This window comes from Mycobacterium sp. ACS4054 (assembly GCF_001667275.1).
In the GTDB taxonomy this organism is placed as follows: Bacteria; Actinomycetota; Actinomycetes; order Mycobacteriales; family Mycobacteriaceae; genus Mycobacterium.
The window spans coordinates 115343-173013 of record NZ_LZHV01000041.1 but is presented as its reverse complement, the minus strand read 5'-3'; the positions used below and the strand labels follow the sequence as shown (position 1 = coordinate 173013).

44 protein-coding genes (2 of these 44 running past the window's edge) are annotated in these 57671 nt (G+C 69.5%); 28 read left to right on the top strand and 16 right to left on the bottom strand.

What is annotated here, in order from left to right; all coding sequences use genetic code 11:
- Together A5730_RS09685 and A5730_RS09680 are read left to right on the top strand one after the other, a co-directional pair.
- A protein-coding gene (locus A5730_RS09685; RefSeq protein WP_067898830.1) for a sensor domain-containing protein crosses the window boundary here: on the top strand, positions 1–116 show its final stretch. It extends 664 nt beyond the left edge of the window; 116 of the gene's 780 nt are visible here — the last part of the coding sequence; the start codon falls outside the window, past its left edge; its stop codon occupies positions 114–116.
- Positions 117–138: 22 nt separating this feature from the next.
- Positions 139–882 carry a sensor domain-containing protein gene (locus tag A5730_RS09680; RefSeq protein ID WP_067898827.1) on the top strand — a complete coding sequence of 248 codons (744 nt, stop codon included), beginning with the start codon at positions 139–141 and terminating at the stop codon, positions 880–882.
- 28 nt (positions 883–910) lie between these two features.
- On the opposite strand, the gene A5730_RS09675 is transcribed toward A5730_RS09680, so the two are convergent.
- A complete protein-coding gene (locus tag A5730_RS09675) occupies positions 911–2947 on the bottom strand; it encodes a glycoside hydrolase family 15 protein (protein WP_055402575.1) in 2037 nt (678 codons plus the stop codon).
- 66 nt (positions 2948–3013) lie between these two features.
- Positions 3014–4249 (bottom strand): FAD-dependent oxidoreductase, encoded by a 1236-nt coding sequence (locus tag A5730_RS09670; RefSeq protein WP_067898824.1) that lies wholly within the window; start codon positions 4247–4249, stop codon positions 3014–3016.
- A 54-nt stretch (positions 4250–4303) separates the two neighbouring features.
- On the opposite strand from A5730_RS09670, the gene A5730_RS09665 reads away from it, so the two are divergent.
- The 5 genes from A5730_RS09665 (at position 4304) to A5730_RS09645 (ending at position 8634) form a co-directional block, all read left to right on the top strand.
- Entirely contained in the window at positions 4304–4498 is a 195-nt protein-coding gene (locus A5730_RS09665) for a hypothetical protein (protein ID WP_055402571.1), read from the top strand.
- 307 nt (positions 4499–4805) lie between these two features.
- Positions 4806–5843, top strand: a complete 1038-nt coding sequence (locus tag A5730_RS09660) for a sulfate ABC transporter substrate-binding protein (RefSeq protein ID WP_067898821.1) — start codon at positions 4806–4808, stop codon at positions 5841–5843.
- Positions 5840–6724, top strand: a complete 885-nt coding sequence (gene cysT, locus A5730_RS09655; protein ID WP_067898818.1) for a sulfate ABC transporter permease subunit CysT — start codon at positions 5840–5842, stop codon at positions 6722–6724. The genes A5730_RS09660 and cysT overlap by 4 nt, the downstream gene beginning before the upstream one ends.
- Complete coding sequence (gene cysW, locus A5730_RS09650) at positions 6721–7533, top strand: sulfate ABC transporter permease subunit CysW (protein WP_067898815.1); 813 nt, start codon at positions 6721–6723, stop codon at positions 7531–7533. The genes cysT and cysW overlap by 4 nt, the downstream gene beginning before the upstream one ends.
- Positions 7534–7554: 21 nt before the next feature.
- The gene (locus A5730_RS09645; RefSeq protein WP_067898812.1) at positions 7555–8634 is read left to right on the top strand and encodes a sulfate/molybdate ABC transporter ATP-binding protein; all 1080 of its coding nucleotides are present in this window, start codon (positions 7555–7557) and stop codon (positions 8632–8634) included.
- A 13-nt stretch (positions 8635–8647) separates the two neighbouring features.
- Here the strand turns inward: A5730_RS09645 and A5730_RS09640 are convergent, their stop codons facing one another.
- The 3 genes from A5730_RS09640 to A5730_RS25415 all read right to left on the bottom strand — a co-directional run bounded on the left by A5730_RS09640 (position 8648) and on the right by A5730_RS25415 (position 11221).
- Complete coding sequence (locus tag A5730_RS09640) at positions 8648–9391, bottom strand: phosphoadenylyl-sulfate reductase (RefSeq protein ID WP_055402560.1); 744 nt, start codon at positions 9389–9391, stop codon at positions 8648–8650.
- On the bottom strand, positions 9388–11055 hold the full coding sequence (locus A5730_RS09635) for a nitrite/sulfite reductase (protein WP_067898809.1): 1668 nt from the start codon (positions 11053–11055) through the stop codon (positions 9388–9390). The genes A5730_RS09640 and A5730_RS09635 overlap by 4 nt, the downstream gene beginning before the upstream one ends.
- A 109-nt stretch (positions 11056–11164) precedes the next feature.
- Positions 11165–11221 carry an Ms4527A family Cys-rich leader peptide gene (locus A5730_RS25415; RefSeq protein ID WP_368072687.1) on the bottom strand — a complete coding sequence of 19 codons (57 nt, stop codon included), beginning with the start codon at positions 11219–11221 and terminating at the stop codon, positions 11165–11167.
- A gap of 214 nt (positions 11222–11435) precedes the next feature.
- Between A5730_RS25415 and hemW the strand changes: the two genes are divergently transcribed.
- Positions 11436–12608, top strand: a complete 1173-nt coding sequence (hemW, locus tag A5730_RS09630) for a radical SAM family heme chaperone HemW (protein ID WP_067898805.1) — start codon at positions 11436–11438, stop codon at positions 12606–12608.
- A gap of 3 nt (positions 12609–12611) precedes the next feature.
- Here hemW and A5730_RS09625 read toward each other — a convergent pair whose 3' ends face one another.
- The 3 genes from A5730_RS09625 to A5730_RS09615 all read right to left on the bottom strand — a co-directional run bounded on the left by A5730_RS09625 (position 12612) and on the right by A5730_RS09615 (position 15788).
- The gene (locus tag A5730_RS09625) at positions 12612–13838 is read right to left on the bottom strand and encodes a sodium-dependent bicarbonate transport family permease (RefSeq protein ID WP_067898802.1); all 1227 of its coding nucleotides are present in this window, start codon (positions 13836–13838) and stop codon (positions 12612–12614) included.
- A 226-nt stretch (positions 13839–14064) separates the two neighbouring features.
- Positions 14065–15300 (bottom strand): sodium-dependent bicarbonate transport family permease, encoded by a 1236-nt coding sequence (locus A5730_RS09620; protein WP_067898799.1) that lies wholly within the window; start codon positions 15298–15300, stop codon positions 14065–14067.
- Between the two features lie 275 nt (positions 15301–15575).
- Positions 15576–15788: a hypothetical protein gene (locus tag A5730_RS09615; RefSeq protein ID WP_067898796.1), complete on the bottom strand. Its 213-nt coding sequence runs from the start codon at positions 15786–15788 to the stop codon at positions 15576–15578.
- Positions 15789–15943: 155 nt separating this feature from the next.
- Here A5730_RS09615 and A5730_RS09610 point away from each other — a divergent pair, with 155 nt between their 5' ends.
- Together A5730_RS09610 and A5730_RS09605 are read left to right on the top strand one after the other, a co-directional pair.
- Entirely contained in the window at positions 15944–17296 is a 1353-nt protein-coding gene (locus tag A5730_RS09610; protein ID WP_067898794.1) for a salicylate synthase, read from the top strand.
- Between the two features lie 165 nt (positions 17297–17461).
- The gene (locus A5730_RS09605; protein WP_055402546.1) at positions 17462–18478 is read left to right on the top strand and encodes an acyl-ACP desaturase; all 1017 of its coding nucleotides are present in this window, start codon (positions 17462–17464) and stop codon (positions 18476–18478) included.
- 152 nt (positions 18479–18630) lie between these two features.
- Here A5730_RS09605 and A5730_RS09600 read toward each other — a convergent pair whose 3' ends face one another.
- From A5730_RS09600 to A5730_RS09585, 4 genes are all read right to left on the bottom strand, one after another.
- Entirely contained in the window at positions 18631–19881 is a 1251-nt protein-coding gene (locus tag A5730_RS09600) for a hypothetical protein (protein WP_067899581.1), read from the bottom strand.
- Entirely contained in the window at positions 19881–21218 is a 1338-nt protein-coding gene (locus A5730_RS09595) for a hypothetical protein (protein ID WP_067898791.1), read from the bottom strand. Before A5730_RS09595 ends, A5730_RS09600 begins: the two co-directional genes overlap by 1 nt.
- A 76-nt stretch (positions 21219–21294) precedes the next feature.
- A complete protein-coding gene (locus A5730_RS09590; RefSeq protein ID WP_067898788.1) occupies positions 21295–22665 on the bottom strand; it encodes a condensation domain-containing protein in 1371 nt (456 codons plus the stop codon).
- 397 nt (positions 22666–23062) lie between these two features.
- Positions 23063–24718: a (2,3-dihydroxybenzoyl)adenylate synthase gene (locus A5730_RS09585; RefSeq protein WP_067898785.1), complete on the bottom strand. Its 1656-nt coding sequence runs from the start codon at positions 24716–24718 to the stop codon at positions 23063–23065.
- A 96-nt stretch (positions 24719–24814) separates the two neighbouring features.
- On the opposite strand from A5730_RS09585, the gene A5730_RS09580 reads away from it, so the two are divergent.
- From A5730_RS09580 to A5730_RS09535, 10 genes are all read left to right on the top strand, one after another.
- On the top strand, positions 24815–28315 hold the full coding sequence (locus A5730_RS09580) for a non-ribosomal peptide synthetase (RefSeq protein WP_067898782.1): 3501 nt from the start codon (positions 24815–24817) through the stop codon (positions 28313–28315).
- Positions 28312–29076 (top strand): thioesterase II family protein, encoded by a 765-nt coding sequence (locus A5730_RS09575; RefSeq protein ID WP_067898779.1) that lies wholly within the window; start codon positions 28312–28314, stop codon positions 29074–29076. The genes A5730_RS09580 and A5730_RS09575 overlap by 4 nt, the downstream gene beginning before the upstream one ends.
- The gene (locus A5730_RS09570; protein WP_067898776.1) at positions 29069–30379 is read left to right on the top strand and encodes a polyketide synthase; all 1311 of its coding nucleotides are present in this window, start codon (positions 29069–29071) and stop codon (positions 30377–30379) included. Before A5730_RS09575 ends, A5730_RS09570 begins: the two co-directional genes overlap by 8 nt.
- Positions 30379–33381, top strand: coding sequence for a mycobactin polyketide synthase MbtD (gene mbtD / locus A5730_RS09565; protein WP_067898773.1), 3003 nt, complete (start codon positions 30379–30381; stop codon positions 33379–33381). Before A5730_RS09570 ends, mbtD begins: the two co-directional genes overlap by 1 nt.
- Complete coding sequence (locus tag A5730_RS09560) at positions 33378–39947, top strand: non-ribosomal peptide synthetase (RefSeq protein ID WP_067898770.1); 6570 nt, start codon at positions 33378–33380, stop codon at positions 39945–39947. The genes mbtD and A5730_RS09560 overlap by 4 nt, the downstream gene beginning before the upstream one ends.
- Positions 39944–44347, top strand: a complete 4404-nt coding sequence (locus tag A5730_RS09555; RefSeq protein ID WP_067899578.1) for a non-ribosomal peptide synthetase — start codon at positions 39944–39946, stop codon at positions 44345–44347. Before A5730_RS09560 ends, A5730_RS09555 begins: the two co-directional genes overlap by 4 nt.
- Positions 44344–45639: an NADPH-dependent L-lysine N(6)-monooxygenase MbtG gene (gene mbtG / locus A5730_RS09550; protein ID WP_067898766.1), complete on the top strand. Its 1296-nt coding sequence runs from the start codon at positions 44344–44346 to the stop codon at positions 45637–45639. The genes A5730_RS09555 and mbtG overlap by 4 nt, the downstream gene beginning before the upstream one ends.
- A complete protein-coding gene (locus A5730_RS09545) occupies positions 45617–45832 on the top strand; it encodes an MbtH family protein (RefSeq protein ID WP_067898763.1) in 216 nt (71 codons plus the stop codon). Before mbtG ends, A5730_RS09545 begins: the two co-directional genes overlap by 23 nt.
- Before the next feature lie 159 nt (positions 45833–45991).
- Positions 45992–46507, top strand: coding sequence for a hypothetical protein (locus A5730_RS09540; protein WP_067898760.1), 516 nt, complete (start codon positions 45992–45994; stop codon positions 46505–46507).
- Positions 46508–46683: 176 nt separating this feature from the next.
- Positions 46684–47181, top strand: coding sequence for a hypothetical protein (locus A5730_RS09535; protein ID WP_067898757.1), 498 nt, complete (start codon positions 46684–46686; stop codon positions 47179–47181).
- On the opposite strand, the gene A5730_RS09530 is transcribed toward A5730_RS09535, so the two are convergent.
- From A5730_RS09530 to A5730_RS09520, 3 genes are all read right to left on the bottom strand, one after another.
- Complete coding sequence (locus A5730_RS09530) at positions 47175–48059, bottom strand: sigma-70 family RNA polymerase sigma factor (protein ID WP_067898754.1); 885 nt, start codon at positions 48057–48059, stop codon at positions 47175–47177. The genes A5730_RS09535 and A5730_RS09530 overlap by 7 nt on opposite strands.
- On the bottom strand, positions 48056–48652 hold the full coding sequence (locus A5730_RS09525; RefSeq protein WP_067898751.1) for a carboxymuconolactone decarboxylase family protein: 597 nt from the start codon (positions 48650–48652) through the stop codon (positions 48056–48058). The genes A5730_RS09530 and A5730_RS09525 overlap by 4 nt, the downstream gene beginning before the upstream one ends.
- A 78-nt stretch (positions 48653–48730) precedes the next feature.
- Positions 48731–49045: a type II toxin-antitoxin system VapB family antitoxin gene (locus A5730_RS09520; RefSeq protein ID WP_067898748.1), complete on the bottom strand. Its 315-nt coding sequence runs from the start codon at positions 49043–49045 to the stop codon at positions 48731–48733.
- A 209-nt stretch (positions 49046–49254) separates the two neighbouring features.
- Here A5730_RS09520 and hrcA point away from each other — a divergent pair, with 209 nt between their 5' ends.
- Genes hrcA through A5730_RS09505 form a run of 3 tightly spaced genes read left to right on the top strand, consistent with a single transcriptional unit; the run spans position 49255 to position 52313 of the window.
- The gene (hrcA, locus tag A5730_RS09515; RefSeq protein WP_055400804.1) at positions 49255–50286 is read left to right on the top strand and encodes a heat-inducible transcriptional repressor HrcA; all 1032 of its coding nucleotides are present in this window, start codon (positions 49255–49257) and stop codon (positions 50284–50286) included.
- A gap of 58 nt (positions 50287–50344) precedes the next feature.
- The gene (dnaJ, locus tag A5730_RS09510; protein WP_067898745.1) at positions 50345–51493 is read left to right on the top strand and encodes a molecular chaperone DnaJ; all 1149 of its coding nucleotides are present in this window, start codon (positions 50345–50347) and stop codon (positions 51491–51493) included.
- 25 nt (positions 51494–51518) lie between these two features.
- Positions 51519–52313 carry a 16S rRNA (uracil(1498)-N(3))-methyltransferase gene (locus A5730_RS09505; RefSeq protein ID WP_067898742.1) on the top strand — a complete coding sequence of 265 codons (795 nt, stop codon included), beginning with the start codon at positions 51519–51521 and terminating at the stop codon, positions 52311–52313.
- Here A5730_RS09505 and A5730_RS09500 read toward each other — a convergent pair.
- The gene (locus tag A5730_RS09500) at positions 52299–53042 is read right to left on the bottom strand and encodes a maleylpyruvate isomerase family mycothiol-dependent enzyme (RefSeq protein ID WP_082946781.1); all 744 of its coding nucleotides are present in this window, start codon (positions 53040–53042) and stop codon (positions 52299–52301) included. The two genes, A5730_RS09505 and A5730_RS09500, sit on opposite strands and share 15 nt — an antisense overlap.
- A 92-nt stretch (positions 53043–53134) precedes the next feature.
- Between A5730_RS09500 and A5730_RS09495 the strand changes: the two genes are divergently transcribed.
- The 5 genes in view from A5730_RS09495 to A5730_RS09475 are tightly spaced (at most 56 nt apart) and all read left to right on the top strand, a layout consistent with a single transcriptional unit that may run on beyond the window.
- The gene (locus tag A5730_RS09495; RefSeq protein WP_067898739.1) at positions 53135–53794 is read left to right on the top strand and encodes a TetR/AcrR family transcriptional regulator; all 660 of its coding nucleotides are present in this window, start codon (positions 53135–53137) and stop codon (positions 53792–53794) included.
- A gap of 56 nt (positions 53795–53850) precedes the next feature.
- Positions 53851–54906: a PhoH family protein gene (locus A5730_RS09490; protein ID WP_055400796.1), complete on the top strand. Its 1056-nt coding sequence runs from the start codon at positions 53851–53853 to the stop codon at positions 54904–54906.
- A 19-nt stretch (positions 54907–54925) separates the two neighbouring features.
- On the top strand, positions 54926–55459 hold the full coding sequence (gene ybeY / locus A5730_RS09485) for an rRNA maturation RNase YbeY (protein ID WP_055400794.1): 534 nt from the start codon (positions 54926–54928) through the stop codon (positions 55457–55459).
- Positions 55456–56754 carry a hypothetical protein gene (locus A5730_RS09480; protein ID WP_067898735.1) on the top strand — a complete coding sequence of 433 codons (1299 nt, stop codon included), beginning with the start codon at positions 55456–55458 and terminating at the stop codon, positions 56752–56754. The genes ybeY and A5730_RS09480 overlap by 4 nt, the downstream gene beginning before the upstream one ends.
- Positions 56751–57671, top strand: partial view of a hemolysin family protein gene (locus A5730_RS09475; protein WP_067898732.1) — the 5' portion only. 381 nt of this gene lie beyond the right edge of the window; only the first 921 of its 1302 coding nucleotides appear in the window; the start codon lies at positions 56751–56753; its stop codon lies off the right edge, out of view. Before A5730_RS09480 ends, A5730_RS09475 begins: the two co-directional genes overlap by 4 nt.

The window sequence follows — 57671 nt, the reverse complement described above, 5'->3', positions numbered from 1 at the left end:
TCGAAGTGGCGTTCTTCAACTCGACGCGCTCGTCGGACGAGGGGTCCGGCGACGTGCACCGCAGTGCCATCGACCTCGCGCACGCGATGATGGACAAGGTCAGCGCGCTGAGCTGACGCCGGGAAGAGCAGGTACGAAGTGAAGAACCGCTGGCGCGGCTCGGCCGTTGTGATCGCGGCGCTGCTGGCCAGCGGTTGCACCGAAACCACCTCCGGCACAGCAGTTCTGGCACCGAACGCGGGGCACGTGCCAGCCATCAAACGGGCCTTGTTCGACGGCACCGCGCTGGCGAAACTGGTCGGCCAGCCGTTCCAGCCCTACCCGCGTTACTCGGACTTTGGGGGCGCCGACAAACTGGGAAGCGCGTGGGATGACGCGCGACCCGCAGACTGCATCGGCGTCGTCCATTGGATGCAGCGGGGCCCGTATGGCGCGGCGCCGATACAACAAACCGCCGCCGAAATGTGGGTACACAAAGGCGATTCGGTGAAGATCGACAGCGTCGAGGAAGGTGTCGTCGCGTTGCGGTCGGATGCGGACGCCGCCGCGTTATTCGCCAGGTTCGCCGCGCAGTGGCAGAAGTGCGACGGAACCACGATGACCGTCAAGCCTGTCGATGTCTACGGTTTAGACGCCATCTCCGACGTGCGCGTCGCAGGTTCGGTTGTGGCGGCGACGGTTTCGAGGGGGTCCGGCCCACACTCGGTTTTGAACGCCATCCCCACGGCCCGGGCCCTTGGCGTCAAGGGGCCGTACGTGGTGGAGATGACGGTCGACTTCATTCCCATTTATGGTCCAGCGGATCAGGGCAACGGTGACATCAACACCACCGCCATCGACCTCACCCACGCGCTGATGGACAAACTCAGCGCCCGCAGCTGACGCGGCGCCGGCTGACTTAGCGCCGCTGCTACATCGGCGCGTTGGCGGGCTGGAACATCCCCGAGCCGTCGGCCTCCTCCTCGGCGCGGATCACGTGCACCACCGCGTTGATCAGCGCCAGGTGGGTGAACGCCTGCGGGAAGTTGCCCAGGTGCCTGCCCGTGCGCGGCTCGATCTCCTCGGCGTAGAGGTGCAACGGGCTGGCGTACGACAGCAGCCGCTCGCACAACCGCTTGGCGCGCGCCACCTCGCCGATCTCCACCAGGGCCGACACCAGCCAGAACGAGCAGATCGTGAACGTGCCCTCCTCGCCGGACAGCCCGTCGTCGGTCTCCTCCACGCGGTAGCGCAGCACCAGGCCCTCGGAGGTGAGTTCGTTGGCGATGGCCAGCACGGTGTTGCGCACCCGCGGGTCGTCCGGCGGCAGGAAGCGGGTCAGCACCACCAGCAGCAGCGAGGCGTCCAGCGCATCGCTGCCGTAGCGCTGGGTGAACACCCCGCGGGAGTCCACGCCGTGTTGCAGGATGTCTTCCTTGATCTCCTCGGCGATGGCCCGCCATTGCTGGGCGTAGCTCTTCTCGCCCTGCCGCTCCGCCAGCTTGGCCCCGCGATCGAGCGCCACCCAGCACATCACCTTCGACGAGGTGAAGTGCTGCGGTTCGCCGCGGACCTCCCAGATGCCCCGGTCCGGCTCGCGCCAGTGCTTGATCGCCTCTTCCACCTGCTTCTTCAGCACCGGCCATAGGGTCTCGGGGACCTGCTCGCGCGACTTGGCGTGCAGGTAGAACGAGTCGAGGATGGAGCCCCAGATGTCGTGCTGCACCTGGTCGTACGCGCCGTTGCCGATGCGCACCGGGCGGGCATGGTCATAGCCGGACAGGTGATGCAGCTCCTCTTCGACCAGGCTGCGTTCGCCGCCCACGCCGTACATCACCTGCAGCGGGTGACGCTCGTTGCTGTTGGCCCCCGACACGTCGGCGATGAACGCGAAGAAGTCGTCGGCCTCGCGGTCCAGCCCGAGCGTGTAGAGCCCCCACAACGCGAAGGTGGAGTCGCGCACCCACGCGTAGCGGTAGTCCCAATTGCGTTCGCCCTGAGGGGTTTCCGGAAGCGATGTGGTGCTGGCCGCCAGCAGTGCGCCGGTGGGCGAGTACGTCAACCCCTTCAGGGTGAGCGCGCTGCGCTGCAGGTAGGCGCGCCACGGGTGGTCGGGGAAGTTGCCGATGTTGATCCATTGCCGCCAGCACTCGGTGGTCTGCCACATCTTGTCGGCGGCCTCTTCGTAGGTCTGCGGCGCGGGGTGCTTGGTCCAGCTCAGCGCGACGAACACGTCGTCGCCCTCCTTCATCCGGGTGCGTGCCCGCGCCTCGCGGCCCTCCAACCCGATCCGCAGGTTGCTGGTGAGCCGCATGGTCGGGTGGGCGTCGGGCTGTTTGGTGGCCCGCGCGACGGCCTCGCCGTACGCGTTGGCCGAGTATTCCCAGGTGGCGCCCACGCGGTGGTAGTCGAACGCGGGTTCGCAGCTCATCATCAGCTCGACGGTGCCGCTCACGCAGCGCACGGTGCGCAGCAGGATGTGCTCGGCGTCCCAGTCCATCGGGGTGCGGCGGTGCGTCCGCGATCGGCGCTCGATGTCGTGCCACGGCCCCATGACCAGCGCGTCGCGCACGATCAACCACCCGGTGTGGGTCTGCCACGTGGTCTCCATGATCAGGCTTCCGGGCAGGTAGCGGCGCGCCGAGGGCACCGAGACGCCGTAGGGCCCTAGCCGGAAATGACCCGCGCTGCGGTCCAGGATGGCGCCGAAGACGCTGGGGGAGTCCGGCCGCGGCACGCACAGCCATTCGACGGACCCGGCGGGGGAGATGAGGCACGTCGTCTCCCAGTCCGACAGGAAGGCGTAGTCGGCGATGGGCGGAAAGGGGTTCCGCAGTGCCGCGCTGGAAGCCAGGGGTGCCGGCGCGCTGAAGTCGATGGGCGACGCGATGGCTGCCGGCGCCGCCTCGAATGCTTCCTCGGGCATGGCGTCGGCGGGCTGGTCGTCGGGCTGGGCGTGCAGGACCATCCCGCCATCATCATCTGTCGGGCGGCCCGGCGTCCATTCTTTCGACGACGTGGCGTCACTCTCCCGTCACCCGTGGCGTCGGGCGAACCGCGGGGCGTGCTCCGGCAGTGGCCCGATCGCGACGAGGTAGCCGAGCAGCCGCCGCAGCGGTGTGGACCGGCTCACCAGCCGCACGGCCCCCGGCGCGCGGTCCTCGTTTCGGGCCACCGCCGCGGCGATCACGTTGGCATGGATGCCCCGTTGCGCGGCCTGCAGCAGCACGGTGGGCATCCAGCGGCGCGCCTGCACCCGGGCCAGCCGCCAGGTGGGCACCCGTCCCGTGCGCAGCGCGCCGGCCAGGATGCGGGCGGCGGCCACCGCGTCGGCCACCGCGAGGTTGATCCCGATCCCGCCGACGGGCGACATCGCGTGCGCGGCGTCACCGATCAGCAAGACGCCGTCGGCATACCAGCGGGGAAGCCGATTCAATTGCACGTCAAGCAGTTTCACGTCATCGAAGGACGTCAGCGCCTGCACGCGGTCACCCAGCCAGGGCACCATGCCGACCAGCACCCGGTGCAGCGCCTCGATGCCCTCGGCCCGCAGATCCGCGTCGGTTCCCTTCGGGATGATGTAGGCGACCTGGAAGTAATCGCCGCGATCGATCACGATGACCGCGTGTCCGGCCCGCAGCACGCCGCCCAGCCCCGGTGGATCGTCGGGGTGGCGGGGCAACCGGAACCACCAAACGTCCATCGGCGCGCCGAAGCTGTGCGGTTGGGTGCCCAGCGCCGAACGCACCGTGGACGAGCGACCGTCGCAGGCCACCGTCAGCTCGGCGCGCATGCTTTTGACCTCGTCGGCCTGGTCGCGATAGGTGACGCCGACGACGCGATCCCCGTCCCGCAGCACGCCGATCACCTCGGTGCAGCGCAGCAGCCGGAAGCTCGGCTCGGCCTCGGCGGCGCTGGCCACCAGCTCCAAAAAGTCCCATTGCGGCACCAGGGCGATGTGCTTGTGCGCGCCCGGAAGGCGGGTCAGGTCGAGCGCCACCGGTTGGTTCTGTATCTCCATGCGGACGGTGTCGATCAGGCGATGGGGAATCTCCGCGAACCGGGCGCCCAACCCCAGCTCGTCGAGCAGGCGCAGCGTGCTCGCGTGCACGGTGTCCCCGCGAAAGTCGCGCAGGAAGTCGGCGTGTTTTTCCATCACCGTGACGTCGACGCGGGCGCGGGCCAGCAGCAGGCCCAGCACCATGCCGGCCGGGCCACCGCCGGCGATCAGGCAGGCCGTCGCCTCGGGCGCGGACGAGGGGGCAGACATGCGCCGATCTTGGCACATTGGTTTTCCGCTGCAGGGCCGAATAGGGTGAGCCCCGTGACCGCATTCCTCAATTGGTGGGACGGCAACGAGCTGTGGCTTTCCGGGCTCGCGTTCGTCTTGCAGGCCATGGTGGTGATGCCGGTCGTGCTGGTGGTGGCCGCCGTCACGGCGGGACTGCTCGATGGCCTGCTCGGCAAGGGCATCGCCCTGATGCGCCGCGCCCGCCACGCCGACGCGGCGCCCGGGTAATTCGCATGCCTCGGTCACACGTGACGTTGATTCTGGTCGCGCTGGTGGTCCTGGTGATCGTCGCATGGTGGTTGACGCACTGAGCGTGGGTTGCCCGCTCGGTGGCGGGCCTGCCGATTCCTGTTAGGCTTCCCGCCATGCATATGACATCGGGTGCGGTGAAGCGCCATGTCTTCGTGCACTGTTGTCGCTGACTGCAACCCGTGTGCGGTCTGGTATGGGGTTCGTGAGCTCTCCCGTCGGTTATGGCGCCTTTCCGCAGCATCGGGATCGACATCTGCTAAGTCCCCCGTACCGGAAGGCCCGAATGCTCAACGACATCGCCGGCACGCCGCGCTGGCGGCCGGTCGCCGCGCTTGGACTCGTCGTCACCCTCCTCGCGGGATGTAGCGGCGGGGCCAGTGACGTCGTGGGCGGGAGCGGCCCGAACAACGCGCACACCAGCATCACCCTGGTCGCCTATTCGGTCCCCGAACCCGGCTGGAGCAAGGTGATCCCGGCGTTCAATGCCGCCGAGGAGGGCAAGAGCGTGCAGGTGGTCACGTCGTACGGCGCCTCCGGCGATCAGTCGCGCGGCGTCGTCGACGGCAAGCCGGCCGACGTCGTGAACTTCTCGGTCGAACCGGACATCACCCGGTTGGTGAAGGCCGGCAAGGTCTCCAAGGACTGGAATACGGACGCCACCAAGGGAATTCCGTTCGGCTCGGTGGTGACCCTGGTGGTGCGTAAGGGCAACCCGAAGAACATCAGGGATTGGGACGACCTGCTGCGCCCGGGCGTGGAGGTCATCACCCCCAGTCCGCTGAGCTCGGGGTCGGCCAAGTGGAATCTGTTGGCGCCGTACGCCGTCAAGAGCGAGGGTGGCGCCAACGCTGCGGCCGGCGTCAGCTTCATCAGCAAGCTGGTCCACGAGCACGTCAAGCTGCGGCCCGGATCGGGAAGGGAGGCGACCGATGTTTTCGTCCAGGGCAGCGGCGATGTGTTGATCAGTTACGAGAACGAGGCGATCGCCACCGAGCGCGCCGGCAAGCCGGTCGAGCACGTCAACCCACCGCAGACGTTCAAGATCGAGAACCCGGTGGCGGTGGTGACCACCAGCCCGCACCTGGACGCCGCGGTCGCCTTCAAGAACTTCCAGTACACGGCAGCGGCGCAGAAAGTGTGGGCGCAGGCGGGCTTTCGGCCCGTCGATCCGGCCGTCGCCGCCGAATTCCGCGACCAGTTCCCGGCGCCGGCGAAACTGTGGACGATCGCCGATCTCGGTGGTTGGACGCCGGTGGACCCGCAGCTGTTCGACAAGAGCACCGGCAGCATCACCAAGATCTACACCCAGGCCACCGGATGACGGCCGCGATCACACCGGACCCGCAGGCGATTCGGCCGGAGCTGGGGCCCCCGTCCGGTGACGTCCCGCGGCGGCCGACGAGGGCGCGGCGTTCGGGCACCACGTCGCTGCGGGTGGGCATGGCGACACTGTGGCTTTCGGTGATCGTGCTGCTGCCGCTGGCGGCCATCGCCTGGCAGGCGGCCGGGGGCGGGTGGCATGCCTTCTGGCTCGCGGTCACGTCGAATGCGGCGGTGGAGTCGTTCCGGGTGACGCTGACCATCTCGGCCGGGGTCACCCTGCTCAACCTGGTCTTCGGTCTGGTGATCGCCTGGGTGCTGGTGCGCGACGACTTCGTCGGCAAGCGCCTCGTCGACGCCATCATCGATCTGCCCTTCGCGCTGCCCACCATCGTCGCCAGCCTGGTGATGCTGGCCCTCTACGGCAACAACAGCCCGGTGGGTCTGCATTTGCAGCACACGGCATGGGGCGTGGCGGTGGCGCTGGCGTTCGTCACGCTGCCGTTCGTCGTGCGGGCGGTGCAGCCGGTGCTGCTGGAGATCGATCGGGAAACCGAAGAGGCGGCGGCGTCGCTGGGGGCCAGCGGGCCGAAGATCTTCACCTCCGTCGTGTTGCCGTCGCTGACCCCGGCGCTGTTGTCCGGTGCCGGCCTGGCCTTCTCGCGGGCGATCGGGGAGTTCGGGTCGGTGGTGCTGATCGGCGGCGCGGTCCCCGGCAAGACGGAAGTCTCGTCGCAGTGGATACGGACGCTGATCGAGAACGACGACCGCACCGGCGCCGCCGCCATCTCGATCGTGCTCCTGTCTATATCCTTCGTCGTGCTGTTCATCCTGCGCCTCGTCGGCGGGCGAGCGGCCAAGCGTGAGGAGCTGGCTCCGTGACTTCGTCCTCACGAGTTCGGTACCTGATCCGATTCGTCGCGCTCGCATACATTTTCGTGCTGCTGGTCGTCCCCGTCAGCTTGATCCTGTGGCGGACATTCCGGCCGGGCTTCGGCCAGTTCTTCGACTGGGTGAGCACGCCCGCGGCCATCTCGGCGCTGAACGTGACCCTGTTGGTGGTCGCCATCGTGGTGCCGCTGAACGTGGTGTTCGGCATACCCACCGCGTTGGTGTTGGCCCGCAACCGGTTCCGCGGCAAGGGCGTGCTGCAGGCCGTTATCGACCTGCCCTTCGCGGTGTCGCCCGTCGTCGTGGGCGTCGCCCTGATCCTGTTGTGGGGGGCGGCCGGTGCGTTCGGCTTCGTCGAACGCGACCTCGGGTTCAAGATTATCTTCGGGTTCCCCGGCATAGTGCTCGCCAGCATCTTCGTGACGCTGCCGTTCGTGGTGCGCGAAGTGGAACCGGTGCTGCACGAATTGGGCACCGACCAGGAAGAGGCGGCCGCAACCCTGGGATCGGGGTGGTGGCAGACCTTTTGGCGGATCACCCTGCCCTCCATCCGGTGGGGTCTGACCTACGGCATCGTGTTGACCATCGCCCGCACCCTCGGCGAATACGGCGCCGTCATCATCGTGTCGTCGAACCTTCCGGGTAAGTCACAGACGCTGACGTTGCTCGTCTCGGACCGGTACAACCGCGGCGTGGAGTACGGCGCCTACGCGCTGTCGACGTTGTTGATGGGCGTTGCCGTACTGGTCTTGATCTTCCAAGTGATCCTCGATCTCCGCCGCGCGCGGGCGGCCAGATAGTCCCGACATGGAGACGCATTGATGACCGAAAACGACAGCCGGCCCGTCGATCACGCGATCGTCGTGCGGAATGCCAACAAGCGCTACGGCGACTTCGTGGCGCTGGACAACGTGGACTTCGTCGTCCCCTCCGGGACGTTGACCGCCCTGTTGGGCCCCAGCGGCTCGGGCAAGTCCACCCTGTTGCGCACCATCGCGGGGCTCGACCAGCCCGACAGCGGAACGGTCACCATCAACGGTCGCGACGTCACGCGGATCCCGCCGCAGCGCCGGGGCATCGGGTTCGTGTTCCAGCACTACGCCGCGTTCAAACACATGACCGTTCGGGACAACGTCGCCTACGGGTTGAAGATCCGCAAGCGGCCGAAGGCGGAGGTCAAGGCCAAGGTCGACAACTTGCTGGAAGTGGTGGGGCTGAGCGGATTTCAGACCCGCTACCCGAATCAGCTCTCCGGTGGGCAACGCCAGCGGATGGCGCTCGCGCGGGCGCTGGCCGTCGACCCGGAGGTGCTGCTGCTGGACGAGCCGTTCGGCGCGCTGGACGCCAAGGTGCGTGAGGACCTGCGGGCGTGGCTGCGACGCCTGCACGACGAGGTGCACGTCACCACCGTGCTGGTCACCCACGACCAGGCCGAGGCGCTGGACGTCGCCGACCGGATCGCGGTGCTGAATCGGGGTCGGATCGAGCAGGTGGGCTCGCCCACCGAGGTCTACGACGCGCCGGCGACCGCCTTCGTGATGTCGTTTCTCGGGAAGGTGTCCAGCCTGAACGGCAATCTCGTTCGCCCGCATGACATCCGGGTGGGCCGCAACCCCGAAATGGCCATCGCGGGTGGGGATGGCACCGCGGAGTCGATCGGGGTCGTGCGCGCCACCGTCGATCGCGTGGTAGTGCTCGGTTTCGAGGTCCGGGTGGAACTGACCAGCGCCGCCACCGGGGGCCGCTTCACCGCGCAGATCACCCGTGGTGACGCCGAGGCGCTGGCCCTACGCGACGGCGACACGGTCTATGTGCGCGCCACCCGCAAGCCGTCGCTCGCCGAAGAGACGACCGCCGCCCGCCCCGCCGGCGAAGACGAAACCACGCTGACCTCGGCGTGACGCACGCTTGAAGTTAGGAAGCGTGCAACCCGCACTCGGTCTTCGCCAGGCCCTGCCAGCGGCCACTGCGCGGGTCGGCGCCCGCGATCGGCTTGGCCGTGCAGGGAGCGCAGCCGATCGACGGATACCCGTCGTAGACAAGGGGATTGACGAGTACCTCGTGCTCGTCGATGTAGTTCTGCATGTCTTCGTCGGTCCACGTCGCCAGCGGGTTGATCTTCACCAGCTTGAAACCCTCGTCGAAGCCGATCACCGGGGTGTTGGCGCGCGTCGCCGCTTCGCTGCGGCGCAGCCCGGTCACCCAGGCGGAGTATCCGCTCAGCGCTCGCCGCAGGGGCACCACCTTGCGCAGCCGGCAGCACTCGCCCGGATCGCGGGAGAACAGGTTCTTGCCCAGCAGCTGGTCCTGCTCGGCGACCGTCTGCTCGGGCGTGATGTTGAGCACGTGGATGTCGTACACCGACTCGACCGCGTCCCGCGTGCCGATGGTTTCGGCGAAGTGGTAGCCGGTGTCCAGGAAGACCACCGGCACGCCCGGCCGCACCTTGGAAGCCAGATCGATCAGCACGGCCTCCTGCATGCTGGAGGTCAGCACGTAGTTGCAGGTGGCCCAGCCGCGGGGCCCGTTCACTCCACCGAAGGTCGCATCGGTCCAGCGCAAAACCTCGATGGCGCTGGCGCCCTGCAGCTCGGCGGCGCCGCGCGCCGCCAGGTCGCGCAGTTCGGCTTCGGTCAGTTTCGTTGCTTGTTCACTCATCTCAAATCGTCCTCATCCGCCCGAATCGCCCACTGCGCGAACCGTTCTCCCGCACTGCGGTGTTTGATGAAGCTCCGTACCACCCGCTCGATGTAGTCGCCCAACTCGTCGCTGGTGACCTTGTGCTGGCGCAGCTTCCGGCCGAAGCCGCTGTCCAGCCCGAGGCTGCCACCCAGGTGCACCTGGAAGCCCTCGACCGAGCCCCCATGGCCGTCGTCGACCATTTGACCCTTGAAGCCGATGTCCGCCACTTGTATTCGCGCGCACGAGTTCGGACAACCGTTGATGTTGACCGTGATCGGCACGTCGAGCTCGGCGTTGATGTCCTCGAGCCGGCGCTCCAGCTCGGGCACCAAGACCTGCGCCTTGCCCCGCGTTTCGGCGAAGGACAACTTGCAGTATTCGATCCCCGTGCAGGCCATCAGGTTTCGCCGCCAAGCCGAGGGCTTGGTCTGCAGCCCGAGCGCCTCCAGCCCGGCGAGCACATCGTCGAGCTTGTCGTCGGCGATGTCGAGGATGACCAGCTTCTGGTACGGGGTGAACCGGACGCGGTCCGAACCGGCCCGGTCCATCAGGTCGGCCACCGCCGACAAGATCGTGCCCGAGACCCGCCCGGCGATCGGAGCCGCCCCGACCGCGTTGAGCCCGTTCTTGAGCCGCTGCACCCCGATGTGGTCGATCGGATGCTTGAGCGGCTCGGGGGCCGGGCCGTCGATCAGCGGCCGCTTGAGGTACTCGGTTTCGAGAACCTCGCGGAACTTCTCGATGCCCCAGTCCTTGATCAAGAACTTCAGCCGGGCCTTGGACCGCAGTCGCCGGTAGCCGTAGTCGCGGAAGATCGACGTCACGGCCTCCCAGACCTCGGGCACCTCGTCCAGCGGCACCCAGGCGCCGACCCGCTGGGCCAGCATCGGGTTGGTGGACAGGCCGCCGCCGACCCACAGGTCCAGGCCGGGCCCGTGCTCGGGATGGTTGACGCCGATGAAGGCGATGTCGTTGATCTCGTGCGCGACGTCCTGCAGCCCCGAAATGGCGGTCTTGTACTTGCGTGGGAGGTCGGCGAAGTCCGGTTTGCCGATGTAGCGGCGCACGATCTCGTCGATGGCCCAGGTGGGGTCGAGCACCTCGTCCAGCGATTCGCCGGCCAGCGGGGAACCCAGGATGACGCGGGGGCAGTCGCCGCACGCCTCGGCGGTCTGCAGGCCGACGTCGGCGAGCCGTCGCCAGATCTCGGGGACGTTTTCGACCTCGATCCAGTGCATCTGCACGTTCTGGCGGTCGGAGATGTCGGCGGTGTCGCGGCCGAACTCGGTGGAAATCTGGCCGACGGTGCGCAGCGCGGCGGCCGACAGCGCGCCGCCGTCGCAACGCACCCGCATCATGAAGTACTTGGCTTCCAGCAGGTCGGCGTTCTCGTCACCGGTGAAGGTGCCGTCGTAGCCCTGCTCGCGCTGCGTGTAGAGCCCCCACCAGCGGAACCGCCCGCGCAGGTCGCTCTTGTCGATGCTGTCGAAGCCCTCTTTGGCGTAGACGTTCTCGATGCGTTCGCGCACCTCGAGCGGGGCGCCGGCATGCTTCATCTCTTCGTTGGGGTTGAGTGGTTCCCGATCCCCCAGCGCCCACTGGCCCTCGTTGCGAGGCTTGGCGGGGCGGACTGTGGTCATTGAGCAGGTCTCCTTCTCGACATCGCAGGCATAGAAACGCAGCTCACCGGTGGTATCGGCGGCGCAGATCCGATGCCAGCTGGACGTACAGGTGGGCGGGTCTACGACATCAAGGGAGACAGCAACAGCTGCAAACGCGCTTGAGATCAATGTGCCGCCGCGCCACGAGCGCAATGCGAAGGCTGGGCTGAGCGACGGTCACGCCACCATTGTGCCATGCCCGGCGGGCGGCGATGCCACCAGGTCAAATATCCGCTCACGGTGAGCGTAATTCCCCGATTAAGCTGGTCGCTCCGGTGAGAAAACCCAGGAAAGGTCGCTCGTCGTGGGGCGGGCTCTGACGGCCGGGCCGCGGGCCGCCCACCGTGGGATCATTTGGCATGGCACTTCGCGAGCAAGCGGTCGAGTTGCCCGACCTGCGGGGAGTACCCGGACGGCAGTTCGGGATCTACATCCATGTCCCGTTCTGCATAACGCGTTGCGGCTATTGCGATTTCAACACCTACACCCCGGCGGAGTTGGGCGGTGTGAACCCCGACGCGTGGCTGGCGGCGCTGCGAACGGAGTTGAAGTTGGCGGCGGAGCGGCTTTCCGGCCCGACCGTGAATACCGTGTTCGTCGGGGGCGGGACGCCGTCGCTGCTGGGTGGGGCGCGGGTGGCGTCGGTGCTGGACATGGTGCGGGAACACTTCGCGCTGGATCCGGGCGCCGAGATCACCACCGAGGCCAACCCGGAGTCGGCCTGGCCGGACTTCTTCGACACCATCCGCGCGGCCGGCTACACGCGGGTGTCGCTGGGCATGCAGTCGGTGTCCCCGACGGTGCTTGGGGTCCTCGACCGCATTCACACCCCGAACCGGTCGGCGGCCGCCGCCCGCGAAGCGTTGGCGGCGGGCTTCGAGCACGTCAGCCTCGACCTGATCTATGGAACTCCGGGCGAATCGGATGAGGATCTGCTGCGCTCGGTGGACACAGCGATAGCCACCGGCGTCGATCACGTATCCGCGTACGCGCTGGTCGTCGAGGAAGGCACCGCCCTGGCCCGCCGGGTCCGCCGCGGGGAGCTGGCGGCGCCCGACGACGACGTGTTGGCGCACCGCTACGAGCTGGTCGACGCCCGGCTGTCGGAGGCCGGGATGACGTGGTACGAGGTGTCCAACTGGGCCCGGCCCGGCGGTGAGTGCCGGCACAACCTCGGCTACTGGGACGGCGGCCAGTGGTGGGGCGCGGGCCCGGGAGCCCATGGCCACATCGGGGCCATTCGATGGTGGAACGTCAAGCATCCCAACGCGTATGCGCAGGCGTTGTCCGAAACCGCTTTGCCGGTGGGGGGATTCGAGCGGCTGGACGCCGACGCCCTGCACACCGAAGAGGTGCTGTTGAAAACCCGGCTGCGCCAAGGTCTTCCGGGCGAGGTGCTGAGCGACGCCGAACGCGAACGCGCGGGTGTCGCGGTCGCCGACGGATTGTTGGTGCTCGAAGCCGAGCGGTTCGTCCTCACGGCGCGCGGGCGGCTGCTGGCCGACGCGGTGGTGCGCACCATCCTGGGATAGCGCTCAGACCGGCGGGAACCAGTGTGCCACTGCGCGGTTGATCTCGATGTAGAGCGGAATCCCGATGGTGACGGTGTAGGAGAACGTCAGGCCAAGCGCCGCGGCCAGCGGCAGCGTCGGGCTCGCCTCGGGGATGCCCAGCCGTTGCACCGCCGGGAGCGTGATGTAGGACGCCGCTCCGCATAACACCGCGAAGATGACATAGGTGCCCGGCTGGAAGTGGGTGTCGGTGAGGTAGGCGTACGCGTACGCGGCCACGATCCCCAGCGTCGCAAAGAAGTTGGGCGCCACCAGGGCGAAGACGATGAACCCCGTGCCGGCCAACCTGAGGTCGCGCAACTTGCGGGACGCGGTCATGCCCATCTCGAGCAGGAACAGGCACAGGACACCCTGGAACGCCGCGACGAAGAGCTCGTTCTGGTCATGCACCACCTTCTGGCCCTGCAGCGCGCTGACGAAGCCGATGGCGATGCCGCCGACGAGGAGAATCAGTCCGGGATTGAGGAACACTTCCCGCAAGATCTCGCGCGACAAGAGGGGCGCGTTCGTCCGCACAGCCGCGTCCGGATTCCACTCGGGGTGCTCCTGCTTCTCGAGCGAGAACTCCAGCTCCTCGGCGATCGCACGCTCCACCCGGTCGTCGACGCCCTCCGCGCGTTCCCGCTGGGCGGCCGCGCCGGGCCCCACCCTGGCCGGGGCCGTGTAGCCGTCCTCGTCCGGCATGAATCCGGCCTCGTCCATGCCGCGGTGCCGCAGCCGCGCCACCAGGTACAGCGCCACCAGGCAGCCGGGAATCTCCATGAACGCCAACAGGACCGGCATGTAGGCGTCGAACGCGATCTTGACGCTGGTCAGGACGGCCACGCAGGTCGCGAAGGTGCCCGCCGAGTCCGACCCGTAGTAGCCGGCGACGGTCGCCCGGTCGACCCGCCGGAGCCGGGTCAGGTACCTCAGCAAGACGTAGGTGAGCGCCCCGATCAGGAAGTTCAGCGCGATGCCCAGCGCCACGAATCCCGCGATGTTGTCGATGTCGGCCGGTTTGACTTTGGCCAACTCCTCCCCGCCCTGCCAGCCGATTGCCACCAGCAGGTACATGGTCAGGCCCTGGTAGATCACGTACGGGAACTCGAACCGCACCTTCAGGATCGGGATGAGGAAGCCGAAATAGAAGAACAGCAGCAGCGGCTTGAAGAGATTGTGGATGAAGTTTTGCCACAACTCGTACAGCATGGGCGCCTCCTGGCGACGCAGTCCGGCGCAGCGGGCAGCAGCAAGCGACTCGCGGCGTTCACGAACTTAGTGAACCTCGCGGGCTGGAGCGAGCCGACTCAACCCGTCTTTACGCACAATTAACAACTCGCCGCGTCGGCCGTCGCGTCAGCCCGGGAACGGGCCAGTCAAAGCGGCTGTCGCCCATCGTGATTCGTCGGCCGGGCGATCGTTGGGTGCGGCGAAACTAGAACCAATGGGCGATCAGCCGATTGACCTCGATGTAGAGCGGGATCCCGATGGTGACGTTGTAGGAGAACGTCAAACCGAGCGACGCCGCCAACGGCAGGGTGGGGCTCGCCTCGGGGATCGCCAGCCGTTGAACCGCCGGGACGGCGATGTAGGACGCCGCGCCGCAGAGCACCGCGAACAGTACGTAGGTTCCCGGCTTGAAATCGGCGTGCGTCAGTGAGGCGTAGCTATGGGCGACCAAGATGCCAAGGGGCGCAAAGATGTTCGGCGCGAGCAGGCCGAACAAGATGAAACCGGGGCCGGCCGTCCGCAGGTCCTTCAGTTTGCGGGACGCCGTCATGCCCATCTCGAGCAGGAACAAACACAGCACGCCCTGGAACGCCAGGACGAAGAACTTGTCGTCGTCGGCGACCACCTTCTGCCCCTGAAGCCCACTGACCAGGCCGATGATGATGCCTCCCATGAGGAGGACGAGCCCGGGGTTGAGGAACACCTCTTGGAACAGCTCCCGGGAGAAGATCGGCGCCCTCTTGCCCGACGGGCGGGGCAAGATCTGGTCGTCCTCCCAGTCCGGGTGGTCCAGCTTTTCCAGCGAGAATTCGAGCTCCTGCTCGATTCCGCGTTCGTGCTCGGCCTCCAGGCTCCCGCCGTGCGGGGGCTTGGCCGCGGTGCCGGGCCCCACGCCGACCCTGACCGGCGCGGTGTAACCAGGCTCGTCGACCATGTACCCCGCCGCGTCCATGCCGCGGTGGCGAAGCCGCGCCACCAGGTAGAGCGCCACCAGGCAGCCCGGAATCTCCATGACGGCCAACATGACTGGCATGTACGCGTTGAACGCCATGCCGACGGCGGTCAGCACGGCCACGCAGGTGGCGAACGTTCCGGCCGAATCCGACCCGTAATACCCGGCTACCGTCGCCCGGTCGACTCGCCGAAGGGAGGTCAGCCAGTTCAGCAGGAGATAGGCCAAGCCGCCGATCACGAAGTTGAGCAGGAAGCCCAACACCATGAAGCCCACGATCATCCCGATGCTGCCGGCGCTGATCTTGGCGAGCTCCTCACCGCCGTGCCAGCCGATGGCCAGCAGCAGATACATCGTCAGGCCCTGATAAATGACATAGGGGAATTCGAAGCGCACCTTCAGGATCGGAATGAGGAATCCGAAGTAGAAGAACAGGAGCAGCGGCTTGAACAGGTTATGGGTGAAGTTGTGCCAAAACTCTTGCAGCATCCAATGCCTCCCTCGATGAGTGCGGTGATCAGGGAAAAGCACCGTCCGCAAGCGGAGCCACCACAGAACATCCCGACGACCGTGGAAAACGTATCCCCGGCGGGGTCAAACCGCCACTCGAATGCAAAGGTGTGTCGTAGCGCCGGAAATCGGCCGGCGCACGGCAAAATCACTGGTCAACCGCCTGCGGTTGGCGGCCGCAGGATCGCGCGCCTACCTCACGCCGGGCGTGGGTTTGGTGTGAAAGTGCTGTGTGTTTGCTGTCAACGCCGCAATCAGCGCGCCGACGAGATTACCGAGGGCCTGACCCCGGCGCCCTTCTTGCGGTGCGTAACCGATAGCCATGCCATTGGCGAGTAATGCGTGGTGATTTCCTCGAAACCGTCGACACGCGAAACCGTGAGCACGCCCGTTTCTTGATTTATTTCCAACTCGTCATTCTCACCGCCCTGGACCTCTTCACCGTTCGCAAGCCGGATGACGAACATGGCGGTGACTCTCCAGGGTTGGGCGATCGGGCTGCCAATGATCTTAGGAGAAGTCCGGTGGGCGTGCTCGGCTCGAGGGCCGCCGGTGGTCTGGCTGCACGAGATCCGGGAATCGGTTGCGCGTTGTTAGATAGGTTAGGCTACATTTACTAACCGTGACCGAGGTCAGCGTTCAGACGAGTTCCGCCGGCTCCGCATCGTCACCCATCCCGCTTCCCGCACACGTCCACCCGGCCGACCTGGCCGCCGAGCTGGCCGCGCTGCTGCCCGAACGGGTCGGCGAGGAGTACCTGCTCTACGAGCGCAACGGGCAATGGGTGCTGGCCAGCGGCGTGCGCGCGATGGTCGAGCTGGACAGCGACGAACTGCGCGTCATCCGCGACGGCGTGGTGCAGCGGCAACGGTGGTCTGGGCGGCCGGGGCCCGTGCTGGGCGAAGCCATCGACATATTGCTGCTGGAAACCGACCAACTCTTCGGGTGGATCGCCTTCGAATTCGGCATCTACCGCTACGGGCTGCAGCAGCGGCTGGCGGCGCGCACCCCGCTGGCCCGCGTGTTTTGGCCGCGCACCCGCATCGTGGTGACCGGGGACGCGGTCGAGCTGTGGGGCACCACCGACGCCCACCGGGACGCGGTACTGGGCCTGCTGGGCGACGGTCTGCCCGAGCTGCGCCAGGCCCGCGGCGTGGACGTTTTCGCCGACCCTTCCGGCTATCGCGATCGGGTGGCGTCGGCCGTCGGGGAGATCGCGGCGGGCCGCTACCACAAGGTGATCCTGTCCCGGTCCCTCGAAGTGCCCTTCGGACTGGACTTTCCGTCCACCTACCGGCTGGGGCGTCGGCACAACACCCCGGTGCGATCGTTCCTGTTGCGGCTGGGCGGGATTCGCGCCGTGGGCTACAGCCCGGAACTCGTCGCGGCCGTCCATGACGACGGCATCGTGGTGACCGAGCCACTCGCGGGTACCCGGGCCCTGGGCCGCGGTACGGCGCGCGACCGCCAGGCCCGCGACGACCTGGAATCGAACTCCAAAGAGATTGTCGAGCATGCGATCTCGGTGCGCAGCTCGCTGCAGGAGATGACCGAGATCGCCGAACCCGGCAGCGCGGTGGTCACCGACTTCATGACGGTTCGGGAACGGGGGAGCGTGCAGCACCTCGGCTCCACGGTCAGCGGGCGGCTGGGCCCGTCGAACGACCGGATGGACGCGCTGGAGGCGCTTTTCCCGGCGGTCACGGCGTCGGGCATTCCGAAAGCCGGCGGCGTGGAAGCGATCCTGCGTCTCGACGAGGGCCCGCGCGGGCTGTATTCCGGAGCGGTCGTGATGTTTTCGGCCGATGGCGGCCTGGATGCCGCGCTGACCCTGCGGGCGGCGTACGAACGCGGCGGCCGCACCTGGTTGCGGGCCGGGGCGGGGATCATCGAAGAGTCCACGCCCGAGCGGGAATTCGAGGAGACCTGCGAAAAGCTGTCCACGCTCGCGCCGTATCTGGTTGCGCGCCAGTAGCGCTCGCTCGACCGGTCGGTGGCCGACCGAGGCTCGGTGGGCACCCCCGCACGCGTAGGGACCTTTGGCCCTATTTCGCCGGCTTTCCGGCGTGTCATCTTTATGTAACCCAATGACACAGATACATTGCGCGTTACGAGAAGACACACTTAACTGGAGGGCTCCGTGTCCAAGGACCTGACTAACCTGCAGCTACTACACGAGCTCGAACCCGTGGTCGAGGGCCTGCTCAACCGCCACCTGTCGATGTTCAAGGAATGGAATCCGCACGACTACGTCCCGTGGTCGGACGGCAAGAACTTCTACGCGCTGGACGGTCAGGATTGGGAGCCCGGGCAAAGCCGGCTCCCGGACGTCGCGCAGGTGGCGATGGTGCAAAACCTGCTGACAGAGGACAACTTGCCGTCGTATCACCGCGAGATCGCGATGAACTTCAGCATGGACGGCCCCTGGGGGCAGTGGGTCAACCGATGGACCGCCGAGGAAGCCCGGCACAGCACGGCGTTGCGCGATTACCTGGTGGTCACCCGCGCCGTCGACCCGGTGGCGCTGGAGAAACTCCGCCTCGAGCAAATGACCCGGGGCTTCAGCCCGGGGCAGAACCAGCAGGGTGACATGTTTGCCGAGAGCCTGTTCGACTCGGTCATGTACGTCTCGTTCCAGGAGCTGGCGACCCGGGTCTCGCACCGCAACACGGGCAAGGCCTCGTCGGACCCGATCGCCGAAGCGCTGATGGCCAGGGTGTCGCACGACGAGAACCTGCACATGATCTTCTACCGGGACGTCAGCGCGGCGGGCCTGGACATCGCCCCGAACCAGGCGATGGCGTCGGTGCACCGGATCCTGCGCAATTTCAAGATGCCCGGCTTCACGGTGCCCGAATTCCGGCGTAAGGCGGTCATCATCGCCGTCGGCGGCGTCTACGACCCGCGCATCCATCTCGACGAGGTGGTGATGCCGGTGCTGCGGAAGTGGCGCATCTTCGAGCGCGAAGACTTCAGCGGCGAGGCCGCCCGGATGCGCGACGACCTCGCCGTCTTGATCAAGGAACTCGAGCAGGCGTCGGACAAGTTCGACGAATCGAAGCAGCGGTACCTCGAACGCGAGGCGCGTAAGACCGAACGGATCACCGCCAGCAAGGTGCTCGAGACGAAGGGCACGTTGACACTGAGCGGGCACTGACGCGAGAACGGCCAATCCCGCCAAACCCCAGAGGTTTCACGGAGCCCCGCTTAACATCCCTCCCATCTTCAACGGGATGGAGTGCACGGCGACCATCGCCTGCCTGTCTTGCACCGTCGTCACCGGTTAGCACCGCCGGCCGCGCTCGCCTGCTAAACCATCCGCGGACCGCCGAAACCGGGGACCGCGCCCACCGGAATCAGCGCGAGGGCGATGGCGAGAAGGGCGAACCACCGCAACGCTTTTGGCGTCGGACGCTGATCGATCTCCGGCCTGCGCGCCGCGAAGAGGATGAAGACCACCCCGACGTCGAACGCCAGAATGATCAGCCAGCGGGTCCAGTCATAGCCGGTCAGGAAGACCGGGGCGACCAACAGCAGCCCGCCGATCGCCCACGGCCATCGGCCCCGCAGCACCCCGACGAACGCCCGCGGCGGCACCCCCGAAACGTTGCCGAGCCCCCACACCGTCAACACCAGCGCGGCGGCACCGAACACCAGGGACATGGCCAGCCCCACCGCTCCGACGTGCCCGACGCTGCGGATGGCATCGGCGATCCCATTGTCGAAGTTGGGCATCACGTTGCGGCACACCCAGTCGTGATAATCGGTTTGCCGCGATTGCCCGTCGATCACGTAGCGCAGCAGGGTTTCTGGCGATGTGACCGTGGCGAACGGGTTGGGCATCGACTGATGCGGTACCGACCCGCACAGTTGAGCGGCGACGTCGTGACGACCGAAAGCCGCCACCGCGGCCGCGGTGAGGACGCCCGGCAGCACCGCCAGGAGCGCCCCGAGGCCCGTTGACCCATTCAGCGCAGTGCCCAGGACGATGATCGCCAGCACGGCCCCCAACGCGAACTCCAGCCCTATCGCCTCGTGCACGAGCGTCAACGCCGCGATCGCGACGCCGTAGGCCGCGCACCACGCCATCGCGCCCGCGCGGGAACGGGTGCACACCAGCGCCGAAGAGAACAGCGCCAGCGCCGCCCCGCCGAACAGGTCCGGCCGGGCCGAATACGCCGCGAACGGCACACCGAAGGGCAGCAACGGAATCAGCAGCGCGACCATCAGCCTGCGCTCGGACCGAACGCGGCCGAACAGCACCACGCCAGCCACCGTCGCCAGGCCGCCCAAGAAGGCGGCGGTGGACAGCCACCGCAGACCCAGCGCGACCGAGAAGTAGTCTCCCGGGACCAACCGCACCAGTTCGCCCGCGAGCCCGCGGCGCACGAAGCCGTGCGCGTAGTCGGCGGCGTAATAAGACATCCAGTACACGTCCAAGGGAACGACTTTGACGGCGCACCACAGGACGGCGGCCGTCCAGGCCGCAATGGCGGCGGTGCCCCAGACGTACAACGCGTTGTGTGGACGTTCGTTCGCCCCGACGCCGAGGTCCACGATCAGATCCGGCCCTCGTACACCGATGTGGCGGACAGCAGCAGGTCGGCGAGCGCGTGACAGGCCAGTTCGCGCGTGGCCGCGGCGGTGTTGTCGGCGCCGCTCTGGTAGGCGATGACATTGAGGAACCGGCTGCCGTTGATCGTGCCCGTGCTGCAGAACAATTGGCCGTGGCCTTGCTCGACGCGGCCCCGGGTGACGCCCTGATCGACCAGCCGGATGCAGACCTCGCCCGCATCCGCGCCATCGATACGCCCCAGGGCGGCATCGAGATCGCCGAGGTTGGAGCAGCCGACCGGGAGTTGGTCGCTCGACATCGCGACGCCTTCGAGGCGCCGGACCAGCCAGCGCGGGGTGAACGGGATGAGCGGCAAGCCGGCCAGCATAGGGTTGGGTTGTGTTGCCAGGGAGGTCAGCTCGCGCTTGACATCCGCGCGCACGCCGCTCAGGTCGCCCCGCACCGCGCGGCCGTCGACGGTCAACGTGATCGAGGTCAGCGCGTTGGCCCGGTCGTCGTCGGTGGCGACGCGGTCGCTGACCGGAAGCACGACCGTCACCGAGTCGCCGCCGGGGAGCACCCTGCCGATCCGGTGCGCGAGACGGGCCGCGAACGCGACGAAAAGCGTGTTGCTGCTTCCGTTGAGGTCGCGCGCACGCGCTTCCCACGCCGCGGCGTCGGTCTGGATCGTCGCCGACGGCAGCGCGATCGGGGCATCATCGACCGGCGCCTCGGGCAGGCGGGGCCGCGGCTTGGGATTGGAAGAGGACCCGATCAATATCGCCAGGGTGGCGAACAGCGCGCGGATCACCGCCGGCAGGGCGATGACGGCGTCGGCCAGGTCGGCCAGGATCGCCCGCCACCGGTTGCGTGAATTCGCCTGGGAATAGCCGGGATTGCGGGTACGCCCGGCGACCGCCTCGGTGATCGCGGTGATGAACCCGAGCCCATCGACGACGCAGTGCGACGCCACCAGCGTGACCGCCGCGCCCCCGTCGTCCAACGGCAGGACGCCGAGGTGGAATGACGGGCCGTACTCCGGGTCGACGGGCACGCGCGCACGGCTTTCGACCCACGCGCCGATATCCGAGCGCGGCCGTCGCGGCTCGAGCGCGATGGCGGGTGAGTCGCAGTCGTGCACCCAACGGTGACGGCCGAAAGGCAAGGGGGAGCGCTCGATCCGGCGTCCGAGCAGGCCGGCGCCGAGATTGCCGTTGAAGTCCCGCAATTGGTCGAGGTTCACGGCGCGGTCGTAGATCCAGGTGCATTGGGCCGCGCTGCCCTGGCCGGTGGCGCGCAGCCGCAAGAATGCGGCCTGGTCCAGCAGGGCCAGCCTCGTCACCGGCGCCGTGCCTCGCGGGGCTGCCGATGGGATGTGTACCGAGACGTCCTGCGGGCGAACCGGAATGCCTCGGGCATCACGGACCGTCGGCAACCCGGGTGAACTCTGCGCGCATCGTCTCGACGTAGCGCCGGACGGACTCGCGGGCGATGTCGGTGCCCGGGTAGGCGACCACCAGCTGCGTCTTGTCGTGCATGCGATTGACCCACATGCACACCGTCTCCGAGAGGCGGTTGTCGCCCCAGATGCCGGCCCGCAGGCCGTCGAAGTCGCCGGCGAACGGCAGCTTGCGAATGTCGATGTAGGACAGCATCGGAACCGGACGGTCCGGAATCTCGATCGGATCCGCGTCGGGCGCTTCGAGCAGGTGGTAGTACGGCACCGCGCCGAGGGCCGTGTTCGCGTCGAAGGACGCCTGGGCGGCGGCGACCACCTCGTCGAATGACGCGCCCGCAGTGGGGATCGTCAGCGGGACGAAGCTGGCCAGCCACCCGACCGCGGTCGCGTGGGCGGGGTCTCGGCGGTTCTCGAACGGGGTGAGTCCGAAATACACCGGCGCGCCGGTCAACCGATGCTCGGCCAGCGCGGCGCAGGCGAACACGCCGCCGCTGAAGCGCGCCCCCGCGGCCCGGCACGCCGCCTCGAAACGCCGGCCCTGGTCGTCATCGATCAGGTCGAAGACCTCGATGGCGCCCGGCGTATCGGCGGCGGCCTGCCCCAGCTCGAGGGGAAACCGCGGCAGCGCACCGCGGTTCGCGGCGAGGAAGCTTCGCCAGGTCTGGATCTCCGGCGAGGCCTCGTTCAGCCCCGCGGTGTATGCACGCTGCTTCGCGCTGTACTCGCGGTGGCTGGCCGCGGGTGGCAGCGCAATGTCGGCCTTCTGCACCGCGGCGAAGTACGCCGTCTGAATGTCGAGAAAGATCACCCCGGCCGACATGCCGTCGGCACGCAGGTGATCGACCGCGATAACCATGGTGAATCGGTCTTCGCCCTGGACGATTCCGAAGCTGAAGCAGTCCCACTGCAGCGGATCCGGGGTATCGAGAATCAGTTTGCGGATCTGGACCGGGGCCATCCGTCCGAGATCCGCTGGCGCCAGGGTGATCTCCGCCGGATCGGGGATAACGTAACGGCGAATTTCGTCGTTGTCGTCGAAGTCGAACCGGTCGTGGTACGTATCATGGCGCCGCACATGACTATTCACGGCGTGCGTCATCGCGTCCACATCGCAGACACCGCGGATTTCCCACGCCCCGATGCATAACCGGGGAATATCGCGGCCGAGGCTGACCTGGCGCCGGTAATAGCGAAGATGCTGCGACTGCTGGTAACTCACTGGGGCCGGGTGATATTGCGCTTCCGCTGCACGCGCGTGGGTGGTGGCGGTCGGGTACCAGGAAACGACGGTGCCCTCGGCTGTCCAATCATCAACCGTCCCCAGGAACATGCGCTACCTTTCGTCCGCCAACCGGTGATGCCATTTCGTGACCTTTACCGCGAGCGCGCATGAATTGCTGAATGACATTAGCGCCGAAGGGGTTATGCTCGCAGGCTGAGCGAGCGTGTCGGCATAAGCTGCGTCAAAGGCGCGCATGGGATCCCCCCTCGAGCATCACAGTCTTCCCAAGACCGATGCAGAATGCCATCGTAGGGGATGTGAGGTAGCCCACAATGCAAAATGGCCGAATTGGTACGCACGGTTAACTCGGAAGTAATCGTCCCAGCGCCAAAGCCCGAACGGCCTTTGCCGGAGCGGTTGATTCTCCGCTGGTGGCCCATGACTCACACCGTTGCGATTCTTGGTGTGAGTCTCCCGGAGGGGACTTCGACCTGTCGCCCCCGACTTATTTCGCCGACGCCGCGCCGACGCGCCTGGCGATCGCCTTCTTGTCAACCTTGCCGATCGGCGTGGTCGGCAGGGTCGTCATCGCCACCAGCACGTCGGGCCGGGCGTGCGCGGCCACCCCACGCCGGTCGAGGTGGGCGTTCAGCTCCGCCAGCGTCACCGCCGGCCCGCTGAAAACCACCGCCGCACAGATTTTTTCGCCGAGGTAGGGGTCCGGCAGTGGCACCGCGGCCGCGGAGAAGATCGACGGGTGGCGCAGCATCTGCTCCTCGAGGTCGGCCGCGGAGACGGTTTCGCCGCCGCGGCAGATCACGTCCTTGACACGTCCGGTGACCGTCAGATACCCGTCCGGCCGGAGCCGGACCAGGTCACCGCTGCGGAAGAAGCCGTCGGGGTCGAAGCAGCGTTCGTTGTCGCGCTCGGCGTGGTAGTAGCCGTTGAGCGTGTACGGGCCGCGCACCAGCAGTTCGCCCTCCTCGCCCGGAGCCACCGGTGCGCCGTCGGCGTCGACCACGCGCAACTCGTCGGCCTCGCACAACGGCCGGCCCTGGGTGTGATCGACGAGCTCGGGCGGATCACCCGGCCGGGTGTAGTTCAGCAGGCCCTCCGCCATCCCGAACACCTGCTGCAGCCCCGGGGTCAACGCCGTGCGGACCAGGCGGGCATCGTCGGGATCGAGCTTCGCCCCGCCAACTTGCAAGAGCCGCAGGGACTTCGGAGCCACCGGCTCCCACTCGCGGGCTTGTGCCCACAGTTTGGCCAGGGCCGGCACCAGGGCGGTGACCGTGACGCCGTGGCGCTCGATCGCGGCGAACGCGGCCTCGGGGCTGGGGTCGGTGGCGAATACGGTGGCGGCGCCCACCGTCATCGCGCCGAGCAGGCCGGGGCAGGCCAGCGGGAAGTTGTGTCCGGCCGACAGCGTCACCAGGTAGACGTCGTCCGCGGTGAGCCCGCACACCCGCGCGCTGGCGGTCGCGTTGAACACGTAGTCGTCGTGGGTGCGGGGGATCAGTTTGGGAGTGCCCGTGGTGCCACCCGAAACCAGAAGCAGAGCAGGAGATTCCGGGTCCTGCGGCGGCATCACGGGCGCGGCGGCGGCCCGGTCGCAAAGTTCGGCCCACGAGGTGAACGGGCCCGGGTCGCCGTCGACGATCACATGCTCGAGCGCCGGGTGGTCCTTGACGAGTTCGGTCGCCAAGGCGCGATAGTCGAAACCTGTTGCCGCGTGGGCGATCACCAAGCCGGTGGCCTGACTGACGGCGGCAAAGTGTCCCAATTCGGCCGCGCGGTGGCCGGGCAGGCACATCACCGGGACGGCGCCCGCCCGCAGCAGCCCGAAGAGCGCCACCGCGAACTGGCAACCGTTCGGCAATTGCAACAGCACTCGGTCACCCGGCGCGATGCCCAGCCCGCGCAGTCCCGCGGCGGCCCGGTCGGCGCGCTCGTCCAGCTCGGCGTAACTCAAGCGCGCGCCGCCCACGGCGTCGAGCACGGCCGTCCGACCGGGCCAGCGCCGGGCCGCGTCGCTCAGGATGGTGTCCAGGGTGCGTCCCGCCCAATACCCCGCCGCGCGGTAGGCGGCGGCCCGATCGGCGGGGAACGGCACGAACCCCTGGAGGGCCCCGGTGCGGGGCTGCCGGGTGTTGGCGGTCATCGGGTCCTCAGGCGGGGGGCGTAGTGGCGGCGATCCGGGAGTAAGGATAGGGTAACCAAAAACTTAGGGCAGCCTTTGCTAATCCAGGGAGGGTTCGTGGTGCGTGCCTCGGCGCGCTCGGAAGGCATCCGGGCAGAGGTGGCCGAACTGCTCGGCGTCGGCGTCGGCGACGTTCACCCCGGTACCGATCTCATCGCCCAGGGCCTGGATTCCATCCGGATGATGACCCTCGCGGGCCGCTGGCGCCGCCAGGGGATCGCCGTCGATTTCGCCACGCTGGCCGCCACGCCGACGATCGAGGCCTGGTCAGACCTGGTTTGCGCGGATGCGCCGGCCGACTTCGCCGAGCAGCAGGCCCCCGTGCCGGACGCCCCGGAAGAGCCCTTCGGGCTGGCGCCGATGCAGCACGCCATGTGGGTCGGCCGCCAGGACAACCAGCCGCTCGGCGGGGTGGCCGGGCACCTTTACGTCGAATTCGACGGCGGCCCGATCGACCCCGAACGGCTGCGCGCGGCGGCCACGGCGCTGGCCCGGCGCCACCCGATGCTGCGCGTGCAGTTCCTGCCCGACGGCACCCAATCCATCCCGGCGGCCGGTGGCCGATTCCCGGTGGGGGTCGAGGACCTGCGCGGCCTGGACGGCGACAGGGTCGACGAACGGCTGGCCGCCATCCGCGACGCCAAGTCGCATCAGCAGCTCGACGGCGCGGTGTTCGAGCTGGCCCTGACACTGCTGCCGGGCGAACGTTCGCGCCTGCACGTCGATTTGGACATGCAGGCCGCCGACGCGATGAGTTACCGCACCCTGATGGCCGACCTGGCCGCCCTGTACCTGGGTCACCAACTGCCCGCGTTGAGCTACACCTATCCGCAGTATCGCCGCGCCGTGGAGGCGGAGGAGGCCCGGCCGCAACCGGCCCGCGACGCCGCCCGACAGTGGTGGGCGCAGCGCATCCCGCAACTGCCGGACCCGCCGGCCCTGCCCGTCACCGGCGACCGGCGCTCGCGGCGCAGCACCAGGCTCTGGCACTGGCTCGACCCGCAGACCCGGGACGCCCTGTTTTCGCGCGCCCAGGCCCGCGGGGTGACCCCGGCGATGACGTTGGCCGCGTCGTTCGCCAATGCCCTGGCGCGCTGGTCGACCACCTCGCGCTTCCTGTTGAACGTGCCGCTGTTCGGGCGCCAGCCGCTGCACCCCGACGTCGACTCGTTGGTCGGCGACTTCACCTCCTCGCTGCTGCTCGACGTCGACCTCACCGGCACGCGGACCGCCGCAGAGCGGGCGCGGGCCGTGCAGGACGCGATGCGGACCGCCGCCGCTCACTGTGCCTATCCCGGGTTGTCGGTGCTGCGGGACCTCGGCCGCCATCGCGGCGCGCAGGTGCTGGCGCCGGTGGTCTTCACCAGTGCGCTGGGGCTCGGCGACCTGTTCGGCCGCGAGGTCACCGCCCAATTCGGCGCGCCCGCGTGGATCATCTCCCAGGGCCCGCAGGTGTTGCTCGACGCTCAGGTCACCGAGTTCGACGGCGGCGTACTGGTGAATTGGGATGTGCGCGAAGGCATCTTCGCCCCGGGCGTCATCGACGCCATGTTCGGCTACCACATCGACGAACTGGTCCGGCTGGCCTCCGCCGACGACAGCTGGGACGCCCCCGGGCCGTCGCCGCTGCCGGACGCGCAGCGCGCGGTGCGCGACGCGGTCAACGGCCGCACCGCCGAGCCCAGCGGAGAAGCGTTGCACGACGGGTTCTTCCGGCAAGCCGAGCAGCGGCCCGACGCACCGGCAATATTCGCCAGTTCCGGTGACCTCAGCTACGCCCAGCTGCGCGACCAGGCGCGGGCGGTGGCCGCCGCGTTGCGCGCGGCCGGCGTCGGCGCCGGCGACACGGTCGCGGTGATGGGGCCCAAGACGGCCGAGCAGGTGCCCGCGCTGCTGGGCATCCTCAGCATCGGCGCGGTGTACCTGCCCATCGGCGCCGACCAGCCCCGCGACCGCACGGAGCGCATCATCGAAACCGGCGCGGTGCGGGTGGCCCTGGTGTGCGGCGGCCAGCGGCTGTCGCTGCCCGTGCCGGAGCTGACGCTGGCCGACGTGCTGCGCGGCGAGCCGGCCGACATCGACTCGGGCAGAATCGATCCCGGCGAGCTGGCCTACGTGTTATTCACATCCGGCTCGACCGGCGAGCCCAAGGGCGTCGAGGTGACGCACGACGCCGCGATGAACACCGTGGAGTTCATCGCCCGGCACTTCGAGATCGGCCCCGCGGATCGATGCCTGGCCCTGTCCACCCTCGAAGGCGACATCTCGGTGATGGACATCTTCGTGACTCTGCGGACGGGCGGGTCGATCGTGGTGGTCGACGAGGCGCAGCGCCGCGACCCCGACGCCTGGGCCCGGCTGATCGACGCCCACCGGGTCACCGTGCTGCACTTCATGCCGGGCTGGCTGGAAATGCTGATCGAGGTCGGCCGCGGACGGCTGTCGTCGGTGCGGGTGGTCCCGACCGGCGGGGACTGGGTCCGCCCCGAGCTGGCGCGCCGGCTGCGGGCCGAGGCGCCCGACGTTCGCTTCGCCGGCCTGGGCGGCGCAACCGAAACGCCGGTTCACAACACGATTTTCGAGGTCGCCGACCCGATCGCGCTGCCGGCCGACTGGACCGCCCTGCCCTACGGCGTGCCGCTGGACAACAACGCCTGCCGCGTGGTCAACGACGCGGGCGACGACTGCCCCGACTGGGTCGCCGGCGAGCTTTGGGTGTCCGGTCGGGGCATCGCGCGGGGCTACCGCGGTCGCCCTGACCTCACCGCGGAGCGCTTCGTCGAGCACGCGGGACGAACGTGGTACCGCACCGGCGATTTGGCCAGGTATTGGCCCGACGGCACCCTCGAGTTCGTCGGACGCGCGGACCACCGGGTCAAGATCAGCGGATATCGCGTCGAGCTCGGCGAGATCGAGGCCGCGATGCGGCGGCTGCCGGGGGTGGCGATTGCGGTGGCCGCCCTGGTCCCCGGATCCGGCGGGTCGGAGGTCCTGGCGGCCGCCGTCTGCCCGGAGAGCTCCGGCGCTGCGGCGCCGACCGCCGAGCTTCTCAGCGCGTCGATGGCCGAACTCGTTCCGGCGCACATGATTCCGCGACACTTCGCGCTGCTGGAGCGCATCCCGTTCACCAGCGCCGGAAAGATCGACCGTCGCGCCGTCGCCCGCGAGCTGGGCGCCGCGGTTTCGCTGTCCGAGCGGCCCGGCTTCCGGGCCCCGTCGACGCCGCTGGAATCGGCCCTCGCCGCGCTCCTCGGCGATCTGCTCGGCGCGGATCAAGTCGGGCGCGACAACGACTTCTTCGCCCTGGGCGGGGATTCGGTGCTGGCCACCCAGGCCGTCGGCCGGATCCGGACCTGGCTGGACACCCCGCACATCATGGTCGCCGACATCTTCGCCAGCAGAACCGTTGCGGCCCTTGCCGAATTGCTCACCGGGCGCGAGCGGGACGCGGCACGGCTGGATCAGGTGGCCGAGCTGTACCTGGAAGTCATCCACATGGACGCCGAGACGGTGCTGTCGGCGGCGCATCAGACCGGGAAACCCGGGACCGCGCAATGACATCCGAACCGCTGCTGAGCAGGCCGGCCGAATTCGCGCCGTGGATCAAGCGTGCCCCCGCCCCGAACGCGAGCCGGCGCGCCGGCGCCACCGTCGTGTTTCCGCACGCGGGAGCCGCCGCGGCGGGTTACCGCGCGCTGGCGACCGCCCTGGCCGCGGGCGGGGACACCTACATCGTGCAGTACCCGCAGCGCGCGGACCGGCTGAGTCACCCCGCCCCCGACACCGTGCACGACCTGGCGCAGGGCCTGTTCGACGCGGGTCCGTGGGCGCGCGTCGCGCCGCTGAGGCTCTTCGGGCACAGCATGGGGGCCGTCGTGGCGTTCGAGTTCGCCCGGATCGCCGAATCCCACGACATCCCCGTGCAGCGACTGTGGGTGTCGGCCGGCCCGGCGCCGTCGGCGGTCGCCGCGATGCCGGCGTTGCCGACCACCGACGACGGATTGCTGGCCGACATCGCCGATCTCGGCGGCACCGATCCCGACCTACTCGCCGACGAAGAGTTCGCCGAGCTGCTGACCACCGCGGTGCGTGCCGACTACCAGGCGGTCAACCGCTACGAGTGCGCCCCCGGCGTGCGCATTAGCGCCGACATCCGCGTGCTGGGCGCGCGCGACGACCACCGCGTCGATCCGGAAGCGTTGCGGCTGTGGGAGAACCACACGGCGGGCGCCTTCGAGCTGTTCCTGTACGACGGCGGACACTTCTATCTCGACGAGCACCTGGATGCCGTCGCGGAACGGGTGAACGCCGATGTCTGAGCGGCCCCATGACGCCGACCCGGTGGTGATCGTCGGCATGGCCGTCGAAGCGCCCGGCGGCATCGACACCGCCGACAAGTACTGGGAGCTGTTGTCGCAGGGCCGAGAGGCGCTCGGCCCGTTCCCCACCGACCGCGGTTGGCAGGTCCGCGAGCTGCTCGCCGGGTCGCGACGCAGCGGCTTCAAGGAGATCCATGACCGCGGTGGATTTCTCTCGGGCGCAACGACATTCGATCCCGAGTTCTTCGGCATCTCGCCGCGCGAGGCCGTCGCCATGGACCCCCAGCAGCGCGTCGTGCTTCGGGTGTCCTGGCGCGCGCTGGAAAACAGCGGCATCAACCCCGACGACCTGGCCGGGCACGACGCGGGCTGCTTCGTCGGCGCCTCGGCCACCGGGTACGGGCCGCAGATGGCCGGCTTCTCCGAGCACAGCGGCCACCTGCTCGCCGGCACCGCGCTGAGCGTGATCTCCGGTCGGGTCGCCTACACGCTGGGCCTGGCCGGACCGGCGCTGACGGTGGACTCGTCGTGCGCGTCCGCGTTGGCCGCATTCCACGTCGCCGTGCGGTCGGTGCAGAACGGCGACTGCGACCTCGCGTTGGCCGGCGGCGTCAACGTGCTCGGCTCGCCGGGATTCTTCGTCGAGTTCTCCAAGCAACACGCCCTCTCCGACGACGGCCACTGCCGCCCTTACAGCGCCCAGGCCAGTGGCACGGTGTGGGCCGAGGGGGCGGCGATGTTTGTGCTGCAACGCAAATCGTCCGCGCTGCGCGCCGGCCGGCAGGTCGTCGCCGAGGTCCGCGCCACCGCCGTCAACCAGGACGGCCGCAGCGCCGGGCTCAGCGCCCCCAGCGGTGACGCGCAGGTCCGCCTGTTCCGGCGTGCGATGGCGCAGGCCGGGATTCGGCCCGAAGACGTCGGCATGCTCGAGGGCCACGGCACGGGTACCCGCCTCGGCGACCGCACGGAACTGGGCTCGCTGGCGCAAACGTACGGCGAAACGGCGCCCGGCGGCGGCGCGCTGCTGGGCTCGGTGAAATCCAACGTAGGGCACGCCTTGGCCGCCAGCGGGGCGCTCGGGCTGGCCAAGGTGCTGGTCTCCGCGGAGCACGGGGCGATCCCGCCGACCCTGCACGCCGCGGACCCGAGCCCCGAAATCGACTGGGAGAGCCAGGGTCTGCGCCTGGCGAAGAACCTGACCCCGTGGCCCGCGGTCGGTGGGCAGCGGATCGCGGCGACGTCGGCATTCGGCATCGCAGGTACCAACGCCCACGTGATCGTCAACCTGCCCGAGGTCGCGTGATGCTGACCTCCCCCCTGCCCGACACTCGCGTGCCCGTGCTGCTGTCCGCGCACGCCGAGGAGCTGATCGGTCGGGACGCCCGGGCGATCCTGGACCATCTGGACTCCGCTGGTGCCGATGCGGATGTCGCGGCGGTGGCGTCCAGCCTGCTGCGGCTGCGGCGGGTGCGACGGCACCGCGCGGTGGTCCGGGCGGCCGACCGCGCCGAGCTCGTCGCCGGACTGGCCGCGCTGGCCCGCGGTGCCCAACACCCGCTGGTCACCCGCTCGTCGATCGGCGTCGCGCCGGTAATCGCCTTCGTGTTTCCCGGCCAGGGCAACCAATGGCAATCGATGGGCGCCGAAGCCTACCAACGGCTTCCGGCATACCGGGCGGAGGCGGACCGATGTGCCCGGGCGTTTCTGGCCGCCGGGTTGCCGTCACCGTTGCCCTACCTGACCGGGCAAGTCGACCGGGACTGGTCGCGCACCGAAATCCAGGGGGCGCAGTTCACCCACGCCGTCAGCCTGGCCCACGAGTGGCGATTCCACGGCGTGCTCCCGGCAATCACCGTGGGGCACAGCCTCGGCGAGGTCGCGGCGGCCTACGTCGCCGGAACGATATCGCTGTCGGACGCGGTCGCGCTGGTCGGGGCCCGCGCCACCATCGTCGACCGCTTGACCGGTCACTACGCCATGGCGGTGCTGGGCGCGGGCGTCGACGAGGCGGAGTCGTTGATCGGCGAAACGGTTGGCTGGTTGGAAGTCTCGGCGGTCAACGGGCCCTCGTCGACGGTGGTGTCCGGTGACCACGACGCGGTGGCCGCCGCGGTGCGGCGGGCCCAGCAACGCGGCGTGTTCACCCACCAACTGGCCGTGGACTATCCCGGGCACACCAGCGTCCTGCGGCCCTTGCGTCGGCAGCTCGCGGAGCTGACTCCCCGCTCGGCGTTCGGAGACAGTCCGGTGCGATTCGTCGGCTCGACCTTCGGCGCGGAGGTCGGCAGCGACCGCGATTTTGCCGAATATTGGTATGAAAACCTTTGCAACACTGTGCGTTTCGATCGCGCGGTGGCGGCGGCGCAAGGACTGGGCGCCACCACCTTCGTCGAGCTGTCCGCGCATCCCGCGCTGCTGTATCCGCTCGCCGACCTCATTGACGAGCGGACGGCCGTGGCCGTCGGCTCGGGACACCGCGACTCGGCCATCACCGACACGCTCGCGGCCAACATCGCGGCCGTCGCAACCGCCGATCCCGGTTGCCAGTGGGCCAACACGATTCCGGGCGGCGTCCGCTCGCCGCTGCGCGGGTTCCCCAACGCGCCCATGCGGTCGATACACCTCTGGGCGGCGCCCGAACCGGCGATCGAGACCGCGCCGGCCTCGGAGCTCACGGTCGCCGTCGAGCATTGGCGGCGGGCGGCATCGGCGCCGTCGGGGGGCGCCGACATCGGCTTCCACGGCACGACCGGCACGTTGGCCCAACGGCTGATCGACGCCGTTGAGGCGCGCGGCAACTGCCGGGTGGTGTCACCGAACGACGCCGAGATCCTGGTCGTGGCAGCCCCGGCGCTCGACGAGCCGGACGCCGCCGCGGCGATCGAGCAGATCGCGCGCCGGCCGGACGCGGGACTAGCCGACTACCGCGCGCTGATCGGCCCTCGGTGCCGGGTGGTGTGGCTGCTCACCGCCGGCGCCGAAACCGTCGAACGGCATGACCCCACGGCGCTTCCCGGGCAGGCGGCGTTGGCCGCCATGCATCGCAGCGTCGGCTTCGAGTTCGCCGATCAGGCCTTCGGGCATCTCGACCTGCCCGGGCGAGACGTCGACGATCCGACGGCGCGCGCGGCGGTCGAGGTGTTGCTCGGCGAGGCGGCCGAGGTGGCGTTGCGGGGCAATGGCTCGCCGCGACGCTACCTACGAACCTTGCGGGAGTGCCCCGACTCGGGGACCGCGGGGCCCCTCGACGCGGCCGCGCTGGACGACGTGGTGATCACCGGCGGCAGCGGGGCGATCGGCCTGCAGTACGCCCGATACTGCATCGAACGCGGGGCGCGCACGGTGACGCTGTTGAGCCGCAACGGCATCGACGAGCCCACGCTGCGCCGGCTCGCCCAGGGCCACGACGTCGACCTGCGCGCCCCGCGGTGCGACATCACCGACCTGGCCGCGCTGGCCGACGCGGCCGCAGGGCACCCCGGGCCCGGCGCGTCTCTGGTGATCCATACCGCCGGCATCGCCGAGGCCCGCACGCGCGCCGAACTCACCGGCGCCGACGTCGCCGCGGTCTGCGCCGCGAAGGTGAGCGGCCTGGCCGCGCTGGCGCAGATGTGGCCGCTGCGGCCGGATTGCCGAATCCTGGCCTGCTCGTCGGTGTTCGGGGTATGGGGTGGCCGCGCGCACGCGGCGTACGCCGCATCCAACCGCATGCTCGATGTGCTGGTCGCTCAGCTGCGCAGCGCGGGCCACGACTGCACGGCGATCCGGTGGGGCCTGTGGCAGGCCGCCGGCGTGGTGACGGGCGACGAGATCACCCGCACCGAACGCTCCGGCCTGATCGCGATGGCGCCCGAGCCGGCGATCGAGGCCGGCCTGCGCCGCTACGACGGCGATCCGCTGATCTTCCGCGCGGACTTCGACCGGCTCGCGGTCTTCTTCGAAAGCCAGGGCATGCCAATGCCGTTCACGACCGCCAAGGCCGCCGCCGCGGACGAGGACGGCGCGGCCAAGCCGCTCGGTGAGGTGGTGCGCGCCGAGCTGGCCGCCACACTGCACCTGGGGGAGTCGGTCATGATCGACCCGAGCGCACCGCTCATCGACCTTGGCGTGGACTCGTTGCTCGCGCTCGACCTGCGCAAGCGGCTGCGCCGGACGGTCGGAAGGTCGGTCCCGGTGGCGCGCATGCTCGGCGGCATCACCCTCGACGAACTGATCGACGCCTTGCGCGTCGACCCAGGTGACGGGCCGCGACCGGACACGCCCCTCGACACCCCCGAACCGAGAAAGGTTGGACTCCCCGCGTGACGGACACCACCCGAGCCGGCGCCCATCTCGACGACGAGCGCCTGGAACTGTTGCGCCGCAAGATCGCCGAACGCGGACTGGCCAGACCGGCCGCCGAGGCGGCCGTGGCGACCAAAGACGAACCGCGCATGTCGGTCGGCCAGCACCGGATGTGGTTCGTGCAGTCTGTGGACCCCGACAGCGCGCTGCTCAACGTCTGTGTGTCCTACCGGGTCACCGGCGCGGTCGACCTTCAACGATTGCGGCGCGCGGTCGACGCCGTGGCCGCGCGGCACCAGGTGCTGCACACCACGTATGCCACCGGCGCGGACGGTGACCCGTATCCGGTTGTCCGCGAGGAGTTGCAGCCCGAGTGGGCCGAACACGATCTGTCGGAGTTGACGGAGCAGGCCCGTCGGTTGCGGCTGGACGTGCTGGCGCAACGGGATTTCCGCCGCCCCTTCGACCTCGCCGAGGATTCCCCACTGCGCGTCACGGCGGCGCGCTTGTCGGGCGACGAGCTGATGCTGTTGATCACGGCTCACCACATCGCCTGGGACGACGCCTCGTGGACGCCGTTTTTCACCGACCTCACTCGCGCATACACCGACGACCTCGGCGGTGTCCCCGCCTTAACCGCACCCGGGCCGGACGAAGCGGCCGATCCCGCCGCGGACTTCGAATACTGGCGGCCCCTGATGGCGAATCTGCCCGAGCCGCTTGAGCTTCCGGGGACCAACGGGTCGGTGGTGCCAAGCACCTGGCGTGCCCAGCGCGCCACCACGCGGTTGTCGGCGGCGACCGTCGACAAGGCCGCGGCGCTGGCGCGCGAGACCGGCGCCACCCCGTACATGGTGCTGATGGCTGGCTTCGCCGCGCTGGTGCACCGCTACACCCAGTCAACGGACTTCCTGGTCGCCGCCCCCGTGCTCAACCGCGGCGTCGAAAGCGATTCCGCCATCGGCTACTACGGAAACACGGTGGTGATCCGGCTGCGGCCGCAGCCCCACCAAACATTCCGGGAGCTGCTGGCCCAAACCCGCGACAGCGCGGTGGGCGCCTTCGCCCACTCGCGCGCCGACCTGGACTGGCTGGTGCGCGAGTCCAATCCCGATCGCCGCCACGGCGCCGACCGGATGACCCGGGTGAGCTTCGGGCAGCGGGAGCCCGACGGCGCCGGCTTCTGCCCGCCCGGCGTGCGGTGCGAGCGCGGTGAGTTGCGCGGTCAATTCAACCAGCTGCCATTGAGTTTCATGATCGAGCTGGACCGCTCGGCCGGCGGCGGGTCCGTCGAGGCCGAATACCTGGTCGAGGTGTTGGATCAACGGCTGGTGGAGCAGCTGCTCCGGCACTACGGCGTATTGCTGGATAGCGCGCTGACCGACCCCGATGCGGCGCTATCGGCCTGCGCGTTGATGGACGCCGACGACGCCGAGTGGTTGCGCTGGGCCTCGACCGGGGCGGCGTTCGAAACCCCGGCCGCCACCCTGCCCGCGCTGGTCACCCGCCGGGCGGCGCGCTCGCCCGACGCCATCGCCGTCGTCTACGAGGGCCGCGAGTACACCTACCGCGAGATCGACGAAGAGTCGAACCGCCTGGCGCACTGGCTGATCGAGCGGGGTATCGGCACCGAGGACCGCGTGGCGGTACTGCTGGACAAGTCACCCGAATTGGTCATCACTGCGCTGGGCGTGCTCAAGGCCGGCGCGGTCTACCTGCCGGTCGACCCCACCTACCCCGAGGATCGCCTGACCTTCATCCTGGGCGACGCCGACACCAAACTGGTGCTGCGCGAGCCGGTCACCGGGTTGTCGCGGTACCCGGCCACGGCGCCTTCCGAGCTGCTCCGCCCGCTGAGCCCCGACAACACCGCCTACCTGATCTACACCTCCGGTTCGACCGGCCTGCCCAAGGGTGTTCCGGTGCCGCACAAGCCGATCGCCGAGTACTTCGTCTGGTTCGGCGAGGAATACCACGTGGACGAAACCGACCGGCTGCTGCAGGTCGCCTCGCCGAGCTTCGACGTCTCCATGGGCGAGATCTTCGGCACGTTGATCATGGGCGCCAGGCTGGTGATCCCGCGACCCGACGGGCTGCGCGACATCGGCTACCTGACTGACCTGCTGAGCCGCGAAGGCATCACCTCGATGCATTTCGTCCCGTCGCTGCTGGGCCTGTTCCTGTCGCTGCCGGGCGTCAGCCAGTGGCGCACCCTGCGGCGCGTGCCCATCGGCGGCGAGGCCCTGCCGGGCGAGATCGCCGACAAGTTCCACGCCACCTTCGACGCGCTGCTGTACAACTTCTACGGACCGACCGAGACCGTCGTCAACTGCACCAGCTTCCCGGTGGAGGGGGCCCAAGGCACCCGGGTGGTGCCCATCGGACGCCCGAAGATCAACACGCAGGTGTATCTGCTCGACAACGCGCTGCGGCCGGTCCCCGTCGGCGTGATCGGCGAAATCTACATCGGCGGAATGCATGTCGCGCACGGATACCACGGGCGGCCCGCGTTGACGGCCGAGCGGTTCGTCGCCGACCCGTTCACGCCGGGCGCCCGGTTGTACCGCTCCGGCGACCTCGCCCGCCGCAACGCCGACGGTGACATCGAATTCGTCGGGCGCGCAGACGAACAGGTCAAGATCCGCGGCTTCCGCATCGAGCTGGGCGAGGTCGCCGCCGCCATCTCGGTCGACCCGAGCGTCGGGCAAGCCGTCGTGCTGGCCATGGACCTACCCCGGCTGGGCAAGAGCCTGGTCGGATATGTGACGCCCGCCCCGGGCGGTGGCCCGGAAACCGTTGACGTGGAACGCATTCGCGCGCGGGTGGCAGCCGCCCTGCCGGACTACATGACGCCGGCGGCCTACGTGCCGCTCGAGGAGATCCCGATCACGGCGCACGGCAAGATCGACCGCGCCGCACTGCCCCAACCGCAGATCGCGGCCGTCACCGAATACCGCGACCCCACAACCGTTACCGAACGCCGCATCGCCGCACTGTTCTCCACGCTGCTCGGTCACGACCGGGTGGGCGTCGACGACTCGTTCTTCGACTTGGGCGGCCACTCGCTGGTGGCCACCAAGCTCGTGACCGCGATCCGCTCGGAGTGCGGCGTGGAGTTGGGCATCCGGGACGTCTTCGAGCTCGCCACGGTGGGCCTGTTGGCGGAGCGGGTCGATCAGCTGAGTTCCGGGGAGCCCAGGCAGGCGCGGCCCAAGCTGATCGCGACAGCGCACGACCAGCCGATGCCCCTGTCGGCGTCGCAGCTGCGCAGCTGGTTCGCCTATCGCATCGACGGCCCCAGCTGGGTCAACAACATTCCCTTCGCCGCGAAGCTGAGCGGGCCGTGGGACATCGACGCGTTGATCGCCGCCGTCGGCGACGTCGTCGCCCGCCACGAGATCCTGCGCACCTCCTACGTGGAGCTGGACGGCGTGCCCTACCAAGTGGTCGGCCCCGCCGGCGAGGTTCCGGTGCGCCGGGCGACCGGGCCCGACGACACCTGGCTGCGCGAGCAGCTGGACGCCGAGCGCCGGCACTGCTTCGAGCTGGACCGTGAGCTGCCGGTGCGAATCGCGTTGTTGCGCACCGACGCTGACGCCGCGGAGCACGTGCTGTCGCTCGTGATCCATCACATCGCCTCCGACCACTGGTCGGCGGGTGTGCTGTTCGCCGACGTGATGACCGCGTACCGGGCCCGCCGGGCGGGGGAGGCCCCGGCCTGGGCGCCGCTTCGGGTGCAGTACGCCGATTACGCGGCCTGGCAGGGCGCGTTCCTGGGCGACGCGGCCGGTCAGGAGTCCAGCGTCGCCGCGGAGCAGCGGGAGTATTGGAATCGGCAACTGGCCGGTCTGCCGGAGGACACCGGGCTGCGGCCGGACTTCCCGCGCCAGCCCGTCCCCACCGGGGAGGGCGAATCGGTCGACTTCCGCATCGACGCGACCACCCGCGCCAAGCTCGCCGAGTTGTGCCGCGAGTTGGGCATCACCGAATTCATGCTGCTGCAAACGGCGGTCGCCGTGGTGCTGCACAAGGCGGGCGGCGGCCTCGACATCCCGCTGGGGACCCCGGTCGCCGGACGCTCCGAGTCCGAATTGGACCAACTGATCGGGTTTTTCGTCAACATCCTGGTGTTGCGCAACGACCTGACCGGTAACCCGACCCTGCGTGAACTGCTGACCCGCGCCCGCGAGACGGCGCTGGCCGCCTACGCGCATCAGGATCTGCCCTTCGACCGGGTGGTCGACAGCGTCAGCCCGGTGCGCTCGCTGTCGCGCAACCCGCTGTTCCAGGTCGTGGTGCACGTCCGCGACCACCTGCCCGCCACGCGAGTGATCGAGCAGGCCCCCGACGGCGGGCAGGACACCGTGTGCACCTCACTGGACCCCGTGTTCGACATGGCGCACGCGGATCTCAGCGTCAACTTCTTCGGCACCGACGGCGCCGACGGCACCGACACCTCGGCGGGCATCGGCTACAACGGCAACCTGATCTTCCGCACCGAGTTGTACAGCAGGACCACCATCGAGCGCCTGGCCGGCTGGCTGACCCGGGTGGTCACCGAGTTTGCCACCGACGTGGATCAGACGTTGCGGGACGTGCAGCTGATCGGCGCCGAAGACCGGCGCCGCATGCTGCAGGACTGGAGCCGGGGCGAGCTGCCGCCGCACGACCGGCCGCGCACCATCCCGGAATTGCTGCGGCCCAGCCGAAGCCTGGGGCCCGACCGGATCGCGGTGCGATGCGGCGACGAGCGCATCGATTACCCTGCGCTGCACCGCCGTTCGGACAACCTGGCGGCCCTGCTCGTCGGCCGCGGCGTGGGGGCGGGGACGCTGGTCGGGCTCTCCACCCGGCGGAGCATCGACCTCGTGGTGGCGCTGGTCGCCATCATGAAGGCCGGCGGCGGTTACTTCCCCATCGACCCCGGCTACCCGCCGGCGCGCAAGCAGTTCATGCTCGACGACGTCGCACCGCCGGTGGTGCTGGCCACGGCCGAAGCGCTCGACGGCATGCCCGACGTCGCCGGTGTCGCCGTGATCTCGCTGGATGACCCACAGGTGCGGGCCGCGATCGAGAACACCGAAGTCGATTCCCGGGCGGCCGGGCTGCCGCTGCCGCACCCCGATGACCCGATGTACCTGGTCTTCACGTCGGGCTCCACCGGCAAGCCGAAGGGGGCGGTGGGCACGCATCGGTCGATGGCCGCGCGGCTGGACTGGCAGCTGCGGCACTACCCGCCCCGGACCGACGACGTTCGATTGGCCCAGGCGTCGATCACGTTCCTCGAAGGCGGGATGGAGATGCTCGCCGGATTGGCGGCCGGCGCCACCATGATCCTCGCCGACGACGTCGAGCACCGCGACCCGGAAGCCCTCGGGGACTTGATGATCCGGCATTCGGTGGCCCAGGTGACCGCGGTGCCGAGCCTGGTCTCCGCGCTGGTCGACAGCCGCCCCGAGGCGCTGCGAGCGCTATCCCGGCTGGTGTGCGGCGGGGAGCCGGTGAGCGACTCGCTGCTGCGGCGGCTGGCGTCGGTGTGCGCCGGCGCCGACGTCGAGCTGTTGAACAACATCGGTTCGACCGAAACCTCCGGTGCGGTTTCCCGCGGCCGGCTCGCGCCGCCGAATCCGCTCGTCGGCAGACCCGTTCCGGGCGCGGACGCCTACCTGCTCGACGACGGCTTGCGGCCGGTTCCCGTCGGGGTGGTGGGCGAGCTGTATTACGCGGGCGACCAGCTGGCCCGGGGATACTGGCGGCGGGCGGCGCTGACCGCGTCCCGGTTCGTCGCCAATCCGTATGCCCGCCGGCCCGGTTCGCGCCTCTATCGCAGCGGCGACCTGGCCCGGTGGACCGAGGACGGCCTGCTCGAGTTCGTCGGGCGCTCCGACCACCAGGTGCAGGTGCGCGGTTTCCGCGTCGAGCTGGCCGAGGTGGATGCCGCGCTGGCGGGGGCCGACGGCGTCGCCGCCGCGGCGGCGCGCACCTGGGAGGTGCACGGCGGCACCTCGCTGGCGGGATACGTTGTGCCGCAGCGCCCCATCGTCGACGACGGCGAGAAGGCGGTGTTCGCGGCCGAGGTGCGCGCCGCGATCGCCACCACGCTGCCCGGCTACATGATGCCCTCGTCGCTGACCGTGCTCGACGCGCTGCCCAAGACGGAGTCCGGCAAGCTGAACCGGCCCGGGCTGCCGCGGCCGGCGGTCAGCACCGGTGGGCAGGCCGAACCGTCGCGCACCGACACCGAACGGGCGCTGGCCAAGGTGTTCGCCGAGCTGCTCTCGACTCCCGAGGTGGGGCGGTCCGACGACTTCTTCGCCCTCGGCGGCGACAGCATCCTGTCGGTGCAGCTGGCCGCGCGGGCGCGGGCCGCCGGACTGTCGATCAGCCCCCGGATGATCTTCGAGAACCCGACCGTGCGGCAGCTGGCCGCGGCCGTCGACGCCCTGGGCGACAAGGACATTGACGCGGGTTCGTTCGAGGAGACGGTCGACACCCGCTTCGCGCCGATGACCGCATCCGGGCTGTCGGCCGACGATTTGGCGGCCGTGACGCAGCTGTGGTCGTCGTCGCGCGACGGGACGCCATGACGACGACCGAAGATGTCGCGCCCGACATCGAGGACGTGATGGCGCTGAGCCCGCTGCAAGAGGGCTTGTACTCGCTGACCACGCTCGCCGAATTCCGCGATGGGGAGGCCGACGACCCGTACGTGATCGGCATGGCCGCCGACGTTTCCGGCGCGCTCGACGTCGCGTTGTTACGGGATTGCGCGGCAAAGATGTTGGTGCGTCACCCCAACCTGCGGGCCAGCTTCTTCAGCCGGGGCATCGCACGCCCCGTGCAGATCGTGCCGTCGAGGGTCGACCTGCCCTGGCGCACGGTCGCCGCCGCGCCCGAGGATGTGCCGGCGCTCGAGGCCGGCGAACGCCGACGGCCGTTCGACCTGGAACGCGGGCCGGCCCTCCGCTTCCTGCTCATCGAATTGCCCGGTGCGCGATGGCGATTGGTGCTCACCGCCCATCACGTCGTGATCGACGGCTGGTCGTTGCCGGTGTTCGTCAACGAGATGATGACGTTGTATCAGGCGGGCGGCGACGTGGCGGCGCTGTCGGCCGCACCGCGGCCGTACCGCGACTACATCGGCTGGCTGTCGAGCCGGGATCCGCAGGCCAGTCAACAGATCTGGCGTCAGCACCTGGCGGGCCTGCCCGGCCCCACCCTGCTGTCGGCCGCGCTCGGCTCCGGCGAGGGCGGGCGGGCCGGGCTGCCCCGGACCACCGAACTGCGCATGCCCGCCGAGGACACCGCGCGGTTGGTCGAGGAGAGCCGGTCCCGCGGCATCACCGTCAACACCCTGATGCAAATGGCGTGGGCGGTGGTGTTGTCCCGGCTCGCCGACACCGACGACGTGGTTTTCGGGGTCACGGTATCCGGCAGGCCGCCCGAACTGTCCGGCGTGGAGACCATGATCGGCCTCTTCATCAACACCGTCCCCCTGCGGGTGCGGCTCGACCCCGCCGCGAAGGCCGGTGAACAATGCCGGGCGGTGCAGCGCAGCGCCGCGCTGCTGCGCGAACACGGTTACCTCGGGCACGCGCAGTTGCGGGCGCTGGGCGGGGTCGGCGAGATGTTCGACACCCTGCTGGTCTACGAGAACTTCCCGCTGGACGGGCTGACGGCCGGTACCGAATTGACCGCCGCCGGTGCGACTTTCCGGCCGTCGGCGCTGCAGACGTTGTCGCACTTCCCGATCACCATTGCCGCCCACATGGAAACCGGCGAACTGGTGGTGCTCATCGAGGTCATCGAGGGTGCGCTGGGCGCCACCCCCGCGGCCGCCTTCGGGCGGCGGGTCCTGACCACGGCCGAGCGCCTGCTGCGCGGCTGGGAGCGCCCGCTGCGCGACGTCAGCGTGCTCTTCGACGACGAGGTCGTCCCGCGGCGCGCGGCCGGAGCGCTCCCGGCCCCGCCCGTCGGGATCCATGCCCGATTCGCCGAAGTCGCCCGCAGGACCCCGGACCGCCCGGCCGTCAGCTGGGCCGGCGGCACGCTGAGCTACCGCGAGCTGGATGCCCGCACCGACGGGCTGGCCGCCCGGCTCGCCCGACACGGTGTGCGGCCCGAAACCCCGGTGGGCATTCGGCTTCCCCGCGGCCCGCAGTACGTCGCCGCGATGCTCGCCGTGCTCAAGGCCGGCGGCGCGTGCGTCCCGATGGAACCCGCGACGCCGCCGCAACGGGTGGACTCCATCCTGCGGCAGACCGGCGCGTCGATCGTGATCGACGACGACTGGCTGGCGACCGGCGAACCCGCCGACGGCGACTTCCGCCCGGCCGGCGTGGCACCCGGGCAGGCGGCGTACGTCGTCTTCACGTCGGGGACGACGGGAGAACCCAAGGGCGTCATCGGAACTCACGCGGCGGTGGGCGCCTACGCCGACGACCACCTGGCCGCCGTGCTGCGACCGGCGGCCGCCCGGCTGGGCCGGCCACTGCGTGTCGCGCACGCATGGTCGTTCGCGTTCGACGCCGCCTGGCAGCCGCTGGTCGCGCTGCTCGACGGCCACGCTGTGCACATCGTGGACGAACACACCCAGACCGACGCCGAGGCGCTGGTCGCGACGATCGCCGAGCACGGCATCGACATGATCGACACCACCCCGTCGATGTTTGCTCAACTCGCCGCGTGCGGTTTGCTCAGCACCGTTCCGCTCGCCGTGCTGGCGCTGGGTGGGGAAGCGCTCGGTAAACCGGCGTGGGAGCTGATCCGCGCCGAGTGCGCCCGCACACCGATGACGGCCTACAACTGCTACGGGCCCACCGAAACCACCGTCGAGGCCATCGTCGCCGCGATCCCGCAGCACGACGAGCCGTCGATCGGGCGGCCGACCCAGCACACCCGCGGTTACGTGCTGGACTCCGCGCTGCGTCTGGTGCCGTTCGGGGCCATCGGCGAGCTGTATCTGGCCGGCGCCCAGCTGGCCCGCGGGTACCTCGGCCGCCCGGCCGAAACCAGCCACCGCTTCGTCGCCGACCCGTTTTCACCCGGCGAACGGATGTACCGCACAGGCGATTTGGTGCGACGTGCGCCGGACGGCTCGTTGCAGTACGTGGGCCGCGCGGACGCCCAGGTGAAGATCCGCGGCTACCGCGTCGAGCCGGGCGAGATCGCGGCCGCGCTGGAATCGCACCCCGCCGTGCGGCGCGCGGGCGTGCTGGTCCGCCGCCTGCCGGCTGGTGCGCGGCTGACCGCCTACGTGGTCGCGTCCGATGCCGCGCCGCGCCCGCCGTCGGCGGGCGAGCTGCGCGGCATGCTGGCATCGCGGTTGCCGCGCTACATGATTCCGCAGCGCATCGTCGCGGTCGACGAAATCCCGCTGACCGTCAACGGCAAGCTGGACGAGGCCGCGCTGAGCGCGTTCGAGGTCGCCGAGGCGGATACCGGCGAGGCCGAACCCGAAACTCCCACCGAGGCCGCGCTGGCCGAACTGCTGTCCGAGCTGCTTGGTCAGCCGCGGGTCGACGTGGCCGCCGACTTCCTGCAGCTGGGCCTGGACAGCATCGTGGCGCTGTCGGTGGTGCAGGCGGCCCGGGCGCGGGGGATCGCCCTGCGCGCCCGGCTCATCCTCGAGTGCGCCAACATCCGGGAGCTGGCGGAGGCCATCGATGCCGAAACCCTGATCGCCACAAGCGATGTCGAGCGCAGAGCCGAGCCCATGCCGGTGCTGGCCAACGGCCGTTGGCTCTACGAACACGGCGAGCCGCGCCGGCTGGCGCAGACCGAGGCCATCCGGCTGCCCGCCGACGTCAGCCGCGAGCAACTCGACACCGCGCTCGCCGGCATCGTGGCCGGGCACGAGGTGCTGCGCACGCGACTGGACCGCGCCGCGATGAACCTGGTTCCGGCACAGCCCGCCGAAATCCTCACCGAGGTGGCCGTGACGGGCGACCTGCCCGCGGCGGTGCCCGAACACGTCGCGCGGGCCGTGGACCGCCTCGACCCGCAGCGCGGAGCGCTGCTGGCCGCGACGTGGCTACGGCCGCCGACCGGGCGAAGCGTCCTGTTGCTGACCGCCCACGTGCTCGCGATGGATCCGGCGTCGTGGCGGGTGGTCCTCGGCGAATTGGACGCCGCCTTAACCGCTTTGGCCGCCGGCCGCTCGCCGGCACCGATCCGCGAGCACACCAGCTACCGGCGCTGGGCCGGTGCGCTCGTCGAGCGGGCCCGCGCGCTGGACACGGTGCAGTTCTGGGCCGCCCAGTCCGACGGCGACGACCCGGACCACGACGCGCGGCGGGTCGATCCGGCCCGCGACCGCGCCCGCGATCTGAACGTCCGCATGATCGCCACCGATGCCGACATCACCCGCCGGCTGCTGGACTCCGGGCTGCCGTTGCCGCACCTGCTGATCGCCGCCACCGCGGCGACGGTGACGCGGTGGCGGCGCTCCCGCAACCAGGCCACGCCGCCGCCCCTGCTGGCACTCGAAACACACGGGCGCGCAGACGCTCTCGTCGACGGGTCGGCCGCGCAAGGCATCGACACCGGTGACACGGTCGGGCTGCTGAGTTCCATCTACCCGATGCGGGTGCGGGCGGCCGACCCGCGCGCTGTGGGCGAACAGCTGGCGGCCATCCCGGGTGACGGGCTGGACTACGGGTTGCTGCGCTACCTGCGCGCCGACACCGCCGAACGCCTCGCCCCGTTGCCGGCGCCGCAACTGCTGCTCAACTACCTCGGCGCCGCCCACACCGGCGGCGGCGCCGCGCTGACGCTGGAACGTGAGCTGCTCGCCGGGGTGTCGCCGCAACCGGAACCGGAGCTGGCGGTGCGCCACGAGCTCACCATCGTGGCCGCCATGCTGACGTTCGACGGCCAGCGGGTGCTGGCCGCGCAGTGGCGCGCGCTGCCCGACATCCTCGGCGAGGCCGATCTGGCCGAGCTGCAACACCTTTGGATCGAATCGCTGCGGGAGATGGTGACATGAGCACACTTGCGGTCCTCGGCGCGGGCGCCAAGGCGGTGGCCGTCGCCGCCAAGGCGTCGGTGCTGCGCGACATGGGCGTCGACGCCCCCGACGTGATCGCGGTCGAACGCATCGGCGTCGCGGCCAATTGGCAGGCCAGCGGCGGTTGGACCGACGGGGCGCACCGGCTGGGCACCAGCCCGGAGAAGGACGTGGGATTCCCCTACCGCTCGGCGCTGGTGCCGCGCCGCAACGCCGAACTCGACGAACGGATGACCCGCTACAGCTGGCAGTCCTACCTGATCGCCACGGCGTCGTTCGCCGAATGGATCGACCGCGGCCGGCCGGCGCCCACCCATCGCAAATGGAGCCAGTACCTGGGTTGGGTGGCCGACCAGGTGGGCCTCAACGTGGTGCGCGGCGAGGTGGAGCGGCTGGCCGTCAACGGCGAGAAGTGGGCGCTGCACACCCACGAGACCACCGTGCAGGCCGACGCCCTGATGATCACCGGGCCCGGCCAGGCCGAGAAGTCGCTGCTCCCCGGCAATCCGCGCATGCTGTCGATCGCCCAGTTCTGGGACCGCGCCGCGGGTCACGACCGGATCACCGCCGAGCGGGTGGCCGTCATCGGCGGCGGTGAGACGGCGGCGTCGATGCTCAATGAGCTGTTCCGGCACCGGGTTTCGACCATCACCGTCATTTCGCCGCAGGTGACGCTGTTCACCCGGGGGGAGAGCTTCTTCGAGAACTCGCTGTTCTCCGACCCCACCGACTGGACCGCCCTGACGCTGGCCGAACGCCGCGACGCGCTCGCCCGCACCGACCGCGGCGTGTTCTCGGCCAACGTGCAGGAAGCCCTGCTGGCCGACGACCGCATCCGGCACCTGCGGGGCCGGGTGGCCCACGCCGTGGGCCGCGACGGACAGATCCGGCTCACCCTGTCCACCAACCGCGGCAGCGAGAACCTCGAGACGGTGCACGGTTTCGACCTGGTCATCGACGGCTCGGGCGCCGACGCGCTGTGGTTCACGTCGTTGTTCGGCCAGGACGTGCTCGACCTGCTGGAGCTCGGGCTGGGCGGCCCGCTGACGGCCGATAGCCTGCAGGAAGCGATCGGCTACGACCTGGCGGTCAGCGACGTCACGCCCAAGCTGTTCCTGCCCAACCTGTCCGGGCTGACGCAGGGGCCGGGGTTTCCGAACCTCAGCTGCTTGGGATTGCTGTCTGACCGGGTACTAGGAACCACTGGGGGCTTAATGGGGGCGCCCAAGCACACGACAAGGAGACGCGATGAGCATCAACCCCTTCGATGACGAGAACGGCACCTTCTTCGTCCTCGTCAACGACGAGGATCAGCACAGCCTGTGGCCGAGCTTCGCCGACAAGCCGGCGGGGTGGCGGGTGGTCCACGGCGAGGCGAGCCGCGACGAATGCCTGGAGTACATCGAGAAGAACTGGACCGACATCCGGCCCAAGAGCCTGCAGGAATCGATCGAGCGCCGCTGACGCGGCGTAGCCGTAGCGCCGCCGTAACGTGACCGGCCCGAGACACAATCGCCGGCGACACCGTGCACACTTACACCAACTACACCGTGGTCACGCGGAACCGTGTGGGGGACAACGTCACTGACTTTCCATCATGGTGCGCGTATCGAAGGGGGAACCGTGAGGACCGTTAAAACTCTTGCCACCGGCGTGGCGGCGTTTGCCGTCGTAGGGGGAGCCGCCGGTGGCGCTTTCGTCGCCGCACCGATGGATCAGGTGCAACTGGCCGCGCTCGGCGCGCCGTTGCCGCAGGACCCGCCACCGCCGCCCCCGGCCCCCGGCGCCCTGCCGACGCCGGAGCAGCTGTCGACGCTGTGCAACCAGGCCACCGACCCGGGCGTCTCCTACACGACCAAGAACAACCTGGTGGAAAACGGCATCAGCCCCGACGAGGGCCACGTGGCCGACCACGATCTGCGAAAGGCGTACCGCAACGGGAACTTCCCGGAGACGTTCGCCGTGACGAACATCGCGCCGGCCGGCCCGAACCTGGCCCAGGCCGACGTCGCCATCTCGGGACCGAAGTTCGCCGGCCCGGTGCAAAAGCACCTGGTGTTCGTCAACCAGGGCGGCAACTGGATCCTGCAGCACGACGCCGCGATTGCCCTGATCCAGGCGGCGACGGCCACCAACTAGGCGGCCGGCATTCTGGGCGGCCACACAGCCGGCGCACAGGTTGTGCATGTTGTCTTCCTAAGGCGCGGTCGTAACGTGGCCGTGCCGAGACGCGAAACAACAGGAGTAGCAGGCGCGCTGACACCACACCAAATGTGTGGATCCGGTTCAGGCTCGCGCCCGTCGAAGGGGGAACCATGAAGACCGTCAAGTTGCTCGCCACCAGCGCGGCAGCGTTCGCCGTCATCGGGGGTGCGGCCGCGGGGCTGGCCTCCGTCGCGACGCCGATGGACCAGGTGCGGTTGACCGCGGTCGGCGCGCCGTTGCCGCAGGACCCGGCGCCGGCCGCCGACGTCCCGACGGCCGACCCGCTGACCGGCGTGCTGAACAGCCTGGCCGACCCGAGCGTCTCGTTCGCCAGCAAGAGCAACCTGGTTCAGGGTGGCATCAGCGGCATCGAGGCGCACGTGGCCGACAAGAAGCTGCAGAAGGCGGCCAAGAACGGCGACCTGCCGTTGTCGTTCGACGTCACGAACATCCAGCCGGCCGCGGCCGGCTCGGCCACCGCCGACGTCGCGGTCTCCGGTCCGAAGCTGACGTCGCCGGTCACGCAGAACGTCACGTTCGTCAACCAGGGCGGCTGGGTGCTGTCCCGGGCGTCGGCGATGGAGCTGCTGCAGGCCGCCGGTCAGTGATCGGCGCGCAGCGCGCGCAGGTCTGATCGGGCGACGCGGTCGGGGTCGGCCAGCACGTCGATCGAGGCGACCAGGCCGTCGCGCACCACGAAGGCCATGATCGCCGTCGGCCGCCCGTCGACGAAGATGACCGCGCCGGCCGCCCCGTTGACCGTCGCGGCGCGCACCTCGCGATCGGGACCCGCGTATGCGCGGGCCAGCCGCGCCACCGCAGACGCGCCCTGGGTGCGGAAACCGGCGGTGCCGCGGCCGAAGTCGCCGCGCAGCACCACGTCGGGATGCAGCACCGCCACCAGGCGGTCGAAGTCGCCGCTGCGGCCCGCCGCGAAGAACGCGTCAACGGCCTCCCGCTGGGCGGCCACGTCGCCGTCGGGGGCCGGATCGGCCTCCTCGATGCGCCGGCGGGCCCGGCTGGCCAGCTTGCGGGTGGCCTCCGGCGTCCGGCCGACGATCGGCGCGATCTGGTCGAACGGCACCGCGAAGACGTCGTGCAGCACGAACGCCAGCCGCTGCTCGGGCGCCAGGGTGTCCAGCACGACGAACATCGCCAGCCCGACCGCGTCGGCCAGCATCGCGCGGTGCTCGGGGTCGAATTCGCCCTCGGCGTCCACGATCGGGTCCGGCAGCGCGACGCCCAGCCCCTCGCGCGCGTGGGCCCGGCGGTCGCGCAACATGTTCAGGCAGATGCGGGCCACCACGGTCGTCAACCACGCGTCCAGGTTGGCGATGCCGTCGGCGCCGCTGCCGCTGAGCCGCAGCCACGCTTCCTGCACGGCGTCCTGGGCGTCGTCGATCGAACCCAGCATGCGGTAGGCGATCGCGCCCAGCTGCGGCCGCGCCGCCTCGAACCGCGTGGTGATCGACGGGTCCACGCTCATCTGGCGCCCGCGTCGGGCAGGGCGCACACCCGGTTGCCGGAGAAGCCGGACGAACCGATGCCGAGCGCGAGGTTGAAGCGGGCGCGCAGGTTGCCCAGCGTGATGACGTGGGTGAGCCCGACGAGTTGGGCGGTGTCGAAATGCGCTCGCAGGGCGTCGAATAGCTCGTCGCTGACCTCGACGGGGGTGCGGCTGACCGCGGTGGCGTATTCGAGGATCAGCTTGTCGAGCTCGGAAAAGCATGCGGCGCTTCGATAGTCGGCCAGTGCGAGCAGTTCCTCATCGGTCATGCCCCACTGGCGGGCGATCTGCGAACCGAGGTCGATGCAGTACTCGCAGCGCACTGTCGTCGCCGCCTTGAGCTCCGCGAGCGCGCGGTGGCGCGGGCTGAGCACGTCCAGCTTGGACTCGGCCTGCTCGAGCTTCCCGTAGGCGTTGAGCAGCCGGGGGATGTGCGCGTACATCCGCAGCGGTTCCAGCATCCCGGCCGTTTCCAGGCCGGTCATCTGGGCCAGCTTGCGCTTGGTGAAGAAGAAGGCGATCTTGGCGCCCAGACCGGCGTCGCGGTCGGAGACCCCTTGCAACCGGGACATGGCGACCCTCCTAGCAAGTTGCGGTGTGAACCAGCGTCCTCACTGAGTCGACACCCCGCGCCCGGTAAACGTGACCGGCTATCGGGGCGGCCCGGGCGCCATGTCCATGTCGAACACCCGGGCGTGCAGCACGGTGCGGTTTCGCAGCGCCGCACGGACCGCCCGGTGCAGCCCGTCCTCGAGGTAGGTGACGCCCTTCCACCGCACCACGTGCGGGAAGAGGTCGCCGTAGAAGGTGGAGTCCTCCGACAGCAGGCGATCGAGCGCGAGCACCGTCGTCGTGGTCACCAGTTCGTCGAGCCGGATCTGCTGCGGCGGAATCTGGGACCAGTCCCGGTAGGACAGCCCGTGCTCGGGATACGGCTTGCCGTCGCGCACGCCCTTGAAAATCATTGCGCGATCTTCCCCGACGCGTTGCTATGACCCGACCGGTTCATGCTGGACAGGCTAGCCGCAAGAAGCGTCGCCGGCGTCCAAGCCGCCGGTAATGCCGACGGCGGCCAGGGACCGCCCGCCCCGGCAAGCGGCCGCTGGTCGCGGTCAGCACGGTTTGCGACCCGTAAAATGAACCCGGTCAGGGCGCTGCAGGGAGGTGACCACGAGTGGGAAGTGCCGACGAACGTCGCTTCGAGGTGCTGCGTGCCATTGTCGCCGATTTCGTTGCCACCAAGGAACCCATCGGTTCCAAGACGCTGGTGGAGCGTCATAACTTGGGCGTCTCGTCGGCGACCGTCCGCAACGACATGGCGGTGCTGGAGGCCGAGGGCTACATCACCCAGCCGCACACCAGCTCCGGGCGCGTGCCCACCGAGAAGGGTTACCGCGAGTTCGTGGACCGCCTGCACGACGTCAAGCCGCTGTCCGCGGCCGAGCGCAGCGCGATCCTGAGCTTCCTGGAATCCGGCGTCGACCTGGACGACGTGCTGCGCCGCGCGGTCCGCCTACTGGCCCAGCTGACCCGGCAGGTGGCCGTGGTGCAGTACCCGACGCTCACCTCGTCGACCGTGCGCCATCTGGAAGTGATCGCGCTGACCCCGGCCCGGCTGTTGATGGTCGTCATCACCGACACCGGTCGGGTGGACCAGCGCATCGTCGAACTCGGCGACGTCATCGACGACCATCAGCTGGCCCAGCTCCGCGAGATGCTGGGCCAGGCGCTGGTCGGCAAGAAGCTGTCGGCGGCCTCGATCGCGGTGGCCGACCTGGCCGGGAACCTGCGCGCCCCCGACGGCCTGGGCGACGCCGTCGGCCGCTCGGCGACGGTCTTGCTGGAGCAGCTGGTGGAACACACCGAGGAACGCTTGCTGATGGGCGGGACCGCCAACCTGACCCGCAACGCCGCCGATTTCGGGGGCTCGTTGCGCTCGATCCTGGAAGCGCTCGAGGAGCAGGTGGTGGTGCTGCGGTTGCTGGCGGCCCAGCAGGAAGCCGGTAAGGTGACGGTGCGCATCGGCCATGAGACGGCCGCCGAGCAAATGGCCGGCACCTCGATGGTGACCACCGCCTACGGCACCTCCGACACCGTGTTCGGCGGAATGGGTGTGCTGGGGCCCACCCGGATGGACTATCCGGGAACTATCGCCAGCGTCGCCGCGGTTGCCCTATATATCGGCGAAGTCCTGGGTGCTCGATGAACGCGCACCCGCAGTATGCGCAGGCGCGGGATAAGGACCAGGTTTAGGAGAGTCAGGCGTGGCACGCGACTATTACGGGCTGCTCGGCGTGAGCAGAAACGCCAGCGATGCGGACATCAAGCGCGCGTACCGCAAGCTGGCGCGTGAGCTGCATCCCGACGTCAACCCCGATGAGGGCGCGCAGGCGAAGTTCAAGGAGATCAGCGTCGCCTACGAGGTGCTGAGCGACCCCGAGAAGCGGCGCATCGTCGACCTGGGCGGCGATCCGATGGAAAGCGCCGCCGCGGCGGGCGGCGGCTTCGGGGGCGGCTTCGGCGGCCTGGGCGACGTGTTCGAGGCCTTCTTCGGGGGCGGCTTCAGCGGCGGGGCGACCTCGCGCGGCCCCATCGGCCGGGTCCGGCCGGGCTCGGACTCGCTGCTGCGGATGCGGCTCGACCTCGAAGAGTGCGCGACCGGGGTGACCAAGCAGGTCACCGTCGACACGGCGGTGCTGTGCGACCGCTGCCAGGGCAAGGGCACCAACGGCGACTCCGTGCCGATCCCGTGTGACACGTGCGGCGGGCGCGGCGAGGTGCAGACGGTGCAGCGGTCCCTGCTGGGCCAGGTGATGACCTCGCGGCCCTGCCCCACCTGCCGCGGCGTCGGAACGGTCATCCCCGACCCGTGCCACCAGTGCATGGGCGACGGCCGGGTCCGGGCCCGCCGCGAGATCAGCGTCAAGATCCCCGCCGGTGTCGGCGACGGCATGCGGGTGCGGCTCGCCGCCCAGGGCGAGGTCGGGCCCGGGGGAGGGCCGGCCGGCGACCTGTATGTCGAGGTGCACGAACAGGCCCACGACGTCTTCGTCCGCGAAGGCGACGACCTGCACTGCACGGTGTCGGTCCCCATGGTCGACGCGGCGCTGGGCGCCACCGTGACCATCGACGCCATCCTGGACGGCATCAGCGAGATCACCATTCCGCCTGGCACGCAACCGAATTCGGTCATCACGTTGCGTGGCCACGGGATGCCCCACCTGCGGTCGGGCACCCGGGGCGATCTGCACGTCCACGTCGAGGTGTTGGTGCCCACCCGGCTGGACCACCACGACACCGAACTGCTGCGTGAGCTGAAGAACCGGCGCAGCCGCGACGTCCCCGAGGTCCGCTCGACCCACGCCGGCGGCGGCTTGTTCAGCAGGCTGCGCGAAACCTTCACCGGGCGCTAGCCTTCTCGGTTCGCCGAGCCACCCGATGGTCGCCACCCTCTTCTACGTCGACGCGCTGCCCGATGTCGGCGAGTTGGCCGTCGTCGACGGGGACGAGGGCTTTCACGCGGCGACCGTGCGGCGGATCCGGCCCGGTGAGCAGCTGGTCCTCGGCGACGGCGCCGGGGGCTTGGCGCACTGCGAAGTCGAGCACGCCGGCCGCGACGGGCTGCGGGCCCGGGTACTGGAGCGTTGGAGCGTCGCGTCCGGTCGCCCGGCGGTGACGGTGGTGCAGGCGCTGCCCAAGTCCGAACGCTCCGAGCTGGCCATCGAATTGGCCACCGAGGCGGGCGCCGACGCGTTTCTGGCCTGGCAGGCGGCCCGGTGTGTGGCGAATTGGCAGGGCGGTCGCGTGGACAAGGGCCTGCGCCGGTGGCGCGCCGTCGCCCGGTCGGCGGCCCGGCAGTCGCGCCGGGCGCATATCCCGGCGGTCGACGGCGTGCTGTCCACCGCCGAGCTGACGCGGCGGGTCCGGGAGGCTGTGGCCGCCGGATCGGCGGTGCTGGCCCTGCACGAATCGGCCGCCGGTCGGCTCGCGGATTGCCATGTCGCGCAAGCTGATTCGGTGTGGCTGGTGGTCGGGCCGGAGGGCGGCATGGCGCCGGAGGAGGTCGCCGGGTTGGCCGACGCCGGCGCGGTCCCCGTGCGCCTCGGCCCGCAGGTGTTGCGGACGTCGACCGCGGCCGCGGTGGCGTTGGGTGCGATCGGCGTGCTCACGCCCCGATGGGACGCTGCCGGCTTGGACGGCGGTGTCGGCGATGCCGCCTCAGAAAACGCTTAGCTGGCGCGCGATCTCGAGGTTCGCTCGGTCTCCGTGCGCTTGCACGCCGAGGGCTTCCCACGTTCCGCGTTGACTGACCCATCGCACGAATGCGTCAGCAGCCGAGGCGATTTGGGCGGTCACGTCCCCGTCGCCGAACCGCAGCGTCCGTTCGCAACCGTCGGTGAGGCGGATCTCCACCGCGCCGCCCAAGCGCCCCAGGAGGTCGGCGTTCTGTTGGGGCAACGCCGCCTCGATCCAGTCCACCGTCGGTTGCAGCCGCAACGCATCGGAAGCGGGGGGTTCCGCCCGCAGCGGGCCGTCCGGCTGCAGCAGGTCGTATCTGATGTGGACGTAGTGCTCGAAGGCGAACGCCGCCGGGATCTCCGACGCCGGGTACGTCCCGACATCGCCGAGCGGCACCTCGAAGTCCTGATCCGCCGCGGCCGCGAGGACCTCGAGGCCCTTCGAGCTGACCGATTCGTAGTCCTCCACAATCTCCCGCGACGTCATGCCGCGACGCGATTCGACGTACAGGTCCGCCGCGCGCTCCGCCGGCAGGCCCTTCGGATCGGGCAGGTGCGACGGGTCGACCGCCAGCCAGAAACTGCATGCCATGTGGGACACGACGTCGCGCACCGACCACCCCGGGCAGCCACTGGCCTGCGCCCAGTCGGAGTCGTCCAACGATCGAAGAATAGCCAGCAGCGCCTCGCGGTCCGCCTCGACGGCCTGTATCGCAGAGTTCATCGTCAACCGTGTCCCTTCCTTGGATTCCGCCGTCCCGCTGCTATCTTCAGAGCGAGATTCATACGGTATGTATGAACATACATACAGTATGTATGAAAGGCAATGGCTTGACCGACGAACGGCGGACCCAGGCGGAGCGCTCCGCGGAAACGCGGGAGGCGCTGGTCTCGGCGGCGCGGCCGTTGTTCGCTGCCCAGGGTTTCTCGGAGGTGGCCCTCGAGGCGATCGTGCGCGCGGCGGGCGTGACCCGCGGCGCGCTCTATCACCACTTCGCCGACAAGACCGAGCTGTTCGCGACCGTGTTCGAGCAGGTCGAGGCGGAGGTTGCCGCCCGCATGGGCGAGGCGATCGCGGCGTCCGGCGAAACCGACGCCATCGAGGTGATGCGGTTGGGCGCCACCTATTGGCTGGACGCCTGTTCCGATCCCGAAATCCAGCGCATAGCGCTGGTGGACGCCCCTGCGGTGCTCGGTTGGACGCGGTGGACCGAGATCGGCAATCGCTACAACCTCGGGTTGGTGCGGGCGCTGCTTTCCGGCGCGATCGAGACCGGCCGCATCCCGTCGCAGCCGATCGAGGCGACCGCGCTGACCATGCTCGGCGCGATGCGCGAGGCCACCCTCTATGTGGCGAGGGCCGAAGATCACTCAACGGCACGCCGCGAAGCCGGCGCCGTCATCGACCGGTTGATCCGGGCGCTCAGCGCAAGCGACGGCGGTGAGGAAGCTGACCAACCGAGGACCCCGGCGTAGACTTAGGCAGCCGAGCAAACCACTGACAAGCCGAGAAAGCAGGCATCGAGAGCCACGTGACGCCCCGCGAGACCAGCGCTGTTGACGCAGCCGGAGGCCTCCAGGCCAACGCCCAAGTACGCAGCAGCATCGATGTTCCGCCCGATGTCGTCGTCGGCTTGTTGGGCTCGGCAGACGAAAACCTTCGCGCCCTGGAACGCAGCCTGAACGCCGATCTGCACGTGCGTGGCAACGCCGTGACCGTCTCGGGCGAACCGGCCGACGTCGCGCTCGCCGAGCGGGCGATCTCCGAGCTGGTCGCGATCGTCGCCAACGGTCAGCCGCTGACGCCCGAGGTGGTGCGCCACAGCGTCGCGATGCTGACCGGCACCGACAACGAGTCGCCGGCCGAGGTGCTCACCCTCGACATCCTGTCGCGGCGGGGAAAGACGATCCGGCCCAAGACGCTCAACCAGAAGCGTTACGTCGACGCGATCGACGCCAACACCATCGTTTTCGGGGTGGGCCCGGCCGGCACCGGCAAGACGTACCTGGCCATGGCCAAGGCGGTCAGCGCGCTGCAGACCAAACAGGTGAACCGCATCATCCTGACCCGGCCGGCGGTGGAAGCCGGTGAGCGGCTTGGCTTTCTGCCGGGCACGCTGAGCGAGAAGATCGACCCGTATCTGCGGCCGCTCTATGACGCGCTCTACGACATGATGGATCCCGAGCTGATCCCGAAGCTGATGTCCGCCGGGGTCATCGAGGTGGCGCCGCTGGCCTATATGCGCGGCCGCACGCTCAATTCGGCCTTCATCGTCCTCGACGAGGCGCAGAACACCACCGCCGAGCAGATGAAGATGTTCCTCACCCGCCTCGGCTTCGGGTCGAAAATGGTCATCACCGGCGATATCACGCAGGTGGACCTTCCCGGCGGCGCCAGGTCGGGCCTGCGGTCGGCGATCGAGATCCTCGACAGCGTCGAGGACATCCACATCGCGGAGCTGACGAGCGTGGACGTGGTGCGCCACCGGCTGGTGTCCGAAATCGTGGATGCCTACGCGAAATTCGAGGAGCCCGGCCTGATGAACCGGGCGGCCCGTCGGGCGTCGGGCTCCCGCGGGCGCCGGTGAGAAGTTTCGTGAGCGTCTTATGAGCATCGAGGTATCCAACGAGTCGGGCATCGACGTGTCCGAAACCGAATTGATCAGCGTCGCAAGGTTTGTCATCGCCAAGATGGACGTGAACCCGGCGGCCGAACTGTCAATGGTGCTGCTGGACACCGCCGCGATGGCCGACCTGCACATGCGCTGGATGGACCTGCCCGGTCCGACGGACGTGATGAGCTTCCCGATGGACGAGCTCGAGCCGGGGGGGCGGCCCGACGCGCCGGAGCCGGGGCCGTCGATGCTGGGCGACATCGTGCTGTGCCCGGAATTCGCCGCCGGCCAGGCCGACGCGGCGGGCCACAGCCTGGGCCACGAGTTGGCGCTGTTGACCATCCACGGCGTGCTGCATCTGCTGGGCTACGACCACGGCGAGCCGGACGAGGAAAAGGAGATGTTCGCGCTCCAAGGCCGATTGCTCGAGGAATGGGTCGCCGAGCAGGTCGAGGCCTACCATCAGGATCGCCAGCAGGAACGGGATCGCCGGTTGCTGGACAAGTCGAGGTATTTCGACAATTGAGGCTAGGCAACGCATTTGGGATCGCGGCCGCGGCCGTCATTGCCCTCGCCCCGTTTTCGGCGGTAGCCACCACGATCGGGGTGGCGCAGGCGGCCCCGTGCGCCGGCCCCGGGTCGAACCCCACCAGTTGCCAGTGGTGCCAGTACCTGGTGGCGCAGTACCACACCTCCAACGTGTGCTCGCAGGCCGCGCCGCCCCGCCGCGCTGAACCCAGCCCAAGCGAAGTGCCGGTGCAGATCCCGGCGATCCCGTCGTACGAACCGCCGAACCCGGTCCCGGTGCCGGCCCGGCCGCTGGTTCCACCAAACCTGCCGCCCGGCAACGCCGTTCCGACGATCAGCCCGGCGGGTCCCGACGCGCCGAGAAACGTCGCGGTGGTGGCGCCGCCACGGGGGCTCGACGTTCCGCCGCAGGCGGTCGCCGCGGCCAAGGCCGCCCCGCCGACGCGGGTCAATCCCGCCGACCCCCCCAAGCCGCCGAAGCAAGTCGACTTCAACGAGCGGGTGCAGAACGTCGTCAGCGTCCACCGGGAGAACGTCGACGTCCTCAAGGTCGACAATCAGCGGCTGGTCCGGCCGCGGCACTGGGACTACGTCGACTACGACGACGCCTATCGCCGCCCGGCCATCTTCAACCCGCTGAATCAGGGCATGACGTTCCGCTACTCCTACAACGGCGCCGACCGGGAGGCCTACGTGCCGGCCGGCGGCCGGATCGTGCTCGATGCGGCCACCGTCGGGGTCGTCCCCTTCACCGCGGTCGGCGACAGCTGGGTGGCCGCGGGCAGCTTCTACGGCGGGGGTTCGGTGCCGCCGGAGGGCTTCAACGGGCCCCCGCCGCCGGACTACAAGCCGCCGGAGCCACCGAAGGTGTACCCGAACGTCTTGGTCGGCATCCCCGCCGTCAACCAGACGGTGGAGGTCGGTCACGTGGCGGTGGTTGGCCGCGACGAGAGCCAGCCCGGCGGCGGCCAGGACGTCTTCCTGCTCGACGACACCACGATGGCCTGGGGCCAGGTCAACGACTCGGCCAGCGGGAACTCCCAGATCCGGGTGACCATGACCCAGTCGCTGCCCCACGCCGGTCCGACCGACGACGGCAGCTTCCTGGTGGTGCTGGCCGTCCGCCCGCACGAGGAACCCACCCAGCCGGCCCCGAGCTGGTGGCCCTCGGCGTTGGGCTTCGGGGCTCTCGGAGTCGTGGTGGGCCTCGGCGCCTGGGCGCTCAACCGGAAACGCAGCGACGACGACGAAGAAGAGGAGCCCGTCGTCACGTCAAGGTCTTCCGGCAATTGACCGGCCTCTCGTGGCTGCTCGGCGCGATGGCGCTGATCGCCCTCGGCGGGCTGTTCGCGGCGATCGACGCCGCCATCAGCACGGTGTCGCTGGCCCGGGTGCAGGAGCTGGTGCGCGAGGAGCGGCCCGGCGCCGTCTCGCTCTCCGACGTGATGGCCGAGCGGCCGCGCTACATCAACCTCGTTGTGCTGCTGCGGATCACCTGCGAAATCACGGCGACCGTGCTGCTGGTGCTGTTCCTGTACGACAATTTCGGCCTGACGTGGGGGTTGTTCGGCGCCGCGGCGATCATGGTGGTGGTCAGCTTCGTCGTCATCGGGGTCGGCCCGCGCACCCTCGGCCGCCAGCACGCCTATTCCATCTCGTTGACGACGGCCGTTCCGCTGCGGCTGATCTCGTGGTTGTTGATGCCGCTCAGCCGGTTGCTGGTGGTCCTGGGTAATGCGCTGACGCCCGGTCGCGGTCTGCGCAACGGCCCGTTCGCGTCCGAGATCGAGCTGCGCGAGGTGGTCGACCTCGCCCAGCAGCGCGGCGTGGTCGCCGCCGACGAACGCCGGATGATCGAGTCCGTTTTCGAGCTCGGCGACACCCCGGCCCGCGAGGTGATGGTGCCGCGCACCGAGATGATCTGGATCGAAAGCGACAAGCTCGCCAGCCAGGCTTTGAACCTCGCGGTGCGCAGCGGGCACTCCCGCATCCCGGTGATCGGGGAGAACGTCGACGACATCGTCGGCGTGGTGTACCTGAAAGACCTTGTGCAGCAGAGCTTCCTGTCGGGCGACCGGGGGCGGGGCATCACCGTGGCGCAGGTGATGCGCCCGGCGGTGTTCGTGCCGGACTCCAAGCCGCTGGACACGCTGCTGCGCGAGATGCAGCGCGACCGCAACCACATGGCCCTCCTCGTCGACGAGTACGGG

Bases quoted from the DNA above. Each gene is read 5' to 3' on its own strand.
- ybeY (WP_055400794.1), top strand. From the start codon at position 54,926: ATGAGCATCGAGGTATCCAACGAGTCGGGCATCGACGTGTCCGAAACC.
- A5730_RS09620 (WP_067898799.1), bottom strand. From the start codon at position 15,300: ATGCTGCAAGAGTTTTGGCACAACTTCACCCATAACCTGTTCAAGCCG.
- A5730_RS09625 (WP_067898802.1), bottom strand. From the start codon at position 13,838: ATGCTGTACGAGTTGTGGCAAAACTTCATCCACAATCTCTTCAAGCCG.
- A5730_RS09555 (WP_067899578.1), top strand. From the start codon at position 39,944: ATGACGACGACCGAAGATGTCGCGCCCGACATCGAGGACGTGATGGCG.
- A5730_RS09615 (WP_067898796.1), bottom strand. From the start codon at position 15,788: ATGTTCGTCATCCGGCTTGCGAACGGTGAAGAGGTCCAGGGCGGTGAG.
- A5730_RS09675 (WP_055402575.1), bottom strand. From the start codon at position 2,947: ATGGTCCTGCACGCCCAGCCCGACGACCAGCCCGCCGACGCCATGCCC.
- A5730_RS09535 (WP_067898757.1), top strand. From the start codon at position 46,684: ATGAAGACCGTCAAGTTGCTCGCCACCAGCGCGGCAGCGTTCGCCGTC.
- A5730_RS09640 (WP_055402560.1), bottom strand. From the start codon at position 9,391: ATGAGTGAACAAGCAACGAAACTGACCGAAGCCGAACTGCGCGACCTG.
- A5730_RS09505 (WP_067898742.1), top strand. From the start codon at position 51,519: ATGGTCGCCACCCTCTTCTACGTCGACGCGCTGCCCGATGTCGGCGAG.
- A5730_RS09635 (WP_067898809.1), bottom strand. From the start codon at position 11,055: ATGACCACAGTCCGCCCCGCCAAGCCTCGCAACGAGGGCCAGTGGGCG.
- mbtD (WP_067898773.1), top strand. From the start codon at position 30,379: ATGCTGACCTCCCCCCTGCCCGACACTCGCGTGCCCGTGCTGCTGTCC.
- A5730_RS09530 (WP_067898754.1), bottom strand. From the start codon at position 48,059: ATGAGCGTGGACCCGTCGATCACCACGCGGTTCGAGGCGGCGCGGCCG.
- A5730_RS09645 (WP_067898812.1), top strand. From the start codon at position 7,555: ATGACCGAAAACGACAGCCGGCCCGTCGATCACGCGATCGTCGTGCGG.
- A5730_RS09585 (WP_067898785.1), bottom strand. From the start codon at position 24,718: ATGACCGCCAACACCCGGCAGCCCCGCACCGGGGCCCTCCAGGGGTTC.
- A5730_RS09660 (WP_067898821.1), top strand. From the start codon at position 4,806: ATGCTCAACGACATCGCCGGCACGCCGCGCTGGCGGCCGGTCGCCGCG.
- A5730_RS09520 (WP_067898748.1), bottom strand. From the start codon at position 49,045: ATGATTTTCAAGGGCGTGCGCGACGGCAAGCCGTATCCCGAGCACGGG.
- mbtG (WP_067898766.1), top strand. From the start codon at position 44,344: ATGAGCACACTTGCGGTCCTCGGCGCGGGCGCCAAGGCGGTGGCCGTC.
- A5730_RS09500 (WP_082946781.1), bottom strand. From the start codon at position 53,042: ATGAACTCTGCGATACAGGCCGTCGAGGCGGACCGCGAGGCGCTGCTG.
- A5730_RS09590 (WP_067898788.1), bottom strand. From the start codon at position 22,665: ATGTTCCTGGGGACGGTTGATGATTGGACAGCCGAGGGCACCGTCGTT.
- cysT (WP_067898818.1), top strand. From the start codon at position 5,840: ATGACGGCCGCGATCACACCGGACCCGCAGGCGATTCGGCCGGAGCTG.
- hemW (WP_067898805.1), top strand. From the start codon at position 11,436: ATGGCACTTCGCGAGCAAGCGGTCGAGTTGCCCGACCTGCGGGGAGTA.
- A5730_RS09545 (WP_067898763.1), top strand. From the start codon at position 45,617: ATGAGCATCAACCCCTTCGATGACGAGAACGGCACCTTCTTCGTCCTC.
- A5730_RS09570 (WP_067898776.1), top strand. From the start codon at position 29,069: ATGTCTGAGCGGCCCCATGACGCCGACCCGGTGGTGATCGTCGGCATG.
- A5730_RS09495 (WP_067898739.1), top strand. From the start codon at position 53,135: ATGAAAGGCAATGGCTTGACCGACGAACGGCGGACCCAGGCGGAGCGC.
- A5730_RS09575 (WP_067898779.1), top strand. From the start codon at position 28,312: ATGACATCCGAACCGCTGCTGAGCAGGCCGGCCGAATTCGCGCCGTGG.
- A5730_RS09525 (WP_067898751.1), bottom strand. From the start codon at position 48,652: ATGTCCCGGTTGCAAGGGGTCTCCGACCGCGACGCCGGTCTGGGCGCC.
- A5730_RS09670 (WP_067898824.1), bottom strand. From the start codon at position 4,249: ATGTCTGCCCCCTCGTCCGCGCCCGAGGCGACGGCCTGCCTGATCGCC.